Raw genomic sequence first — 47,884 nt, 5'->3', positions numbered from 1 at the left:
ATTATCAAATTTGACATAGGTTTTATAATTGTTTATCTATTAAAAAATATTATGCTTTCATTTTGTTTTTGATAACCAAGTCAAACAATAAATTTGATGGATTTTAATGATGGTATGTTAAGATGAACATCAGTCGATTCTTATTATTAATTGAGTGCTATGAAAAAAATACAAAAAAACAATCCAAACCTTAAAAACATAAAAGTAACAACCTCGCTCCATTTAAAGCCGCAAGAAAAATAGCCTTATAATATTTGTTAAAGATCATATTAAAAATATAAGGTCATTTATCCTTCTGAAGAAAAATAATTAAAACAAACTCATTTGATGGATTAATCTTTTATATAAGAAGATTAATAAAATATGTTTTAAATTATTTCATATAAAAGGTGACATATGAAGAATGCCGCTCAAATTGTGGATGAGGCTTTAAATCAAGGAATTACTCTGTTTGTGGCTGATAACCGATTACAATATGAAACCAGCCGAGATAATATTCCGGAGGAATTATTAAATGAGTGGAAATACTATAGGCAAGACTTGATCGATTTCCTGCAACAACTCGATGCAAAAGAAGAAACACAAACATATCAATTACAGGATATTCAGCGAAATCCCAATGCTGAGCATTATCCACTTTCATTTGCTCAGCAACGCTTGTGGTTTATCGATCAACTTACTGATGGCAGTCCTCAATACAACTGCCCCGGCTATCTGAGATTACGGGAAAAACTCAATGTAAATGCCTTTAAGACGGCGGTAAAAACATTACTCGAACGTCATGAAGCATTACGCACCTGCTTTAAGGTTATAGATAACGAACCACGGCAGGTTCTGGTGACTTCCTATGATTTACCTATCACTCAGCATGATTTGACGATGCTCTCTGAAAATGAGAAAGAACACCATATTCAACAATTCAGCAAAGAAGAGGATAACCAGGTTTTTAATCTTAGTGCTGATCTAATGTTACGTATTCGGCTAATAAAACGAGCTGAAAATGATTATGTCGTTCTCTATACCATTCACCATATTGCTTGTGATAGCTGGTCAATAGAAATCTTTATCTATGAACTTATCACATTATATAAGGCTTACTCTCAGGGAATGCCCAACCCGTTACCAGAACTAAAAATCCAATATAGTGATTATGCTCAGTGGCAACGAAACTGGCTGCAAGGGGATATTCTGGAAAAACAACTGGATTACTGGAATAACCAGTTATCAGGTATTCCTCTGTTGCACCGTTTTCCACTGGATAATCCACGGCCAGCACAACAGGGTTTCAAAGGGCTTCTTAAAGAACAACATATCTCAAAAGCTCTGGCACAGGAGATCAAAGTGTTATGTCACCAACATGAAGTCACATTATTTATGTTTCTGGAGACTGCTTTTGCTGTCTTACTGAGCCGTTACAGTAATGAAAAAGATATTCTGGTCGGAACACCACTTGCAGGAAGAACTCATCATGACATTGAACCTCTGATTGGTTTTTTTGTTAACTCACTGGTGATCAGAACCGATTTATCCGGCCAGCCTACATTCAGTGAATTATTAAAGCGAAATAGCCGCACTATTATCGATGCTTATGAACATCAGGATCTACCATTTCAAATGTTGGTAGAGAAAATCAGTCCGGGAAGGAATCTAAATTATAACCCTGTGTTCCAAATTGCGTTTACGCTGGAAAATACCCAGCGGGATGGGACATTAGTGCGGGATAATAATATTGAGACCGAAGAACGTCTACTTTTGAAAACCCGGTTTGATTTAGAAATTCATATTTATGAAGAAGAGGGTGGCGGGTTATCCCTTTTATGGGTTTATGACAGTAGTCTGTTTAACGATATTACTCTTGAAAGATTGCTTGCCAGTTATGAAACGCTGCTTACTAATATTGTCAGCGTGGTGAAACCACGTACCGGCTCAGATCTGATATATAAAGAACCTTCCGTTCATGATATTCCACTGCTAGCTGAAGCTGAAATACATACTTTATCCCAATGGAATGGGAGACAGGAATATAATCAGAATAGTGGCTGTTTTCATGAGTTATTTGAGAAACAAGCTGCCCGATATCCTGAAAAAACCGCCATTGTTTTTGGCAGTGATTCATTGAGTTATCAGGAACTGAACCAACAGGCTAACCAGCTGGCACACTATCTGATAGCACAAAAGATTAAACCAGAAACATTAGTTGCACTCTGTATTCCCCGTTCAATACGCGCATTAGTTGCACTACTGGGTGTCATTAAAGCGGGTGGTGCATATGTGCCGTTAGATCCTGATTATCCGGTATCCCGTCTCCAATATATGCTGGAACACAGCGAAGCAGAATTCATTCTGACAGAAACGAGTCTGATAGAAAAACTCCCGATTAGTCAGCAGAAAGTTGTCTGTTTGGATACCGAGGCAATACAGTCACAATTGCAGCAAATGCCTATCGACAATATTACTGAACGCCCATTCCCGCTGACGGAAAATAATCTGGCTTACGTTATTTATACATCCGGCTCTACCGGAAAACCGAAAGGCGTTATGTTGGAGCATAAAGGATGGGTCAATCTGGCACTGTCACAAGCGGAATTATTTGGTGTTGATACGCATAGCCGGGGATTACAGTTCGCGTCATGGAGCTTTGATGCCATGATCTTAGAAATATCTATGACACTGGCGTATGGCGCAACACTTTACTTAATCTCAGAAGCCCAGCAGCATTCTCCTGAATGTCTGGACGAAATCGTTGAAACACACCAAATCACCCATGCTGTATTACCTCCTGCTTTACTGCCTTACCTGAACTTTAACAAATGGTGTTCTGTTTCAACCATGCTTTTAGGGGGAGAAGCTGTACCTCCACAACTTTCTGTTTACTGGTCACAGAATAGGAGGCTGTTTAACGTATATGGCCCGACAGAGTGTACAGCCATCGTAATTTCAAGCTTATTAACCGATGAGAAAATTACAATCGGGAAACCGTTGCCGAATATTCTTATGCGTATCCTTGATCCATCAGGTAATCAGGTGCCTATTGGTGTTGCGGGAGAATTGTGTATTGGTGGTGCTCAACTGGCGCGGGGCTATTTGAACGCACCTGAAATGGACGCAATCAAATTTATTAAATATTGCAATGAACAAACGGATGAATCCCAGCCTCAACGTTTATACCGAACGGGAGATTTAGTCCGCTGGTTATCTGATGGCAATATCGAATTTATCGGTCGGATTGACTCTCAGGTCAAGCTAAGAGGATTCAGGATTGAGTTAGGCGAAATTGAAACCGCACTGAGTGGACATGAAGCTTTAAGTAGTGCTGTAGTTATTACATGTGGAGAAGGCAAAGATAAAAGGCTGGTTGCCTATGTTTGCCCGACTATCAGCTGGCTGGAAGAAAGAGGCTTGCAATTTGATACCGAAGATATCTCCCAGTACTCAGTGATTAAAGCTGAACTTTCAAAATTACTCGAATCTACACTAAAAAAACAATTACCCGAATATATGGTTCCCAGCCTTTATATTCCTCTAGAACAAATGCCACTGACACTCAATAACAAAGTGGATAAAAAAGCGTTGCCAGCGCCGAATAGCAGTGATTTTCACCAACAAGATTATGTTGCACCAAGAAATGAAATAGAGAAAAAAATCGGCCAGTTATGGGAAGAGCTGCTGGGTATTAGTCAGCTCGGTATTCATGACAACTTTTTTATTCTGGGCGGTCATTCCCTCCAGGCAACTCGCCTTATCAGTTCAATACGCAATGAACTGGATATTGAAATACCACTAAGCAGCGTCTTTGAACATCCGACACTTGAGCAGTTATCACAGATAGTTGCAATTCATCTCCTCAAAGAAAAGAGAAAGCATTTTCACACTGAACAAGAAATAACAGAGAAACTATTGGAAGGTGATATATGAAGAATGCAGTACAAATTATCAATGAAGCGTTAAATCAAGGGATCACTCTGTTTGTTATTGATAACAAACTAAAATATAAAACGAATCGTGACAGTATTCCTCCTGAATTACTTGAAGAATGGAAACAGTACAAACAAGAATTGATTGATTTTCTGAATCAGATAGATTCAGAAGACGATATGGATACTCACCGACTGCCAGATATTCCGCGTTATGAGCGTGCTGAACACTATCCACTCTCATTTGCTCAGCAACGGTTGTGGTTAATAGATCAATTCACTAATGGCAGTCCGCAATATAATTGTTCAGGTGATTTTCGATTGAGGGAATCGATTAACTTCAATGCTTTTGAAGCTGCAATCGCTACATTACTTGAACGTCATGAGTCATTACGTACTTATTTCAAAGTCATTAATGACGAACCACGGCAGATTATCGCCACTTCCTATGATTTGCCTATTACAATGCATGATCTATCCTCACTTTCAGAATCTGAGAAAGAACGTCAGGTTAAACAACGGGGTGAAGAAGAGTGGAAACAGTCTGTCAATCTCAGCACTGACCTGATGCTTCGTATTCAGTTACTGAAACTGGCAGAAGATGACTATATCATTCTTTATACAATCCACCATATTGCCTGTGATGGTTGGTCAATCGCGATATTCTTTAGTGAACTGCTTACCTTATATCGGGCATATTGCCGGGGAGAAAGTAATCCTCTTCCTCCATTAAAAGCTCAATATACCGATTATGCCCAGTGGCAGCGAGAGTGGTTACAGGGTGATATTCTCGAGAAACAATTAGATTACTGGCAAAACCAGTTATCAGGTATCTCTCCACTTCATCGTTTTCCTTTGGATAATCCACGTCCGGAAAAACAAAATCTTGAAGGAAACGTTTATCCACAACGAATTTCAAAGACGTTGACTCAGGAAATAAGAACTCTATGTGCCAAACATAAAGTCACGTTATTTATGTTTCTGGAAACCGCTTTTGCTGTGTTGCTAAGTCGTTACAGCAGCGAAAAAGATATTTTGGTTGGGATGCCGGTTGCAGGAAGAAGACATCGTGATGTTGAGTCGTTAATTGGGTTTTTTGTCAATTCACTGGTGATCCGAACAGATTTATCGGGCCAGCCTACATTCAGTGAACTCTTAAAGCAGAACAGCCGAACTATTCTGGACGCTTATGCACATCAGGATCTGCCCTTTGAGATGGTAGTGGAAAAACTCAGCCCAGAGAGACAATTAAACCATAATCCTATCTTCCAGATCATATTTGCAGTACAGAATAACCAGCGAGATGCAACGCTCGAACAGGATATTCTCGTTGAAACAGAAGAACACTCATTGTTGACGACCCGATTTGATTTGGAAGTCCACATATATGAAGAGAAATATGAAGGTGAGCTATTCATACAGTGGATTGCGGATTCAAGCCTATTCAATCACGCTACTCTCGACAGACTACTGGTCAATTACGAAACGCTGCTGACTAACATTGTTAATGTGATGAAGCATCATACCGGTAACAGCGAACCATCAGTCCATGATATTCCATTACTGGCAGACTCTGAACGAAACACCTTACTTCATGAGTGGGGTGAACCACAGGTTCCTTATCCAACCGGGAAATGTTTCCACGAACTCTTCGAAGATCAGGTATTAATACACCCTGAAAAGAATGCATTGATCTTTGGTACTGATTCCCTGAGTTATCAGTCGTTAAATGAGCAGTCCAATCAATTAGCACATTACTTGATTCAGCAGGGTATTAAACCGGATACGTTGGTTGCGCTTTGTGTACCAAGATCATTACAGGCGGTTGTAGCGCTGCTGGGGATTCTTAAAGCGGGTGGGGCTTATGTACCTTTAGACCCTGGCTATCCGAAAGCCCGTCTCCAATACATGCTAGAGCACAGTGAAGTTGAATTTATCCTGACTGAAACGCAAGAGGTAGAAAAACTGCCTATCACGCAGCAGAAAGTCATTTGTTTAGATACTGATACGATACAATTTCAGTTACAACAAATGCCTACGGTTAATATCACCGAGAATGAGCGTCCATATCCACTGACAGAAAATAATCTGGCTTATGTCATTTATACTTCTGGCTCAACCGGCAAACCGAAAGGCGTTATGCTGGAGCATAAAGGGTGGGTGAATCTGGCTCTCTCACAGGATGTTTTATTTGACGTTAACTCAAATATTCATGTATTGCAGTTCGCCTCCTGGAGTTTTGACGCCATGATTCTGGAAATGTCTATGACATTAGCCTATGGCTCAACACTGTATCTTATTTCTGAAACTCAGCGGCGTTCCCCTGAATTGATGGATGAACTTGTTGAAAAACATCAGATAACTCATGCAGTCTTGCCACCTGCATTGCTTCCTCATCTTAATTTTGATAAATGGCGTTCTGTTTCAACATTACTTCTGGCCGGTGAAGCCGTGCTGCCGCAAATCGCTGTTCAATGGTCTCAGAATAGACAATTGTTCAATGTGTATGGCCCGACAGAATGTACCTCTATCGTCACTACGGCTTTATTAACTGACGAACGTATTACTATTGGAAAACCTTTACCTAACGTAGTCATGCGGGTTCTTGATCCAGAAGGCAATCTGGTTCCTATGGGAGTTATCGGAGAGTTGCATATCGGTGGTGTTCAATTGGCACGGGGTTATCGTAACTCACCGGAAATCACAGAAAAACAATTTATTCGCGATCCATTCAGCTCGCATTCAACTAATGAGCAGGAAAACAGACTGTATCGTACTGGCGATTTAGTTCGCTGGACACACGATGGTCAATTGGAATTTATCGGTCGCATTGACTCTCAGGTTAAAATTCGTAGCCATCGTATAGAGTTAGGTGAAATAGAATCTGTTTTGAGTAAGCATAATGCCTTAAGTAGTGCTGCTGTGATCGCTTATGGTCAGGATGAAGATAAAAAACTCATTGCATATGTTTGCCCAAGCACAGAGTGGTTAGGTGAAAAAGCCATTGAATTTAATGCACACAGTGTTAATAACTGGACAGAAATTTTTGATGAGCAATACCGTCAACCCACAATGGAGAGTACCCAGAAAGAAGATATCAGTGAAGGAGTGACAGCAGAAAGTGATTTCAGTGGCTGGATGAACAGTTACACTGAACAGCCAATTGCCGTTGAACAAATGGAAGAATGGTTAGCTGACATAATGAAGCGGATTGACTCCCTGAATCCTCACCGTTTACTGGAAATTGGCTGTGGTAGTGGATTATTGTTGTACCGCTATGCTGAACAGTGTGAATCAGTAGTCGCTACCGATATTTCAGGTGAAGTTTTAAATCGCCACCAACATATGCTGCAACGGCGTGGCTGGTCACATGTGGAACTCAGAAGAGGGGATGCACTCAATTCAGGAACACTACATACCGGCGAATTTGATTCTGTCGTCATTAACTCCGTTGTCCAGTATTTCCCTAATGTTCAGTATCTGGAAAAAATGTTTGAGCAAATAATACCTGCATTGACAACAGGAGGAAAAATTCTGCTGGGTGATATCCGTAACTTAGATCTCTTAACCGCCCACGCTACAGCAATAGAACAAAGTCGTCTCAATGGACAACGTATTCAGGTGGGTTCGCTGGCAAACCGTATCCAGCGGCGTTTACAGCAGGAACCAGAATTTTTACTCAGCCCAACTTATTTTGCCCAATTGCCGGAACGTTACCCAGAAATCAGCCGGGTTGATATTCTGGTGAAGCGGGGTGTGGGTGACAATGAAATGATGCGTTATCGCTATGACGTCATATTACATAAAAGAGATGAAAATACAGGATCTCTCTGTGAACGTTCGATAAATTGGCACAATTTTGATTCTTTGGAAAACCTGAAAAACAGACTACAGGCAGGAACAGAAGAGACATTTGGTATTTCAGGTATTCCCAATGTCAGAGTTAAAGATGAGTTTGTGTTGGCAGAAGGGTTACGCCACTGGCCAGCCAATCAGATAATCACACCTCCGGAAAATGCCAGCGGTTTTTCTCCACAAGCATTAAAACAGATTCAGGAACTCGAATCCTTACTGCAATATGCTGAACAATGCGGTTATCAGTGTGGCGTTACATGGTCACAACAGCAGCCTGATTTACTGGATATTATTTTCAGCCGTGGCGAATTACCTCCTGTGCTGGCGCGTACTGACTACAATCAGGTACATTTGGCGAATTATCCGCAAATCTCCGCCATTAATGGCGAACTTTCAGAATTACTGGAATCGACCCTGAAACAGCAATTGCCAGAGTATATGGTTCCCAGTCTCTATATTCCTCTGGAGCGAATGCCACTTTCGTTAAATAACAAAGTGGATAAAAAAGCGTTGCCAGTCCCAAATGAAGATGATTTACGTCGGCAAACCTATGTCGCTCCAAGAAGTGAAATGGAAATTAAAATCAGTCAGTTGTGGAGAAAATTACTTAACGTTAATCAGGTCGGCATTTATGACAATTTCTTCACTCTAGGAGGTCATTCACTTCAGGCAACTCGTTTTATTAGTTCGATACGCAATGAGTTAGGAATAGAAGTACCATTAAGAAGCGTGTTTGAACACCCGACACTTGAGCAATTATCGCAAATTATCACCATTCATCTACTCAAAGAAAAAAGAAAACATTTTCAGGCAGAGCAAGATTCATCTCAGGAATATTTAAGAGGTGAAATATGATATATGCAGCACAAATTGTGGATGAGGCGTTAGAGCAGGGGATTACTCTATTTGTTGTTAACAACCGGTTACAATACGAAACCAGTCGTGACAGCATTCCCACTGAATTGCTCAATAAGTGGAAACAACATAAACAAGAGTTGATTGATTTTCTGAACCAGCTGAATTCAGAAGAACAGACTCAGGCGAGTCATTTTTTGCAGGATATTCAGCGTACTGAAAAAGCGGAGCATTATCCGCTTTCATTTTCTCAGCAGCGTTTGTGGTTTATCGATCAACTGGCTGGTGGCAGTCTTCAGTATAACTGTATATTCGATTTCAGGATGCGGGAAGCCATTAACATAAAGGCGTTTGAAGACACAGTTAAGTCGCTGCTTGAACGCCATGAAGTGTTGCGTACCTATTTTGAGATTATTAATAACGAACCTCGGCAATTTATTGCCGCTGATTACGATATACCGATTACATATTATGACTTATCTGCGTTGTCTGAGGCCGAGAAAAACGACCAGATAAAGCAGTTTAGTAAGGAAGAAGAAAATCAACTCTTTGACCTTAGCACAGACCTGATGTTGCGCCTTCGGTTAATAAAATTGGCAGAAAATGATTATCTTATTATTTATACGGTACATCATATTGCCTTTGATGGTTGGTCCGCTTCAATATTTCTCAGTGAGTTTTTTACGTTATATAGAGCTTATTGTCAGGGAAAGGCAAATCCGTTATTACCACTAAAAATTCAGTACACCGATTATGTCCAATGGCAACAGAGCTGGTTGCAAGGCAATGTGTTAGAAAAACAATTAACATATTGGCAGAATCAATTGGCTGGAATCTCACCTGTTCATAGTATACCGCTGGATAACCCACGAACAGGAAAACAAAATATCGGAGGACGTTTTCATACACAGCGCATTTCCTCACATCTGACCCAAGCAATCAGGGGATTATGTGCTAAGCATAACGTGACGTTATTTATGTTTCTGGAAACGGCTTTTGCGGTATTACTTAGTCGTTACAGTAATGAGAAAGATATTGTTATCGGAACAGGACTTGCCGGAAGAAGACATTATGATATTGAGCCGTTAATCGGTTTTTTCGTCAATTCGTTGGCTATCCGGACAGATTTATCCGGTAATCCTACTTTTAGTGAGTTGTTAAAACAAAACAGCCGCACCATTCTGGATGCTTATGAACATCAGGATCTACCTTTTGAGTTAGTGGTTGAAAAACTCAGCCCGGAACGGAGCTTAAATTATAATCCTATATTTCAGGTTATGTTTGCGGTACAGAACAACCAACAAAATATAACGCTTGAGCAGGATAGTCTGACCCAGTTGGATGATAATTTACTTAAAACGACGCGGTTTGATCTGGAGATTTATGTTTATGAAGAAAAGCAAGGAGACGAATTATCTATAATATGGCTCTATGATGCAAATCTGTTCCACAGTAACACTATTGACAGATTCATTGCCAATTATGAAGCTCTGCTTGCTGGTATTGTTGAAGTGATGGCAGATGTCTCAGCCAATAAAGAACCCTCTGTTCATGAATTACCAATCTTGAGTGATACGGAAAAACAAACCTTACTGCATCAATTAAATGGTCGACAAAAGCATGTCCAACAAGGATGTTGCTTCCATGAGCTATTTGAAGAACAGGTGGCGAAAACTCCTGAAAAAACGGCGCTGGTTTTTGGCGATGATACTTTAAGTTATCAAGCCGTTAACGCGCAGGCTAATCAATTGGCACATTATTTGATTGAGCAGGGTATTCAGCCAGATGTTCTGGTTGCTATTTGTCTTCCCCGGTCATTACAAACGGTGATCACACTACTGGGTATTCTTAAAGCTGGTGGGGCTTATGTGCCGTTGGATACCAGTTACCCGCAGGCCCGTTTGCAATATATGCTGGAACACAGCGAAGCCGAATTTATTCTCACTGATACATCACTGGTTGATAAATTACCCATCAGTCAGCAACGTGTTATTTGTTTGGATACGGAAACGGTACGTTCATATGTGCGAAATTTACCCACAGCTAATATTACTCATCGTCCGTTCCCCCTGACTGAAAATCATCTGGCCTATGTCATTTATACCTCCGGCTCTACCGGCCGTCCAAAAGGAGCGATGCTGGAGCATAAAGGCTGGGTGAATCTGGCACAGGCGCAAGCTGAATTATTTGACGCAAATGTGGATATTCGCGCATTGCAGTTTGCCTCCTGGAGTTTCGACGCCGCCGTACTGGAAATGGCAATGACGCTGGCTTATGGTGCCACGCTATATCTGATTTCAGAAATACACCGTCGTTCCCCTGAATGGCTGGATGAGATAGTTGAAAGACACCGTATTACTCATGCAGTGCTCCCGCCGGCACTGTTACCACATCTGGATTTTAACAAATGGCGCACGGTTTCAACCTTATTATTGGCTGGGGAGGCTGTGGCTCCACATATTGTAGAAGAGTGGTCGCGGGGCAGAAAACTATTTAATGTTTATGGTCCAACTGAATGCACTTCAATTGTAACCAGCGCCTTACTGACAGTAGATAAGCGAATAACGATTGGAAAACCGTTACCAAATACTGTCATGCGCATCCTGAATTCTGATGGCAATCTGGTACCGTTCGGGGCGGTTGGAGAACTACATATTGGTGGGATTCAATTAGCACGGGGTTACCGTAATGCACCAGATCTCACGGAAAAACAATTTATCCGTGATCCTTTCAGTACCAACCCGACAGACCGACTGTACCGCACTGGCGATTTAGTACGCTGGACACCAGAAGGTGAATTGGAATTTATTGGCCGACTTGATTCGCAGATTAAAATTCGCAGCCACCGTATTGAACTGGGAGAAATCGAGGCGGTTCTGGCGGGGCAGGAGATTTTAAGTAATGCAGCTGTAATCGTTAATGGTCATGACAGTGAAGACAAGAAACTCATTGCTTATGTCTGTCCAAGTACCAACTGGCTGGCGGAGAAAGCTACTGAGTTTAATGTCGATTACCTTGAAAGTTGGACAGAAATTTTTGATAACCAGTATCGTCAGGAACTAGCAGAAAATACGACTACTGACACTATTGATAAGTGCGATGATGACAGTGATTTTAGCGGCTGGGTGAACAGCTATACTGAACAGCCGATTGCCTTGGAACAAATGGAAGAGTGGCGAGCGGGGACCATGCAGCGGATAAACTCTCTGCAATCCCGACGATTATTGGAGATTGGCTGTGGGTCCGGCTTATTGCTGTATCGCTATGCTGAGCAATGTGAATCAGTATTAGCGACTGACATTTCGGCCGAAGTATTGGCACGTCACCAAAATATTTTGCAAAAACGTGGTTGGTCGCACGTAGAATTAAGAAGAGGTGATGCTCTGAATTTAGGTGTAATCACTCCTGATCAGTTTGATTCGGTCGTAATTAACTCTGTTGTCCAATATTTCCCCAATGTTCAATATCTGGAAAAAGTCATTACGCAGTTATTACCTGCGGTTGAAAATGGCGGGAAAATTCTTCTGGGGGATATTCGTAACTTAGATTTATTAACTGCACATATCACAGCTATTGAGAGAGATCGTCTGAATGACCAACATATTTCGGTAGGTACGTTGGCAAATTACATTCAACGGCGTTTACAGCAAGAAAATGAGTTTTTAATTAGTCCGACCTATTTTGCACAATTGCCGACACGTTACCCGGAAATTGGAAGAGTGGATATTCTGGTTAAACGTGGTGTGGGTGACAACCAAATGCTGCGTTATCATTATGATGTCATATTATATAAATGTGATAAAAATACAGAATTATGTTGCGATCCAACGAGGATTTGGAAAGATTTTAATTCTCTTGAAGATCTTCGGAATACGTTAGAGATAGGCGAATTCGATACATTTGGCGTCTCAGGTATTCCTAATGCCCGTATCAAAGATGATTTTGATTTAGCGGAAGGGCTACGCCATTGGTCATCTGATCAGATTATTTTTCCACCCAAAAATGCCGGCAGTTTTTCTCCTGAAATAGCAGAGCAGGTTTCTGCTCTTGAATCTTTACTGCAATATGCAGAACAGTGTGGTTACCAGTGTGAGCTTACATGGTCACAACAACAACCTGATTTACTCGATGTGATTTTCAGCCGTAGTGACTTACCCCAAATACAAGCACGTTCAGATTACAATCAAACTCATTTGGCCAATTATCCACAGCTTCCTGCTATTGGTGGAGAACTTACGGAGCTATTGGAGTCGGCTCTGAAAAAGCAATTACCTGATTATATGATCCCGAGCCTCTATATCCCATTAGAGCGTATTCCGCTGAATTTTAATAATAAAGTGGATAAAAAAGCGTTACCTATTCCAGATGAAAGTGATTTACATCGTCAGGTTTATATCGCACCGAGAGATGAGATTGAAGAAAAACTTAGTCAGTTGTGGCAGGAGCATTTAAAAATCAATCAAGTGGGTATTTATGATCATTTCTTCTCGCTCGGAGGTCATTCACTTCTGGCTGTTAAAATAGTTGCTTCAATAAAAAATACGTTAGACAAAAATTTCACCATGCATCAGTTATTTGCCAATCCAACCATTGCACAGATTGCAAGTCTGATTCGTCATAGTAATAGGCATGAAATATCTTCACCTAAGGCAACACACAATAAATCTGATAAAAAAATACCGATTTCTTATTGTCAGAAAATGTATTGGTATTTTGTTCAAGAAGAATTGTTGGAAGATTGTTTTCATGTACCAATTGCTTTGCTCATGGAGGGAGAACTGGATAAAGGTGCATTAGAAAAAAGTTTGAGCACTATTTTTGAACGGCATGAAAGTTTACGTTTTAGGTTTTATAAAGAAAATAATAATATTTTCATGCAGCCTGATGAGAATATGAAAGTTAACTTACAAATTATTGAAGCATTACCAAGAGAAATAAAAAGAGAAGAAATTTCTATTGAAATTAATAAACTCTGGGAAGAGAAGTTAAGAACACCTTTTGATGTTTATAATGGCCCATTAATCAGGACATTCTTACTACCTGTTTCGGAAAAAGTCACCATATTGCTTATTGATGTCCATCATATTATTTCTGATGGATGGTCTGTTAATATCATTATGAATGAGTTTAAGAAATTATATACGACTTATTCACAAGGGAAAGAAAATACATTGCCACCTGTTCCTATGCAATATTCTGGCTATGTTTATGACTTACAAGACCTCCATGCGACTGAGGAAGCTAAAAAACAGATTAAATTCTGGAAACAACAATTTTCTGATGTCAATTCTGACCGCGATTTTCCGGCTCCCTTCAGAAAACACTTGGCTTCAAAATATCGATATTTATCCCGTCATATAAAAATACCTAATTCCCTTGATAGAGCCGCCTTACAATATTGTGAAACTCATAAGATTACACCTTACATGTTATTCATGGCCTTGTTCCATACCTGTCTGTTTATGCATTCCGGTGAATCACAACATATCGTTACCTCACCAAAAGCTGATCGTACTCGCATAGAAAACCATCAGACAATAGGGTTATTCTTAGGTGACCTAATAGTAAAATCGAATATTAATAAGGGTATGAGCCTGCAAGAAATCATTAAGCAAGTTAGTCAGTCAATTTATCGAGCCATAGAAAATTCAAATATTCATATGTCTGTGGTGATTGAAGCAGTGGGAGAAAAGGCAAGAGAAAATATTTTTAATGTCCTGTTCAATTATATGGATGCACAAAGCATGTATGATTTCATCGATATATCTAAAGATGAAAAATTATCATTACCAAATCTTGATGTTGAACTGATAGAAACTGATGTAATTCCTTTTGAATCACTCGGGATGAATTTATTATATATGCCGGAAAGTATCGGGTGTGAGCTGAATTACAATCCAGAGTTGTATACAGAAGAAGTCATTGAGAGTTTAGCAAAACATTATGAACGACTGCTCAATGTCATCGTGTCTGGTCAGGAAAAAGAGAGCATCAGCCAGTTTTATGGATAAAATCTTATCGTGAACGACGAGAGAAGAGTGGCTTCAGGGATGAAGTCTATCATCGCGATGAAATCTGAATTCTGTTTGGTGTGTTGCCTTTAATTGAAATAATGTTATTTTCTACGACCTTTTAAAAAGTAAGATATTAAATTGGTGTGCAGATATGTATGAGGAACTTAGCCCAAAGGGGAAAGCAAAATATAATCAAATTCTTGATGCTGTTCAGGCCGTTATTTGCCGGGATGGTATTTATGAGTGTAATCATCGGGCGGTGGCATCAGAAGCAGGAGTTCCGCTTGGAACAACAACATATTATTTTAAAACACTGGATGATATGTTAAGCGCAGCGCTAGGAAAATACTTTAATAACTTCATTGAGTTGTCACACAACTGGTTTCAACAGTCGCTGTTTGAAGATCCGACCGAAAATCTGACTGAGTTCATCTCATGGACATTCGCAGATTATTCACGCTTAAAGTCAGAATATGAGCTTTACGTTGCGGCTATCTCCCGGCCATCTTTAAGGCCACTTGCCGTTAACTGGATGCAGGCAACAAAAGATATCATTTCTCAATACATCACTAACGATGAATCAAAAGCCAAAGCGCTCACCGCTGTTTTAGATGCTTTTTTCCTTCAGTCTCTATTAACCGGAGATATTAATTTCAGCAAAAAAGAGTACATCAGGCCATTTATCAGCAAAATTTTGTCAGATTGAGTATGTATCTGCTCAATGAATTTCAGGATACGCAGCGACGGGCAGGGAAGCAATAAATTCGCCGGAAAGGAATTTACTCCACCAAAAACAACCTTCTGTTTATAACTCTACTGTACGTGAGTTTTTATCTTCCACAGTGTTCAGCTCGGTTGTGTGAATAATTGTACTTATGTACAATTATCGTTTTCGTGCAGCATAGAGAAGATTAGATAAGGTTATGAGTAGATTTGAGCAAAATAAAATACCGGCATTTGCCCTGTTTTTGTTAGCGTTAATGACTGCTTTTGATGTGATGGCAATCGATATGTATTTGCCAGCATTTAATGCGATAAAAGAAAGTTTAAATACAGATCTTGTTAAGGTAGAAACTTCATTATCCCTGTTTTTAGTAGGGTTAGCTATCGGGCAGGGAATGCTAGGGCCCGTGATTGATCATTATGGCCGAAGAACACCTTTATTATTAGGTATTCTTATTTTTTCACTGGCATCTTTACTCACTTCAACCACTGATGACATTGTGCTTTTCAATATAGGCAGGATTGTTCAAGGGTTATCAGGAGCTGTTACTTTAGTTGTCCCTCGGGCAATCATCTCTGATACATGCGATGCACATACTTCGGCACGGCTCTTTACAATTTTGATGCAAATCGTTGTTATTGGGCCAATAATTGCTCCGCCATTGGGTAGTATCCTTCTTTCTGTTTTTGGCTGGAGAGCGATATTCCTGATGTTATTTGCTTTATCGTTTTTCACACTTATTGCCGCATATCGTTTTATTCCGGAATCTCTGCCTAAAGAGAACAGGGAAAAGGGTAGCCTGTCAAAGCAATTATATTCGTATATTAAAGTTACTAAAAACTCATATTTCCTTATGAATGTATTGTCTTCAAGTTTCGTTATGGGAACATTGTTTGCCTATATAAATTCATCAGCATTTATTTTTCTGAATCACTTTGGATTCACGCCTAAAGTATACAGTTATTTCTTTGCAGCCAATGCGGTTGGTATGGTCTTCTTCGGTTTCATTAATATGAAATTACTGAAATTCTATAAAGCTGCTGTTGTACTGAAATGGTCTCTCTTGGCGAACCTGTTTTTTGTCATGCTATTGCTGATTTCGGTAACTACAGGATTAACATCAATATACTTCGTCATTCCATTGCTATTTATGTCAGTAGCAACACTCAGCTTATTATTCGGGAATGGAATATCCGTTACGATGAACAGCGTCTCAAGAGCTGAAACAGGAACTGCATCTGCCGTTTTGGGGATGATTCAGTATCTGTTTGGTGGATGTGCCGGTTTATTAGTGGGTTTATTAAATAATGGAACCTTGTCAGGGATTGCTCTCACTATGTTCATTTGTTCAACCGGAGCATTAGTGACATATCAAATGGCAAAGCAGCCGAAGGGTGAAAATGATACTGCGGAATTTCTGGTGAAGTAATCCGTAATACTAAAAAACATTACTGAAAAATAGAGTAAGAGTTGGTTAATGATTTTATTCATAACCAACTCTTAAAATCTCCAGATTTTGAAGGTAAGGCTTTGCATGACTGAATTTTTAAAGTGGAGAGGGCGTCAATACCATATTAACGAAATTATCCCGCAAGCAATCCTCAATCTCTGGATTCCAGGCGATCCCTATTTGCCATTTAGTGTATATCCCATCGAGGGGCACGAGCTTTACGCCCACAGGTAAAATATGATTGACTCCGGCTGGCAGTAAAGCAACCCCATTTCCGGCAGCAACCAGTGCCAGTAAAGTTTGAATATCATCAGCAGCAGATACAATTCTGGCATTAAGCTTATTCTCTCTGAGAAAAATGGCTATCTGAGCTACTAGCCCATGTCCGCGATGTGGCGAAATTTGCAGAAGTTGATGTGCATCCAGTACATTCTGAATATTGGTTGGGTCTATGTGAGGCGTTGTATTTACAGCAAGAACCAGTTTTTCTTCCATTAGTGATTCTGCTTTCAGTTTCTCCGGTACAGGAAGACGTACGAACCCGGCTTGAAGTTGGCCTTCCAGTAGCATCTGGTATTGCACTTCGGAGGGAATGTCGTTCAAGAAAATGTCCACATCAGGAAACAAGTTGCGAAAAGCTGTTACCTTGACGGGAGCAAGCTGAAATGCCGATACACCAAATCCCAGAAGTAATTTACCAACATTTCCTTTCTGCATCTGGCTCACAAATTCGCGGAAATCATCATGCTGCTTGAGTAATTCCCAAGCCCTAGACAAAAGTTGCTGCCCGGCAGTTGTTAGTCTGGCACCGTGACGCCCACGTTTAAACAATTTAAATCCGACAAGATTCTCCAGTGTCTGAATTTGTTTTGTCAGAGCCGGTTGTGTCAGACAAAGAATTTCCGCCGCTGCGCGATATTGCCCTTTCTGAGCCAGAATGGCGAATGCACGTAGTAGTTTTATATCCATTCCAGTTAGTTATCAAATTCAGAAAAATTGTGATTATACAGTGCGTTGTCTATTTGGTGAAATACTCATCACTTTCTGGTTGAGGAGACGTGTTATGAAACAGAGTATTCAGGTAGCTACCGTTCAGTTCTGCCATCGAGCTAATGACAAGCAATATAACTTATCGGTTATGGAAGAATTCATTCATCAGGCTGGAGAACAGTGTATAAAAATACTGGCTTTCCCTGAAATGTGCATTACCGGTTACTGGCATGTGCCAGATCTGACAGGCGAAGAAGTGATGCTTCTGGCTGAACGAATCGATGGTAGCCCATCTTTGTCACGTATCATTTTACTGGCAAAAAAATATGAAATGGCAATAGGTGCAGGACTTATCGAACTGGGCGAAGATGAGCAGTTTTATAATGCTTACGCGGTATGTATGCCTGATGGTCAGATACATGTGCATCGCAAACTTCATGCATTTGAGCGCCCTGATTTCGCTAGTGGGAATAGTTTTACTGTGTTTGATACCCCTTGGGGAGTAAAAGTTGGAGTTCTTATCTGTTGGGATAACAATTTGGTTGAAAATGTACGGGCAACAGCACTTCTTGGTGCTGATATCCTGATGGCTCCTCACCAGACGGGAGGCACTCATTCTCGTAGCCCTTACGGCATGAAACCAATTCCGGTTACTCTCTGGGAAAACAGGTACAAAAATCCAGATGCTCTGGAGGCTGCATTTCGTGGCGATAATGGTCGCGGCTGGTTAATGCGCTGGTTACCTGCACGGGCACATGATAATGGTTTATTTATCTTGTTTAGCAATGGCGTTGGGTTGGATAACGGAGAAATCCGTACAGGCAATGCTATGGTTATCGATCCCTATGGTCGTATTATTGAAGAAACTACTTCTTTTGAAAATACCATGATAAGTGTCAGCCTTGATTTAGAATTGTTGACTATGTCTACAGGGCGGCGCTGGATACATGGGCGTAGGCCTGAGCTTTATCATATTTTGTGTGAGCATCAAGGTTATGAACGTGATGCACAGAGCGCAAGATTTTCAACGGATATTCCTTTTTTGCAACAGGCTAATAGAAATAGGATTTAGAGTAACTCATGATTTTTAAATAGTGTTTTGTATTCTTCTTTAATTTCATGAGCAGAAAAATAATAGTCATTAAGCGTTTTCATATATGCCTGTGATAATAACTAAAAGGTATTCATATTCCTTCTATATTTACTGAATACCTATCTTCTTTCCAATCTCTTATTTGTTGATTTTATTTGATAAAATCACACAGCTATCACTAGGTTAACATTTTTATAACTATTTGGGATTTTCTCTGTTTTTTTCCACTAAACTTTAATACGGATAATTATCTAAAAGAAAAAGCGTATTAATTAGACACGGATTATAAGAACTAAATCGTATTTGTTTCCGTTTCGTGAATGTGATCTGCTCGACGGTGAGAAGCAGTAAGGGTTCTGGTGTGGAGGGTTGTGCTACGGAATTGAGGAATATCTGGAGCTGAAATACCTGTGTATCGATGTGAGCCATTAACCACCGTGAAATTAACCTATCCCCGGTGGCTAACGCACCGGGATAAAGGAGGATGAATGTCTTCTGATAACACCAGTATTTCTTCGGCGCTTGCCTCTGGAGAGTCAGCGCCAGTTCCCGGTAAGTCACTGAGTTTTCTCGAAGGTGTCGCGATGATAGTTGGCACCAATATCGGTGCAGGTTTGCTGTCCATTGCTTATGCTTCACGAAAGGCCGGCTTTTTGCCACTGATGTTCTGGCTGGTGCTGGTGGGTGTGCTGACCACCATTACTATGCTGTATGTTGCCGAATCTACGCTGCGCACCCGCGCTCACTTACAACTTAGTGGACTGGCAAGGCGATATGTCAGTGGGGTGGGTGCTTGGGTGATGTTTTTTTCAGTATGTATCAACAGTGTTGGTGCGCTGACCGCCTATATGAGCGGCAGTGGCAAACTGTTGCAGTCGCTGCTGGGTATTTCACCGACATTAGGTAGCCTGTTGTTCTTCGTACCAGCAGCAGGAGTATTGTACCTCGGACTGAAAGCAATTGGTCGTGGTGAAAAGTTTATCAGTATTGGCATGTTGGTCATGCTATTAACGTTAGTAGTGGCAACGTTGCTGAAAGATACTACCCAGATGCGCTACCTGCTGGATGGTGACTGGCTTTTTATGGTGCCGTTATTCAATGTTGTGGTGTTTAGTTTTTCGGCACAGTATATCGTGCCGGAAATGGCGCGTGGCTTTGCCGATAAGCCAGAACAATTACCGAAGGCGATTATTATTGGTATGGCGGTGATCTTTGTGCTGCTAGCGATGGTACCGATGTCTGTGATCGCGCTTAATGGTCTGGACAATATCTCTGAGGTAGTGACGATTTCCTGGGGACAAGCGTTGGGAGAGTGGGCATTCTTCTCTACTAACTTGTTTGCATTATGTGCAATCTTAACCTCTTACTGGGGACTGGGCGGCAGTTTCCTGACTAATATCTTCGATAAATTCCGGCTGGGTAATGACGAACAACCACTGCGCCGTTTCGGTGTACTGTTGTTGGTGGCTGTACCGCCGTTCGTGCTGGCTTACAGCGGACTTGTATCATTTGTTAATGCTCTGTATTTCGCTGGTGTATTCAGTGGCGTGATTTTATCAATCATGCCGATATTGATTTTACGTGGTGCACGGAAATACGGCGATCATACTCCATGCTGGCAATGCAGCTGGATCACGCATCCATTGCTGCAAATAAGCATTGTGCTGCTGTATTTGGCCAGCGCAGTGTATGCCATCGCTTCATTGTTCGGTTATCTGCCAGCAGGGTGGTAATTTCTCTTTTCTCTTCTTTATCCTACGCAAATACCTCACAAAAAAGAGTTAGCTACCAGTAGCTAACTCCCTATCTCAAAAATATATTGTCAAAATTAATAACTCAGAATTGTTTACCTTACGTTCACGTCTTCGGTGTTCTGTTATTCAGATGAGACCACATAAATTCACTGAACATTGTATTCTGGAATGCTGTCTGTTTTTTATCGGCCGCAGCGCTGTGTCCTCCCACGGTATTTTCATAAAAATAGACTTGCTGGTAACCCATCTTCTGCATACGTGCTGCCATTTTACGTGCATGCGACGGATGGACCCGGTCATCACTGGTTGCGGTGTAGAACAATACGGGCGGATAGGCCACGTGTTCCTTAATATTGTGATACGGCGAGAAGGTTTTGATATATGCCCACTGATCCGGCTGGCTCGGATCGCCGTATTCGGCAATCCATGAGGCCCCAGCGGAAAGCTGGCTATAACGCTGCATGTCCAACAGAGGTACACCACAGACTATGCAACCGAACAGTTGTGGATACAAAGTCAGCATATTGCCGACCAGCAAACCACCGTTGCTGCGGCCACGAGCTCCAAGATGTTTTGATGATGTTACTTTTCGTGTAATCAGATCTTGCGCTACCGCAGCGAAATCTTCATAGGCGCGGTGGCGATTTTGCATGAGAGCGGCCTGATGCCAGGCCGGGCCATATTCACCACCGCCACGGATATTGGCAACGACATAAACACCACCACGCCCCAGCCAGGTTAGTCCTTCAGTGCCTATATAGTTTGGCAGTAGCGATATTTCGAAGCCTCCGTAACCATTCAGCAGCGTCGGATTACTGCCGTTCAGTTTAAGGCCTTTGGCTGCGATCTGGAAATACGGCACACGGGTTCCGTCTTTGGAACGGGCAAAATGTTGGCTGACCTGATAGTTACCAGCATCAAAATCCTTCGGTCCCTGTTTCAGTAGCTCCGTTTCACTGCTGTCAAGGTTGCCAATATACAGCGAAGCCGGATGCAGGAAATTATTGATGGTCAGAAAGTAATCATTGGTTTCCTCATCAATACCGGTGGCAGAAATATTGCTCATACTACCCGGATTGCCCAGAGGTTGCCGTTGCCAGCTATTACCCTGCGGCGTTAATACTTCAAGCCGGTTTACGACATTATCCATAATGCTGAGGATAAGGTGATCACGCGTACTGCTGTAGCCACTTAGCGCTGTCTGCTCATTGGGCGTGAAAAGCACCTGTAACTCACGCTTACCTGCCAAATAATCGTCGAAGTTCGCTGCCAGCAAAGCACCGGACGGATAGCGTTTCCCTCCCACATCCCAGTCTTTACTCGGCCTTATCAAAAGCCATTCACGGTGGCTATTAATCTCTGCGTCTTCAGGGATATCAATCCTGACTTTCTGATTCTGTTTTGTCAGTAAGAAATATTCACGACGATAAAAATCCAGACTACGGCCTACATAATCACGCTCAAAGCCGAAAGTGCGATCGCGATAGGCGAATACCGCCATATCTTCCGGTTTGGCTTCATACAGTGTTTCGGCTGCACTCAATGGTGTACCGCGCTGCCAGCGTTTAGCGATTCGCGCATAGCCGGACTGAGTCATTGACCCGGGACCAAAATCAGTAGCGATAAACACGATGTCTTTATCAATCCATGACACTCTGCTTTTGGCGACGGGGACATTGAATCCCCCCTCAACGAACCGCTTAGTCTCCAGATCAAATTCACGGATTTCGACAGCGTCTCCTCCGTCCGGAGACAGCTTCATCAGGCAGTAGCGATATTCTGGTGCCAGAGGCTGTAAACCGTGGTAGAGCCAATCCTTACCTTCTGCCTTACCCAGTGCGTCAATATCCAGCACAGTTTCCCATGCCGGTTTGGCCTTACGGTACTCTTGTAGCGTGGTGCGTCGGAGCAGGCCGCGAGGGTTAGCCTGATCCTGCCAGAAGTTATAGTAGTAATCGCCATGCTTATTGACCCACGGGATCCGAGTGTCTTTATTAAGGATATTCAGTACCTGTTGCTCTAACTTACGAAAGCCTCCCCCCTGAGTATAACGCGCGATGGTGCGCTGGTTTTCCTGTTTTACCCACCGTTGCGCGGTTTCACCCTGTAGATCTTCCAGCCACAGAAATTCATCGCTGGTGACAACCCCGTTGTCTGCGGCTATTGCAAAACGAATACTGCCGGGCAGCGCCGCCATTGCAAAGACGCCTCCTGCGGTTTGCGCACAGATTTTAATAAACTTGCGTCGATTAGTAACTGGCAAAATCAAGCTCCTTCTAATAGTGAAAAATAAAATAAGCGTTATTTCCAACATATATTTCAGCATAGAGAAAACAGAAATATTTTCTTTGCGTGAATAAATAGGGCTTTCAGGCAGCATTATATCTCCAATGTTAACGTTATTTTGTTTTTATATTGAGTTTTATGATGTCAAAGCACTGAGGATTTCTGGATATTGTTGACAGAGTAGAGCTTTATATTGTTCGTTTTTTCAGCCTAATTAATCTGAGTTATATTTTGTCAAGTAATTACCCATATCATTTTTTATTATCATGACTGTATATTTTAGGTATTAATATCAAAGAGGAACCATGTCCAAAATGTTTTTTATTAATATAAAATAATATACCGGGAATTATTTTATAATTGTGATCGTTTCATTTTGGCACTAAATTCACTCATGATTTAAATAATCAGCTAAATTTGGCAATGACAAAATAGAATGCGGTGATTTCTTAACTGCATGATTTCAAGTGAAATAATTTATTTTTGATATTAATCATAAGTGTGAAAAATACAGTAATGACTTGTCGAATGATCCTGTCGATATATTCAATTCATCCATTTTTATTTAGTTGTGGAATTAAGCGTCTATTAATAAAAATTGCGGTAGATCAAAGACGTTTATCTAAGAACAGGGAAAAAATGAAATAACTTCTCCCAATTTATTAAGTGAGCTGTTTATTCCGTTGTGACGGTAATGACTTCTGCCTGATTTTTGGTTGGCAGATTATTAACCGGGATGGAAAAACTAATACCTGAGAGAAAATGTTTCCTGAGTATCTTTCGATGCTCGGCGTGCCCGTTTTTATTTTCTCAAAAAATAAAAGAAAACAATTGTGATAGTTACTGAGCGTAAATAAGCAATTTAAAAACAGCAGATATAACAGTTTTCAAATATCCAATAGATTCGTTGAGGTAGTAAAAAAATGAAAGACAGTATTACCAGCAAGAATAATATTCTTGACGCTGGGGTAGTGGATATGTCGTCAGAAAAAATGAGTGATGACATATTTACAGAAAAGTTTAATGGCTTATCTGAGACTGAATATTCTCTGTTGCCGGAAATCTGCAACTCCACGGAAACCCCGTATCCTGACCATCTATGTATTCATCAGTTATTTGAACAGCAGGCTGAGAGAACGCCAACTGCCATAGCATTAATTGCCGGCAATCAAATACTGAATTATGCGGAGCTGAATACACAGGCTAACAGGTTAGCGAATCAACTGATTGAACAGGGTATTTGTCCGGGTGATCATGTCGCGATTCTGTTGGAGCGTTCAATTGAATTGGTGGTGGCTCAGTTAGCTATTCTCAAGTCTGGTGCCGTTTATGTTCCTATTGACCCGAATGTGCCGGATGAACGGAAAAACTGGCTGATAAACGATTGTTCCGCCAAATTACTGCTGACTAATATGCAGATGGCGACCCCGGCTGAATTAGTTGTTCCCCGGCTCAGTCTTACCCTCGCAACAGAACCTATTGGAAAAGAAGAATATCGCAATCCTGATTTACGGGAGACCAGTACCGGGCCAGCGTATATCATGTATACCTCTGGTTCGACAGGGCTACCGAAAGGCGTCATTGTGCCACACCGGGCTGTTGTCCGGCTGGTTATTAATAATGGTTATGCTGATATTAAATCTGATGATCGCATTGCTTTTGCCGCTAACCCGGCTTTCGATGCCAGTACTTTTGAAGTCTGGGCACCACTGCTCAACGGAGCTGCGCTGGTGGTTATCGATCATACTACGTTACTGACGCCACCGGATTTTGTTCAGGCTTTACAGACTCACAGTATTACCATTCTATGGATGAGCGTCGGGTTGTTTAACCGTCTGGCTGACGAGTTATCTCCGGTGCTGCCTCAGCTTAAGCTATTGCTGGTTGGGGGAGATGTCCTCGATCCGCATATTATTGCTCAGGTGCTGCGTAAAAACCCGCCACAAAAATTATTGAATGCTTACGGCCCGAGTGAGGGAACCACGTTTACGACAACCTACCATATTCACGAGTTAACATCGGGAATAACTTCTATTCCTATTGGTCGGCCCATTGCCAATACCCGTGTTTATTTGCTGGACTCTGATGGGCAGCCGACAGCACCGGGAATGACGGGTGAAATTTATATCGGAGGTGATGGCGTAGCCTGTGGTTATCTCAATCGCCCGGAATTGAATGCTGAGCGCTTTCTCATCGATCCGTTTAGTGAGAAAGCAAATGCTCGCATGTACCGAACCGGAGATCTGGCTCGTTATCTACCGGATGGCAATCTGGAGTTTCTGGGGCGTAATGACCAACAGGTTAAAATCCGTGGTTTCCGCATTGAACCGGGGGAAATTGAAACCCGTCTGGTGGAATATCCGGCGATACGTGAAGCCGTCGTGCTGGCTTCAGGAGAGGGGCAGGACAAACAACTTATTGCTTATGTGTTGACTCACGAGGATCACGGATTAGCTACACGCCTGCGTGAACATCTGAGTATGCGGTTGCCGGATTATATGGTACCGGTGGCCTTTGTGCGTCTGGATGAATTCCCGCTGACGCCGAATGGTAAATTGGATCGCCGGGCATTACCGGCTCCGGGAGAAGATGATTTCGCCCGTCAGATCTATGAAGCTCCTCTGGGAGAAATGGAAATTGTGCTGGCAACCCTTTGGCGTGAATTACTGGGTATACAGCGAATTAGCCGGCATGACAGTTTCTTTGCTCTTGGCGGTCATTCATTGCTTGGCGTACGGATGATTGAACGCCTGCACAGTCTGGGATTAACTCTGGCTGCCAGTAATCTATTCCAGTGTCCGGTGCTGTCAGAATTGGCTCAAACTTTGGAAAAACATCAGGCGGTAGTGATACCACCGAATGCGATTACTCCGACGACCACGATGCTCACTCCGGCAATGTTGCCACTGATTGATCTGAACCAGTCTGAGATTGACCTTATTGTTGAGCAGGTGCCGGGCGGGATCGCTAATATTCAGGATATTTATGCTCTGTCACCATTACAGGACGGTATTCTGTTCCATCATTTGCTGGCAAAGGAAGGTGACCCTTATTTGCTGGCTTATCCGATGGTTTTTGCTGACCGTGCGTTGCTTGAACGCTATCTGGCGGCAGTGCAAAAGGTGGTTGACCGCCACGATATCCTGCGAACCGCTTTTGTCTGGCAGGGATTATCTACACCAGCACAGGTAGTCTGGCGTCAGGCGTCTTTATCGGTCACTGAACTGACCTTGTCCCCGGCTGACGGGCCAGTCAATGAGCAATTGTCTCATCGTTTTGATCCACGTCGATATCGTTTTGAACTGAATCAGGCTCCATTGTTGCGCTTTGTCGTATCACAAGAGAACGATGGTCGCTGGCATGTATTGCAATTACAGCATCACCTGATTGGCGACCATACGACAATGGAAGTGATGCACCGCGAAGTGCAGGCTTGTCTGGCCGGGCAGGATGATCATCTGCCGGTACCGGTACCATTCCGCAATCTGGTAGCACAGGCCAGACTGAGCAGCAATCAGGCAGAACATACCCGTTTCTTTACCGACATGCTGGCTGATGTCGATGAGCCAACGCTGCCGTTTGGCTTAACCGAAATACATCGTGATGGTTCGCAGGTAACACAATCGCACCGGATGTTAGCGCCGGAATTAAATAATCGTCTCCGTCAGCAGGCGAAACGTCTGGGTGTTAGTGTGGCAACCTTGTGTCATCTGGCTTGGGCACAGGTACTGGCGCGTACCAGCGGGCAGGGCAAAGTGGTGTTTGGTACTGTACTGTTCGGACGCATGGCGGCGGGGGAAGGGGCTGACAATGGCATGGGGTTGTTTATTAACACCTTGCCGCTGCGGCTGGATATCGATGATACCTCGGTACACAACAGCATACGGCTGGCACAGTCCCGGCTGGCTAGGTTACTGGATTATGAACATGCCTCACTGGCGCACGCTCAGCGTTGTAGTGGTGTTGCAGGCGGTACGCCGCTGTTTAGTGCATTGTTGAACTATCGGCATAATGATCAACCGATTATTCCGCATGAGGTCTTACCGGGGATTGAATTTTTAGGGGAACAGGAGCGGACTAACTATCCACTTGTACTGTCAGTGGAAGATGGCGGCTCTACTCTGGGGCTGACTGCGCAGGTAGTACAGCCGTTTGAGCCGGATCGGATATGTGGCTATATGCAACAGGCGCTGGAAAGTCTGGCAGAAGCGCTGGAACGGGCACCGGAAACACCGGTACGGGCACTGAATATTTTGCCTGAACCGGAACGTACGTTATTGCTGGAAGACTGGAACACGACTGAAACAGCCTATCCTGCGCAGTTATGTATTCACCAGTTATTTGAACAACAGGTAGAAAAAACACCAGATGCCACAGCGTTGGTGTATGAAGGGCAGACCCTTAGCTATGCTGAATTGAACGCTCACGCCAATCGATTAGCGCATCAACTGATTGCATTGGGGATGACACCGGAACAACGGGTGGCAATCTGCATGGCTAGTTCTCTGACGCGAGTGGTGAGTTTGCTGGCGGTACTGAAAGCAGGTGGCGCTTATGTCCCACTCGATCCCGCCTATTCGGGTGAACGTTTGACACATATCCTGAATGATGCGGCTCCGTCAATCATATTAGCTGATGCAACCGGACGCATTGCGTTAGGTGAGGAAGCGTTTATCGGGCTGACTTTGCTTGAACCAAGTATCTTACCCGATGCCTTACCCGATCAACCGGACAACAATCCGCAGATATTGGCACTAACCTCACACCATCTGGCCTGTGTGATTTACACCTCCGGTTCAACAGGTGTGCCCAAAGGGGTGATGGTTGAACATCGTGGGTTGGTCAATCTTATTCAGGATAAAATCAGCCAGTTCGGTATGCATTCCGGTAGCCGGGTGTTGCAGTTCGCTTCGTTTGGGTTTGATGCCAGTGTCTGGGAAACCATGATGGCGTTGAATAGTGGCGCTAATCTGGTTATTCCGGCGGATAGGGTTCGTCAGGATCCTCAGCGCCTCTGGCATTTTCTGGAAGAACAATCGGTAACGCACGCTTTTCTGACCCCGGCGCTATTACGGGACGGCGCAGATTTACCTGCGCTAACGATAAAGCCGACCGTAATATTAGGTGGTGAAGCACCCAGCCCAACACTCCTCCAGACATTGAGCCGTCAGGCAACTGTATTTAATGCCTATGGCCCGACAGAAATTACCGTATGTGCCAGCCACTGGCGTTGTCCGTTAAATTACACCGATACACTAGCCCCTATTGGGCGCCCGACCGCGAATACCCGTTTTTATCTGCTGGATGATGGTGGTCAACCGGCGCCTTTAGGCGCAGTGGGGGAGCTTTATATTGGCGGTGACGGTGTAACGCGTGGTTATCTCAATCGCCCTGATCTGACTGACCAACGTTTTCTGGCAGATCCGTTTACTCACGTTGTTGATGCGCGAATGTACCGTACTGGCGATTTAGCCCGTTATTTACCCGATGGCAATCTGGTGTTCGTTGGCCGCAATGATCAACAGGTTAAAATCCGTGGTTTTCGGATTGAGCCGGGTGAGATTGAAGCCCGGCTAACTGAATATCCGGCTGTGCGCGAAGCGTGGGTACTGGCGCAGGGTGACGGGCAGGAAAAACGCCTGATCGCTTATGTTGTAATAGAAGACATTGAGGCAGAAAAAGATAACGGATTAGCTACCCGCCTGCGTGAATATCTGAGTGCTATTCTGCCTGATTATATGGTGCCGGCAGCGTTTGTACGTCTGGATGCCTTCCCATTGACTCCTAACGGTAAACTGGATCGCCGGGCGTTGCCAGTACCGGAGCAGAGCGCATTTGCCCGTCAGATTTACGCAGCACCACAAGGGGAAACAGAAACTACACTAGCGGCTATCTGGAGTGAATTATTAGGTATTGAGCAGATCAGCCGATATGACAACTTTTTTGCGTTGGGTGGTCATTCACTTTTGGCAGTGCGGGTGATGAATCGCCTCGCTGCTTTCGGGGTTGAACTGCCGCTGGCTGCCTTATTTACATCACCGTCACTGATAGCTTTTGCGGAGAAAATCAGTACGCAGCGTAATGAGAAAAAAGATAACTTATCTGACATTATCCCCGTATCCCGTGACCGTAATAATAGTAGCCCTTTACCGTTGTCATTTGCTCAGCAGCGTTTATGGTTTCTGGCGCAGTTTGATGGTGTCAGTGATACCTATCATATTCCACTGGCACTGTACTTGCGGGGTCAGCTTAATATAACCGCATGGCAACAGGCGCTGGATCATCTGTTTGCCCGTCATGAAGCACTACGTTCCGTCTTCGTTATGGTTAACGGTCAGCCTCAGGTTGAGCTGTTGCCAGCAGAGTTGACTCTGCCGGTCAAACAATACGACCTGCGTAATCGGCCTGATGTCGATAAGCAACTTAATATTTTGTGTGCACAGGAAGCAGAAACACCGTTTGATCTTGCCCGTGGCCCTTTAATCCGTTGTGCACTCATACAGCGGGCCGATGAGGATTATGTCTTCTTACTGACTCAGCATCACATTGTGTCTGATGGCTGGTCGTTAGAGATATTAAAATCAGAGCTGAGTGCCCTTTATTCAGCTTGCCTGAATGAACAGCCTGAGCCATTACCTCCTTTGGTAATTCAATATCCTGATTATGCCGCCTGGCAGCGTAAGGTATTCTCCGATGAAAAAATGCGGACGCACAGTGATTATTGGCGCCGTACGCTGGCTGATGCGCCAGTATTACTGGAATTACCAACAGATCGCCCCCGTCCTTCCCGACAGTCATTTAGTGGCGATCGGATACCGGTACAGATTGATGCTACGCTGGTACAGGAACTGAAACAGCTGGGACAGCAACATGACAGCACTCTATTCATGATATTGCTGACTGCCTGGGCTGCATTATTGTCGCGTCTATCCGGACAGGATGATCTGGTGATTGGTATACCGAGTGCCAACCGCAATCGGCGGGATATCGAGCCACTGATCGGTTTTTTTGTTAATACGCTGGCATTGCGTATTGATTTATCCGGTACGGATTCATTCGGCACATTAGATATGGAGACGCTGCTTCAGCGTGTGCGGCAGACGACACTGAGCGCACAGGAGCATCAGGATCTGCCTTTTGAGCAAGTGGTTGAGATTGTACAACCGCCACGCAGACCAGAACATACCCCGCTATTTCAGGTCATGTTTGCCTGGCAGGAGAATGACACGCAAGAGTGGAAACTGCCGGGCTTAGTGGTGACTCCCGTTGTACAGGGATACGATATCGCTAAATTCGATCTACAACTGGAGCTGACGGAAAAGGCGGGAGAAGTTGTTGGGGAACTGAATTATTCTTCTGCTTTATTTGACCCTGAAACAATTGAAAGGCAGGTCGGCTATTTACAGACCTTATTACGGGCGATGGTAAGCCGTCCTCAACAATCCATCACTACCGTAGATATTTTATCACCTGTTGAACGGACACTATTGCTGGAAACCTGGAATGCGCCTGTAGCGCCATATCCTGAACAGTTGTGCATTCATCAATTGTTTGAACAGCAAGTCGAAAAAACTCCGGATGCCATCGCGGTAAGGTATGAAAACCAGACAGTGAGTTACGCTGAACTGAATGCCCGATCTAACCGATTAGCGCATCAATTAATTGCATTAGGTGTAATTCCAGATCAGCCTGTCGCGATTTGTGTAACACGTTCACCCGAGAGAATAGTGAGCTTGTTGGCGGTGTTGAAAGCGGGTGGGGCTTATGTGCCACTAGATCCCGCTTACCCGGGCGAGCGTTTGGCTTATCTGCTCACTGATGCTGCCCCCACTATTTTGCTGGCGGATAATACAGGTCGGTCGGCTCTGGGTGAAGAAACCCTGAAAACACTGACTGTACTCGATCCAAATGCTCAGCCAAATCAGCCTGACAGTAATCCGAGTGTCCCTGAACTGACCTCTAAGCATCTGGCGTATGTGATCTACACTTCTGGCTCTACGGGTAAGCCGAAAGGGGTGATGATTGAGCATCAGGGGGTGGTTAACCTGACGCTGGAACAAAGTGCCCGGCTGAATATCAGTGCAATCAGTCGGGTATTGCAGTTTGCTTCATTTGGTTTTGATGCCAGTGTCTGGGAAATCATGATGGCGCTGAGCAGTGGGGCTATGCTGGTTATTCCGACAGAAACTATCCGGCAGGATGCACATCGCCTCTGGCATTATCTGGAAGAGCAATCGGTAACACACGCGTGTCTGACTCCGGCTATGTTTCATGATGGTGCTGGTTTGCCGGAAATAGCCATAAAACCCACATTAATCTTCGCAGGAGAAACACCGGCTTCGGCCTTATTTAAGGCATTATGCGGTCGGGCTAATTTGTTCAATGCGTATGGCCCGACAGAAATCACCGTCGGTGCCACCATCTGGAACTGCCCGTCAGATTTTGCGGGAAGATTAATTCCTATCGGCAAACCAACCGTTAACAAACGCATTTATTTGTTGGACAAATATGGTCAGCCAGTACCGCAGGGTGCGGTAGGTGAGTTATATATCAGCGGCGTAGGTGTGGCCCGTGGTTATCTCAATCGCCCTGATTTGACCGCCGAACGTTTCTTACCGGATCCGTTTAGCGATGATGCTGATGCTCGTATGTATCGCTCAGGGGATTTAGTCCGTTATCTACCGGATGGCAATCTGGTCTTTGTTGGCCGCAATGACCAACAGGTGAAAATTCGCGGATTCCGGATTGAGCCGGGAGAAATCGAGGCGCATTTAACCGAACATCCGGCAGTCAGTGAAGCGCTGGTACTGGCTCTGGGGGATGGTCAGGATAAGCGTCTGGTTGCCTATATAGTGGCAAACAGAACGGATAACGAACTGGCCACCAGCCTGCGTGAATATCTGAGTGCTATTTTACCTGATTATATGGTGCCGGCCGCTTTTGTGCGTCTGGATGCCTTCCCGCTGACCCCTAACGGTAAACTGGATCGACAGGCGTTACCAGCCCCTGATCAGCATGCTTTTGCCCGTCAGGTTTATGAAGCCCCGCAAGGTGAAGCTGAATGCGCGCTTGCCACTATCTGGAGCGAATTGCTGGAGGTTGAACAGATAAGCCGGCATGACAGTTTCTTTGCGTTGGGTGGTCACTCCTTGCTTGCTGTACGGATGATTGAACGTTTGCGAAATAGGGGGCTGGGTTTATCGATTCAAACACTATTCGAATCGCCGACACTCTGCATTCTGGCTCAGTCTCTGGCGCAACATTGTGAAATCACAATACCTGAAAACAGTATTACACCGGATACTATGACGCTGACGCCGGAAATGTTGCCGCTGATTGATCTGACTCAGTCCGAGATTGACCGTATAGCTGAACAAGTTCCGGGTGGAATTAGCAATATTCAGGATATCTATGCTTTGTCACCGTTACAGGATGGCATTTTATTCCACCATTTGTTGGCAAAAGAAGGAGATCCTTACCTCCTGATAACCCAACAGGCTTTTGCGGATCGGTCTTTGCTGGACCGATATCTGAGTGCCGTGCAACAGGTCGTTGACCGCCATGATATTCTGCGTACCGCTTTTATTTGGGAAGGATTATCCGTTCCGGCTCAGGTCGTTTGCCGTCAGGTTCCTTTATTCATCACAGAGCTGACACTCGATCCGTCTGACGGGCCGATCAGTGACCAGTTGGCTCAACGCTTTGATCCGCGCCAGCACCGTATTGACCTGAGTAAAGCACCGTTATTGCGCTTTGTCATTACCCAGAATACCGATGGCCGATGGATCCTGTTACAGCTGCTGCATCACCTGATTGGCGACCATACCACGCTGGAGGTGATGAACAGTGAAGTACAGGCGTATCTGGCTGGTCGGGGAGATAGCCTGCCGCCTTCAACACCATTCCGACATTTAGTGGCACAAGCCCGGTTAGGAACCCGCCAGCCGGAACATACCCGTTTCTTTACCGATATGCTGATGGCAGTGGATGAGCCAACGTTGCCGTTTGGATGGGCAGAAGTACACCATGACGGCTCGAAAGTGGCAGAATCACATAGAATGTTAACGTCTGCACTGAATCTTCGTTTGCGTCATCAGGCCCGACGTTTGGGCGTCAGTGTGGCTGCACTGTGCCATCTGGCCTGGGCGCAGGTGTTGTCGCGCACCAGCGGTCAGAAACAAGTGGTGTTTGGCACGGTATTATTCGGGCGCATGGCTGCCGGTGAAGGTGCCGACAATGGCATGGGTTTGTTTATCAATACCTTACCGCTACGACTGGATATGGATGAAACTCCTGTGCTGGAGAGTGTACAAGTCGCCCATACCCGATTAGCGGGATTATTAGCGCATGAACATGCTTCACTGGCGCTGGCTCAGCGTTGTAGCGGAGTCGCCAGTGGCACACCGCTGTTTAATGCACTGCTGAATTATCGGCATAATACACAACCGGTCGTGCTGGATGAAACCACCAGCGGAATTGAACTTCTTGATGCACAGGAACGGACTAACTACCCGTTTGTGTTGTCAGTAGAAGATGGTGGTTCTAATTTGGGGCTGACTGCGCAGGTAGTACAGCCATTCGATCCGGAAAGGTTGTGTGATTATATGCAACAGGCGTTGGAGAGCCTGACTGAAGCTCTTGAGCAAGCACCGGAAATGCCAGTACAGATGTTGGAAATTCTGCCTGATTCAGAACGGAATTTATTGCTGCAAACATGGAACACGACGGAAGCCGCATACCCTGACCAGCTGTGTATCCATCAACTGTTTGAGCAACAAGTTAAAAGTACTCCGGACGCTACCGCCTTAGTGTATGAAGATCAATCTGTTAGCTATGCAGAATTGAATGTTCGGGCTAACCGGCTGGCCCACCAGCTTATCGAACTGGGTGTTGTACCAGATCAGCGGGTAGCGATTTGCATGGCAAGTTCACCGGCGCGGATAGTCGGGTTATTGGCAGTATTAAAAGCGGGTGGAGCCTACGTACCACTGGATCCGGCTTATCCGGGCGAACGCCTGAAACATATTTTGTGCGATGCTGAACCGGCTATCTTATTGGCCGATAATACCGGACGTTCAGCGTTATCGGACCAGACACAAGATGCGCAATCAGCACAAATGATTGCGCAGTTAATTGTACTCGACCCGAATTCATTACCCGAACAGCCGGATAGCAATCTACAAAACAACCCGCAAATCGCTGCATTAACTTCCAGTCATCTGGCATATGTGATTTACACCTCTGGCTCTACGGGTAAACCGAAAGGCGTAATGGTCGAGCATCGTGGGATCGTCAACCTTATCCGCGATAAAATCAGCCAGTTCGGTATTCACTCCAATAGCCGGATGTTGCAATTCGCTTCATTTGGTTTCGATGCCAGTGTCTGGGAAATTATGATGGCACTGGGAAGCGGTGCCAGTCTGGTTATTCCGGATAATACTGTTCGTCAGGACCCGTGTCGTCTCTGGCATTATCTGGAAGAACAGGCAGTCACTCACGCTTGCCTGACCCCGGCTCTGTTGCAGGACGGTGCTGATTTACCGGCACTGAAGATAAAACCGACTATTATTTTAGGCGGTGAAGCACCCAACCCGTTACTTATCCGGACACTGAGCCGTCAGGCAGCTGTATTTAATGCTTATGGCCCGACAGAAATAACCATTTGCGCTACTGCCTGGCACTGTCCGCCAGACTATCAGGGTGAGCAGACGCCTATTGGACGTCCAACCGCTAACACCCGGATTTATCTGTTGGATACCTGCCACCAGCCAGTTCCTTTAGGTGCGGTGGGTGAGTTGTATATTGGCGGTGACGGTGTAACGCGCGGCTACCTCAATCGTCCTGAATTGACGGCTGAACACTTCATGACAGATCCATTTAGTAATAAACCGAATGCAAGGATGTACCGAACCGGGGATTTGGTTCGTTACCTGCCGGACGGTAATCTGGTCTTTGTTGGTCGCAACGATCAACAGATTAAAATCCGTGGGTTCCGGATTGAACCGGGGGAAATAGAAGCCCGGTTGACCGAACATTCCGCAGTACGGGAAGCGTTAGTTTTGGCATTGGGTCATGAACAGGATAAACGGCTGGTGGCTTATGTGGTGGCAGAAGCGGATGATGGACTGGTGAGTCTTCTGCGTGAACATTTGAGCACGTTATTGCCTGATTATATGGTGCCGTCGGCCTTTGTACGTCTGGATGCTTTCCCGTTGACCCCTAACGGTAAACTGGATCGCCGGGCGTTACCGGTGCCGGGAGAGGACGCATTTGCGCGTCAGGTTTACGCAGAGCCACAGGGGGAAACAGAAATCGCACTCGCCGTTATCTGGCATGACTTACTGGGCGTTGAACAAATCAGCCGATATGACAGTTTCTTCGCGTTGGGTGGTCATTCATTGCTTGCAGTGCGCATGGTCGAACGGTTGCGGAGTCTGGGCTTAACGCTGGCGGTGCGTGACTTGTTTCAGTCTCCTGTGCTATCTGAACTTGCACAAACCCTGACGCAAAATCAGGGTGAAGGTGTACCAGCCAATGTTATTACACCGGAAACGGCAGAACTAACTCCTGAAATGTTACCGTTAATTGGTCTCACTCAGCCTGAGATTGATCACATCATCGAACAAATACCGGGCGGGATTGCCAATATTCAGGATATTTATGCGCTGTCGCCGCTACAGGATGGCATTTTGTTCCACCATCTATTGGCAAATGAAGGCGACCCGTATTTACTGGCTGGTCAGATGGCTTTTGCGAACCGGACTCTGCTGGATCGTTATCTGAATGCCGTTCAACAAGTTATTAATCGGCATGATATCTTACGTACTGCTTTTATCTGGGAAGGATTATCCGTTCCTGCTCAGGTGGTTTGCCGTCAGGCACGATTATCAGTGACTGAACTGACACTCGATTCCGTGAATGGACCAGTCAGTGAACAGTTATCTCAACGTTTTGATCCTCGTCACTATCGCCTTGATTTGGGGCAAGCGCCATTACTACGTTTTGTTGTAGCGCAAGAAACGGATGGTCGCTGGATTGTATTGCAACTGATGCATCATCTGATTGGCGACCATACCGCATTGGATGTAATGAGTCATGAAGTGCAGGCCTATCTTGACGGACAAGAAAACAATCTGCCCGTACCGCCTCCTTTCCGCAATCTGGTTGCTCAGGCTCGATTGGGAGTCAGTCAGGAGCAGCATGTTCGTTTTTTTACCGATATGCTGGCTGAGGTGAATGAACCAACGTTACCATTCGGATTGACAGAAGTTCATCATGATGGTTCGCAAATCACAGAATATCACCGAATGATGACCGCAGAATTGAATAGCCGTTTGCGCAATCAGGCCCGGCGACGGGGTGTCAGTCTGGCTGCTTTGTGTCATTTAGCCTGGGCGCAGGTGCTGGCGCGTACCAGTGGGCAGGAAAAAGTCGTATTCGGTACGGTGTTATTCGGGCGAATGGCTGCCGGTGAAGGTGCCGACAATGGTATGGGGTTGTTTATCAATACATTACCGCTGCGACTGGATATGGATAATACTCCGGTACAGGATAGCGTACAGGTGGCACATCGCTGGCTGGCAGGGTTGTTGACACATGAACATGCGTCGCTGGCACTGGCACAGCGTTGCAGTGGAGTGCAGGGCGGAACCCCATTATTCAGTACTTTGCTGAACTACCGCCATAACGCATTGCCGGTGACTTCGAATGAAATCATGGACGGTGTTGAATTCCTTGGGGCGCAGGAGCGAACTAACTATCCGTTTACCCTGTCAGTGGAAGATTTTGGCGAAGCGTTGGGATTAACTGCACAAATTGTTCGGCCATTTGATCCAGAACGGGTGTGTAGTTACATGCAACGGGCGCTGGAAAGTTTGGTCGACGCACTGGAACAGGCACCAGAAACACCTGTGCGGATGCTGGAAATTTTGCCAGAGTCAGAACGGAATTTGTTGCTGCAAACATGGAACGCGACGGAAGCCGCATATCCTGACCAGCTGTGCATCCATCAACTGTTTGAGCAACAAGTTGAGAATACACCGCACGCCACTGCCGTGGTACATGAAGGACAGACACTTAGCTATACAGAATTAAATAGTCTCGCTAACCGACTGGCCCACCAATTAATTGAGTTGGGTGTACAACCTGATCAACGGGTAGCAGTTTGCGTGAAGCGTTCACCATCAGGGATAACGGGGCTATTGGCAGTACTGAAAGCGGGGGGAACATATGTACCACTGGATCCTGACTATCCCGGTGATCGTCTGGTTTATATGCTGAATGATGCCGCTCCGCTGGTGGTATTGGCAGATAATACCGGCCGTGCCGTATTGAGTGAGGAAACTATCGCGAAATTAACGATAGTTAACCCGGATGATATCCGGCCTGACCAACCGGATCATAATCCACGGGTTTCAGCGTTAACATCACGGCATCTGGCTTATGTGATTTACACTTCCGGTTCTACGGGCATGCCGAAAGGGGTTATGGTTGAGCATCGAGGATTTGTTAACCTTATTCGGGATAAAATCAGCCAGTTTGGCATTCATTCTCATAGCCGGATGTTGCAATTTGCTTCATTTGGCTTCGATGCCAGTGTCTGGGAAATTATGATTGCATTGTGTGGTGGTGCCACTCTGGATATTCCTGCTGATGCAGTTCGTCAGGATCCGCATCTCTTTTGGCGTTATCTGGAAGAACAATCAATAACTCACGCCTGTCTGACACCAGCGCTGTTGCAGGATGGTGCTGATTTACCGGAGATAAACATCAGGCCAACCTTAATATTGGGCGGTGAAGCGCCAAACCCTGTGTTAATCCAGACATTGCGCGACCGGGCAACTGTATTCAATGCCTATGGCCCAACAGAAATCACAGTATGCGCTACTGTCTGGCGTTGTCCATCAGACTATCAGAATGGATTTATTCCTATCGGGCGTCCGACAGCGAATACTCAGATTTATCTGCTGGATAATGATGGACGGCCAGTCCCATTGGGGGTAGTAGGGGAGATATACATTGGTGGTGACGGTGTAACGCGTGGTTACCTCAATCGCCCTGATTTGACGGCTGAGCGTTTTCTGGTTGACCCATTTAATCAGGCACCGGATGCACGAATGTACCGAACCGGCGATTTAGCCCGTTATTTACCAGATGGTAATCTGGTCTTTGTTGGCCGCAACGATCAACAGATTAAAATCCGTGGATTTCGGATTGAACCGGGTGAAATAGAAGCCCGGTTAACAGAATATCCGACAGTGCGTGAAGCTATCGTATTGGCGCTGGGTGAAGGGCAGAATAAACGACTGGTGGCCTATGTTGTGGCAGATAAGGATAGCGGGCTGGTGAATTCTCTACGTGAATATTTGAGCGCTTTGCTGCCTGATTATATGGTACCCGCCGCCTTTGTATGTTTGGATGTTTTCCCGCTGACTCCTAACGGTAAGCTGGATCGCCGCTCCTTGCCGGAACCTGATCAAAATGCCTTTGCTTATCAAACCTATGAAGAACCACGAGGAGAGGGTGAGATAACTTTGGCTGCTATCTGGCGTGAATTGCTGGGGGTTGAGAAAATAGGCCGGCATGACAATTTCTTTGCGTTGGGAGGGCACTCGTTGCTCGCTATGCGGATGATAAACCTTGCCGCAGATCGTGGTTTGATGTGTACATTGAATAACCTCTTTCAATTCCCTGTGCTGACTGAACTGGTATCAAAAATGACATTAGATCCGCTGTCTCAACCGCAAAGCAGTGCGATACCCGTGCGCTCATCCGGAATGGAGCCACCATTATTTTTTGTTCCCAGCGGCATGAATGACTACTCTTATGTTTTTGGGTTATCTCAATATATTCATCCCGACTATCCGGTTTATGTATTACCCTGGCCTTCCGTCAATGAAGAGCAGGTATCAACTATTGAAGCGTTAGCCGACAAAATGATTACCTTTATGAAATCGGTTCAACCGGAAGGACGATACCGGATCTATGGTTACTCTTCTGGTGGTGTATTAGCTTATGCCATTGCTCAGCAACTTTTGAATGCCGGTGAGACTGTCGATTTTCTGGGGTTGATTGATACACCAGCTCCTCACTGCTTTAAGCAACAAATCATTCAGCCAAAACTCCAATTCCTTGCTGAACTGGCAAAACAATCGGGTGGGGAGCATGAAGAAAAGATAGCGATATTGCATCAGAAAATTGATCAATTGGGCTTAGTTCAATTTATTGCCGCAGCACAGAAGTTAGAACTGTATCCGGCGAACCTCCGCCCTGACTTGATCGCAAGGCGTTGGGAACAGATGGGAAATTATGTGCAAATGATTAAAGCCTATGAACCAGAAGTATTGGAGATAATGCTTCATCAATTCTACGCAACGGAGCCTTACCCGCAAATTCCTTTCGTTACGGAAACGCTATTACCTTCTTTAAGTATGGAGCCATCGTTAGGCTGGGAGCAGGTCGTACCTGACACTTTACTCCAGCTGACACCTGTACCGGGCGACCATTTTAGCCTGATGGAAGACAGCACGAATAAAGTTATTTTGGCTAAAACCTTAAGCAGGGCACTGGAAATGAATTATGAAGCAGAAATGGCGTAATACTAGTGATGTTGCAGAAATAGCAAGCAATCATTAATAAAAATAATGCCCGGTCAATAATATTTACAATGACCGGGCATCTTTTATTTAATCATCCTGGAATTATATGAGGTACAGCGACTGATATTGAATGTTAAAAAAGATAATAATTGACATAGTAGATTTATGCTATAAATGTCTGAGCGTTATCAGGCGGTAATAAATAATGATAATTTTCCAAAAAACATTCCAATCAACACAAAGAGGATTGATATGTTAACTTTTAATGAACGCGTTAATATAGGGATCAATATAATTAAAGAGAAATTAGCTCGTTATGATCCTTCTTTTGTGCAAATAAAAATGAGCGGAACCAATGATCCTGGCGTGTACAATAAACTGATAAATGATATTAGCGAATTGAAATCAATGAGTCTGGTATTTAGACTTAATAATTCCGGTCCACATGACCCGGGTGGTGCGTCGATTCATGAGATTTCACCGGGAAAATTTGCAGAACCACAAACTTCTTGGATAGTAGATGGAGTATATAAAAATCTTGATTGGCCTTTTCGTGTAACTTTAGAGGAAGCATTTCAATTGAAATTGGAACATGGCTATACCTCATCGTTTTGGTACGTCCAAGCTCAAAAATTATTAGCACCTAAGCATACAATAGTTAGAAAATCATGTTTTGTTTTTCTCCAAAGTGACGAATCAAAAATTTTTATTGATGCATTGACTAAAGAAGTTGTAAAAAGATGAATAATAAAAATGTTATATTAATTCGTTAATCAAAGAAGTTAGAAAAAATCATCACTCAGGTTTACTTCTCAGATAGGTTTCTGTCGTATTAATATGACAGAAACCTAAAGCCATAAATTAAAAATATTTTCATAAGATATTTTATACGCTTCAATACGATGTATTAATAGACTCTTCCAGCCATGTGCTAATAGTTTTTACCAAGGTAGTTAGGCTGAGTCCGTCAAAGAACCCATTTTTCACTATTTCTGCCGTGCGGAATTTTATTGCTTTCTGATTATCGCTGTCTGGAAAATTTGAAGTAGCAATGAGCACTAAGGCTTCAATCCTTTCTGGTACTAGACTGGCAATCCAGCGAGCCACGTATCCTCCTAAAGAAAACCCCACTAAAACAAATCGGTCTGGTGACATTGCAATATTATGAAGGGCAATTTCTCGAAGATTTTTCCCCAGAGAAATATCACCATAGACGATATTACCCAACGCAGATAATGCAGGTTCCATCTCTTGCCATAATGTTTTATCAGTCATAAGTCCCGGAATTAAAAATAGATTCACTCTTTCTCCTTACAAACAATGATAAGCTCCGATAATCCTGCTCTGAGAATAAGTTTATCCGGATGACTGGATAGTTCTATTCAACCAACGCTTCATAATAAAATACTGTGGAAGAATCAGACCCTGAGCGATCTGCAAGGGTCTGGATAATTTCCTATTATGGAAGGTTGTAGTTAGCACTCAAGGCCTAACCGCTGTGACCTCGATCTCAACACGCCACGCCGGATTACCTAATTTTGCCACCTGAACAGTAGTGCGAGCCGGTAGATTAATGGAGTTTTTCTCATTGAAAAATTGAGAGTACCCTGCCATAAATCCTTTAAAATCCATATCTCCGTTAGTCTCTTTACCGCCGACCAAAAATACCTGCATCTTGACAACATCTTTCATTCCCAGACCAAGTTCCCCAAGGTGAGTCTGGATCTGTTTCAGGACACTGACGGTCTGCGCCTCCGTGTCACCATACGAGGAAAGTACACCATCTGGTGCATCTGGTTTTATTTTAGTCGGCACTTTTCCACTGAGGAAAATGATATTTTTGCTGTTACTGACTTCCACTGACTCCGAGATCGGCATACCTTCCAGTTTGTGGTAACGAACACTTTCAGCATGTGCGATCCCCCAGATAAAAGGAAGACATAACAGCATGTTTTTATAACGCATAATACTTTTTCCTTATGAATTGAATCGTGAAAGACTGAACGGAGCCGGATCAATAATCGGCGTCTTACCCGTTAGGATATCGGCTGTAACTTCAGAGGAGGCAGGCCCTTCAGACATTCCCCAAATTGTTGCTGTATTAATGACAAGTCCAGGGTATTTTTCCACTTCCGAAATAATAGGAAGTTTGTCAGCCGCTGGACTGACAACAGCTCCCCATCGTTCTACGATTTCAGAGTGTTTGAACACCGGAAATTCAGCTTTCATACGCTCAAATACATCATCCAAATGCTCATTGTTTTGTGTTGCCGTCGCAACGCGATGTGTTTCAAATGGTGTAACTTCATCCATACCCCATTGAGTCGCTATATTGAATGAGTTAAACAAATCTTCTCCTAGTTTGAATTTCAGTGGCAAACCACCTCCACCCAAAAGGTGCGAAAATTGAGATCCCAATAGGAAACTGTCTTTCACAATAGAACTGGTGAAAATACGTGGCGCAACGGCGTAGGTTCCATCAGCCTGCTCGCGGAAGTGAACACCATTTGGCAGGTGAACATTACCGCGAGGAGCTCCCGGGGCACCAGAAACGCGTTGTTGTGACAAATAAATATTCAGTGTTGGGATATCAACACCGAGATTTCCCATGAAGAGACGTGACCAAATACCACCAGCCAGAACAACAGATGGTGCCTTAACGGAACCTCTTTCAGTTACGACACCGGATACTTTCCCTCCAGCGGTTTCGATACCACGTACCGCACAGTGAGTGAATATTTTCACCCCGATTTTTTTGGCATACTGAGCCAGAATTGGTACTCCGGTTTCCGGATCGACACTCCCTGAATCCTCTTCGAATCCAGCGATTTTCCATGGTGTTTTTGCATTCGCCAGTCGTTTAGTTAATTCATTGCCTCCAATAATTCGTGTGTTCAAAGGCGTGCCGAAACCAGCTGCTTCTCGTGCTGATATAATCCAGTCAATAGAACGAGCTAAGTCCTCTTCACTTGAAGGAACCTCAACACGGCCCTGCGTTCTATAACTGGTATCTGCGCCAATCTTTTCATTCATTCCCCGCCATAGCTTTTTGCTGTAGTGGTGCAATGGGAAAATTTCGGGAGAGGTTTTGTAGCTGATAACCTGACTGTAAGCACGGCCGGATTGTTCACCCGCGATAGCCCCTTTTTCAAACAGAGTAACGCTCATTCCTCTTTCCGCCAGATTGATCGCTGTCAGGACGCCTTGAATTCCGCCCCCAATAATCACAGCATCAGCTTCTTTCGGTAATTCCCCGCTAGTGCCATCTACGGGTAATGCTCTGGATTTAGTGACGATAAATTTACCGTCCCGACGAACCATTGGAACTAAAGCTGAGGCTCCGCTAGCCAAGACACCAGCAGCACCAATTCCTAACAGCAACTTTCTTCGAGAGATTTGCATATTTACCTCGACTGCCCTTGAAAAAGGGCGTTAAGCAACACACTAAAACCCCAATCTTTGTTCTGAAAGAGAGCGCTGACTTCAGTCCACACAAAGAAAATCAAGTCGTTGCTGAACTCGCCAACAAAACGCTTGATCCTTTGTTCGTACCTCGCCAAACCACGGAAGGAAAATCACGGAAGGAAAAACTACAGCGAAGAATACTCAATACGCGCCCTGAGTCATTACGAAAAAATCTCTGAATAATATTGGTGGAGAGCACGTCATCTTCCACCACAAACCTATTCTATTTATTAACTATATTCTCTGATCTGCATTCGTCAACGCAGAACAGTATTTGAATTTTATGAAAAAGAGGGTTTAGCACCAAACCTGTGACAAGACAGCGGTTTCTAAATGAGTTTTTTATCGAGTGAGAATGCGGATAACCATATTTATAAACTTGCCATAGGGTGGATGTAGCATATCTGTCAGTGACGGATTGTATTTGCGCAAAATAGGCATGGCCTTGGAAAAGGTTTTAAATCCTTCATAACCATGATATTGCCCCATACCGCTCGGGCCTACACCACCAAAGGGTAAACCTGTACATGCAAATTGATATAGCGTGTCATTGATGCAGATACTACCTGCGACGATGTGCGATAAAGCCGCTTCAATGTACTTGTTATTTCGGCTAAAACAATAAAAGGCTAATGGGCGTTCATGACTTGCAATATAGTGGATTGCTTCATCATAAGAACGATAGGTTTTGACTGGTATCAGGGGACCAAAAATTTCTTCTTGCATAATGGCGCTGCTATCGTCTGGGTTCAGAACTAGCGTAGGTGTGAAAACACGCTGCTTCAGTGCTTGTTCTTGACCAGTGAGAGGTATAAGTGGAATGGCCTGATGACCGCGAGTGATCGCATCTTCAAGTAATTTGATAAGACGTTGATACTGGTTGTCATTGATAATGCTAGTATAGTCTGGAAAGTCATTTGGTTGGGGATAGCGTTTCGATACTTGTTCCTTAATCTCTGCGATAAACGGCTCAATGACGTTTTCCGGCAATAAAATATAATCTGGAGCTATACAGGTTTGTCCTGAATTGAAAAGTTTGCCCGTTATAATGCGGGCCGCCGCTTTTTTCAGATCAGTATCGGGAGCAATCAGTGCCGGTGATTTTCCGCCAAGCTCAAGCGTAACAGGCGTAAGGTTTTGTGCGGCAGCTGCCATGACTTTTTTACCATTCGCCTTAGAACCCGTGAACAACAGGTGATCAAAGGGAAGGGCAGAAAAATCGGCTGCAAGATCTGCTCCGCCTTGTGCAATACTGACGCGATTTTCAGGAAAAATTTTGCTGAGCAGTTTTTCTAAATAGGCATTAGTGTGCGGTGTATGCTCTGAAGGCTTGATAAAAACATGATTACCTGCGGCAATCGCGGCTATTAATGGTATGAGAGTCAAATTCACTGGATAGTTCCACGGTGCCATGATACCAACAACGCCAAGTGGTACATGCCGTATTTCAGCCTTTGCTGGCCATAATTGCCATCCAGCCTTGTATCTTTGAGGTTTAGCCCACTTTTTAAGAGAGCGCAGACAAAGATCAATTTCATTCAACACAATTACTGCTTCTGCCATTATGCTCTCATGCCTAGAACGATGGCCGAAATCACAAGAAATTGCTTCCGTCATTTCATTTAGGCTGGCTTTAAAATTTTTGCGGAGGCATATCAAATCATCCCGGCGTTGTTTCTCATCAGGTCGATTTTGTTCCCATGCCTGACGCAGAGCATTAAATTGAGTGTTGATTAGTTTTGTCATTGATCTCGCCTTATCACTGAGCGGCTAAAACACCATTGAGCGATATAATAAGTGCTGAGTACTAAAAAGGGGCTTAATGGCGTTTCAAAGTAAAAACGCCCATAAGCAAGCAGGCTATCACTGATAGCAAAAAAGATGCCGCCAATCGCTGCTGTATTCGCTGCATTTTGTGCTGAGGGCATCGGATTTTTAAAGGGATAGACAATAGCTCTATTAACCGCCACTCCAGCCATGAAAGCCAAAATCGTAGCATAAATAGCAACAGGAACTCTCATACCGTTAGGCAGATTATTCAACAGGCCGATAAATATTAATAATGCGATTATTATAAATATGATAAAGATCACCAATATAATGAAAACCGTACGAATAATTATAAATTTTGAATGAGAAGAGTGATTTTTAATATCAGAAATAGAAATACTGTCGCAACATAGAGCATAAATGTAAGCGCAATGAGTGAGTAGAAAACAAAATAGGCCAGCCAAAAAATAGTCTTGCGGTAACATTAAAAAAAAGTCACCAGCTGCGGCAAATGTAAGCCCGAAAGCAATAGCGTTTCGGTAACGTATTGAGACAGGTGTGCGGATTAACAGAATCCAAAACACTAACAATGCTGTAGCTGTAGGTTTAGTTAGGTAATGGAGCCAAATCCATGATGGATTTACAGATGTACTAAGTAAAATACCTGTTATGGCGCTGGCTGAAAGGAGCGTATAAAGTAAACCTATTCTGTTAAAAACACCATGTCGAGGAGTGCAATGATTTGATAACATATGCCTCATCCCGCTGTTTCTTTCTTATTTACAGTATCAGAAAAACTGTTATCTGCAACTAACAGTTAATTTTGGCTATATTTCTAAGATAATACTTTTAGATGATATTCAATATTGTGCCAACATTACTATTTCTGTTTAATTATTCCTGTATCCCCTCTAAATTTTTCTTTCTTCCTGTGCCATTGTTTTAAATTTAATAAGAGTATTGACCATTTAATTGGATTGATGATACAGTTTTTTACCAATCGTTCCAGAAAGGAAATTTTATATCTGATGAGACCAAAAGAATTCGATCTTGATGTAATAGCTAAAGCCGCAATGCACGTTTTTTGGCTAAAAGGATATGCGGGGACAAGTATTCAAGATCTCGTTGAAGGCACGGGGCTAGGTCGAGGAAGTTTGTACAATGCTTTTGGTAGTAAGCACGGACTCTATGAATTTTCCCTGCGGCATTATTATGAAATGACGTCTAGTAATGTTGAACTTCTTGCTAAGGAGGGTTCAGTAAAAGATTTGATTCAACAATTACTCATGAAGATAGTCTTGGAAGAGCTAAATGATACTGAAAACTTAGGGTGTATGGTGGCAAATGCTTCTTTGGAAATGGCCCGCCATGATAATTGTATTGCTGACCTAGTCGCTATGAATTTGAGTAGGATGGAACGTGCACTGAGTACACTGATACTTCGTGGTCAAGCGATGGGCGAAATAGATCCAACTAAAAAACCCATCGCTTTGGCTCGATTTATTGTCAGTATAATTCAAGGAATTAGAGTTGTCAGCAAAGGCGCTTCTCGAACGGAGCAATCTGAGAGGCTCACTGATATTGTTGAGGTTGCAATGAGCGTAATCGAGAAATAGCTATTTTGTGAAACAAAAAAATTTGCAAAATTTTGGAATGAACGTTCAAGAATGAGTGCTTGTTTTAAATTTTCAATCATATTGTTTAATAATTCATCGAATTTAAGCAAGTTAAATTAATATCTCATATACAGAAGGATAAATTTATGTCTCAAGTAGTACAAAAATGCGCTAAAAACATTGCGGTACTTGGTGTGGGTATTATGGGGGCTGCTATTGCTTTGAATTTACAAAAGAATGGCTTCAACGTCAGTGTATGGAACCGTACTTATGAGAAAGCAACAGCCTTAGCAGAATTTGGAATATCAGTATATGAACAGGTACAAGATGCAGTTGATGATGCAGATATCATATTAACTATGCTTAAAGATGGAAATGCCGTATTAGAGTCTATGAATTTTGCATTGCCGGGTTTATCTAAAGACACCATCTGGATTCAGGCCAGCACAGTTGGTATTACAGCTAATGAACAACTTGAAGCCTTCGCTGCTGAAAATGGTCTTAAGTATTTTGATGCACCAGTTCAGGGTACGAAAGGTCCAGCAGAACAAGGTAAGTTAATTATTATTGCTTCTGGGCCACTGCATGATCGTGATCTTGTTCAGCCAGTGTTTGATGCTATTGGTCAACGTACGGTTTGGGTTTCAGAGCAAAGTGGTGTGAGCAGTAAGCTCAAACTTGCTTTAAACAGCTGGGTTTTTGCCTTAACACATGGGATAGCGGAAAGTTTATCTATTGCTGAAGCTATGGGAATAAGTCCATCACTTGTTATCGATGTGGTCAAAGGTGGTCCTATGGATAACATGTATTTCCAGCTTAAATCTGCTGCAATAATGTCAGGAAATTATGATACTAGCTTCTCTTTAGATAATGCGATAAAGGATGCTGAATTAGTTGTCGATGCCTCTAAACGGGCTGGTGTGAAAGTTGATGGCGTTGAAGCCGGGCTAGAGCGCTTCAAACGAGCACAAAAAGTGGGCTATGGTCATAAAGATATGATCGCAACTTATTTTGCCAAGTAATTATTACTCTACGTAAGACATACAAGTAATTATAAAAGAGTCTGATAAGAGGAAATAATGAAAAATTCACTTGGCTATCATGTAACAGCAGAAACTTTGGGTAATGTCGAAAGGGTTCCGATATTCAAGCTTCTAGCTTTCACCTTAGCAGGTTTTATCACAATTATGACTGAAACAATGCCTGCAGGCTTGTTATCACAAATCAGCCATGACCTTAATATTTCTGAGTCCCTTGCCGGACAGCTGATTTCCGTATATGCGTTGGGGTCAGTAATTGCTGCGATACCTATTGTTGCTGCCACTCGTAGTTGGTCGAGAAGGCCTCTATTTTTGTTGGCAATTGGTGGGTTACTTGTATTTAACTCTCTCACAGCGCTATCTTCCAGCTATGCGGTTATATTGGTGTCACGTTTAATTGCCGGGATGTCGGCTGGGATTATTTGGGGAGTGCTTGCGGGATATGCTAGACATATGGTGC

General features: G+C 43.8%; 19 protein-coding genes (1 of these 19 running past the window's edge). 12 read left to right on the top strand and 7 right to left on the bottom strand.

Annotation, left to right across the window (positions count from 1 at the left end):
- The first annotated feature begins 396 nt into the window (after positions 1-396).
- The 5 genes from AACX38_RS13875 (at position 397) to AACX38_RS13855 (ending at position 16,791) form a co-directional block, all read left to right on the top strand.
- Positions 397-3,915 carry a non-ribosomal peptide synthetase gene (locus AACX38_RS13875; RefSeq protein ID WP_228863053.1) on the top strand — a complete coding sequence of 1,173 codons (3,519 nt, stop codon included), beginning with the start codon at positions 397-399 and terminating at the stop codon, positions 3,913-3,915.
- Positions 3,912-8,624 (top strand): non-ribosomal peptide synthetase, encoded by a 4,713-nt coding sequence (locus AACX38_RS13870; protein WP_228863052.1) that lies wholly within the window; start codon positions 3,912-3,914, stop codon positions 8,622-8,624. Before AACX38_RS13875 ends, AACX38_RS13870 begins: the two co-directional genes overlap by 4 nt.
- Positions 8,621-14,635, top strand: a complete 6,015-nt coding sequence (locus tag AACX38_RS13865; RefSeq protein WP_228863051.1) for a non-ribosomal peptide synthetase — start codon at positions 8,621-8,623, stop codon at positions 14,633-14,635. The genes AACX38_RS13870 and AACX38_RS13865 overlap by 4 nt, the downstream gene beginning before the upstream one ends.
- A gap of 154 nt (positions 14,636-14,789) precedes the next feature.
- Positions 14,790-15,344, top strand: coding sequence for a TetR/AcrR family transcriptional regulator (locus AACX38_RS13860; protein ID WP_228863050.1), 555 nt, complete (start codon positions 14,790-14,792; stop codon positions 15,342-15,344).
- Positions 15,345-15,561: 217 nt separating this feature from the next.
- Entirely contained in the window at positions 15,562-16,791 is a 1,230-nt protein-coding gene (locus AACX38_RS13855) for a multidrug effflux MFS transporter (RefSeq protein ID WP_228863049.1), read from the top strand.
- A gap of 117 nt (positions 16,792-16,908) precedes the next feature.
- On the opposite strand, the gene AACX38_RS13850 is transcribed toward AACX38_RS13855, so the two are convergent.
- The gene (locus AACX38_RS13850) at positions 16,909-17,781 is read right to left on the bottom strand and encodes a LysR family transcriptional regulator (RefSeq protein ID WP_228863048.1); all 873 of its coding nucleotides are present in this window, start codon (positions 17,779-17,781) and stop codon (positions 16,909-16,911) included.
- Between the two features lie 94 nt (positions 17,782-17,875).
- Here AACX38_RS13850 and AACX38_RS13845 point away from each other — a divergent pair, with 94 nt between their 5' ends.
- Together AACX38_RS13845 and AACX38_RS13840 are read left to right on the top strand one after the other, a co-directional pair.
- Positions 17,876-18,874: a nitrilase family protein gene (locus tag AACX38_RS13845; protein ID WP_228863047.1), complete on the top strand. Its 999-nt coding sequence runs from the start codon at positions 17,876-17,878 to the stop codon at positions 18,872-18,874.
- 509 nt (positions 18,875-19,383) lie between these two features.
- Positions 19,384-20,628 carry an aromatic amino acid transport family protein gene (locus tag AACX38_RS13840; protein WP_228863046.1) on the top strand — a complete coding sequence of 415 codons (1,245 nt, stop codon included), beginning with the start codon at positions 19,384-19,386 and terminating at the stop codon, positions 20,626-20,628.
- Between the two features lie 124 nt (positions 20,629-20,752).
- Here AACX38_RS13840 and AACX38_RS13835 read toward each other — a convergent pair whose 3' ends face one another.
- Positions 20,753-22,846, bottom strand: a complete 2,094-nt coding sequence (locus AACX38_RS13835; RefSeq protein WP_228863055.1) for a prolyl oligopeptidase family serine peptidase — start codon at positions 22,844-22,846, stop codon at positions 20,753-20,755.
- Between the two features lie 1,012 nt (positions 22,847-23,858).
- On the opposite strand from AACX38_RS13835, the gene AACX38_RS13830 reads away from it, so the two are divergent.
- Entirely contained in the window at positions 23,859-39,533 is a 15,675-nt protein-coding gene (locus tag AACX38_RS13830; RefSeq protein ID WP_228863045.1) for a non-ribosomal peptide synthetase, read from the top strand.
- 174 nt (positions 39,534-39,707) lie between these two features.
- Positions 39,708-40,277, top strand: coding sequence for a hypothetical protein (locus AACX38_RS13825; protein WP_228863044.1), 570 nt, complete (start codon positions 39,708-39,710; stop codon positions 40,275-40,277).
- Between the two features lie 150 nt (positions 40,278-40,427).
- Here AACX38_RS13825 and AACX38_RS13820 read toward each other — a convergent pair whose 3' ends face one another.
- The 5 genes from AACX38_RS13820 to AACX38_RS13800 form a co-directional block, all read right to left on the bottom strand.
- Complete coding sequence (locus AACX38_RS13820; protein ID WP_228863043.1) at positions 40,428-40,835, bottom strand: alpha/beta fold hydrolase; 408 nt, start codon at positions 40,833-40,835, stop codon at positions 40,428-40,430.
- 180 nt (positions 40,836-41,015) lie between these two features.
- Complete coding sequence (locus AACX38_RS13815) at positions 41,016-41,498, bottom strand: RidA family protein (RefSeq protein WP_228863042.1); 483 nt, start codon at positions 41,496-41,498, stop codon at positions 41,016-41,018.
- Positions 41,499-41,510: 12 nt separating this feature from the next.
- Entirely contained in the window at positions 41,511-42,935 is a 1,425-nt protein-coding gene (locus AACX38_RS13810) for an NAD(P)/FAD-dependent oxidoreductase (protein WP_228863041.1), read from the bottom strand.
- A gap of 405 nt (positions 42,936-43,340) precedes the next feature.
- Complete coding sequence (locus tag AACX38_RS13805) at positions 43,341-44,744, bottom strand: coniferyl aldehyde dehydrogenase (RefSeq protein ID WP_228863040.1); 1,404 nt, start codon at positions 44,742-44,744, stop codon at positions 43,341-43,343.
- Positions 44,741-45,520 carry a lysoplasmalogenase gene (locus AACX38_RS13800; protein WP_228863039.1) on the bottom strand — a complete coding sequence of 260 codons (780 nt, stop codon included), beginning with the start codon at positions 45,518-45,520 and terminating at the stop codon, positions 44,741-44,743. Before AACX38_RS13800 ends, AACX38_RS13805 begins: the two co-directional genes overlap by 4 nt.
- A gap of 276 nt (positions 45,521-45,796) precedes the next feature.
- Here AACX38_RS13800 and AACX38_RS13795 point away from each other — a divergent pair, with 276 nt between their 5' ends.
- The 3 genes from AACX38_RS13795 to AACX38_RS13785 form a co-directional block, all read left to right on the top strand.
- A complete protein-coding gene (locus AACX38_RS13795; RefSeq protein ID WP_228863038.1) occupies positions 45,797-46,384 on the top strand; it encodes a TetR/AcrR family transcriptional regulator in 588 nt (195 codons plus the stop codon).
- 146 nt (positions 46,385-46,530) lie between these two features.
- A complete protein-coding gene (locus tag AACX38_RS13790; RefSeq protein ID WP_228863037.1) occupies positions 46,531-47,406 on the top strand; it encodes an NAD(P)-dependent oxidoreductase in 876 nt (291 codons plus the stop codon).
- Positions 47,407-47,463: 57 nt separating this feature from the next.
- A protein-coding gene (locus AACX38_RS13785) for an MFS transporter (RefSeq protein ID WP_228863036.1) crosses the window boundary here: on the top strand, positions 47,464-47,884 show its 5' end (the start). 788 nt of this gene lie beyond the right edge of the window; only the first 421 of its 1,209 coding nucleotides appear in the window; the start codon lies at positions 47,464-47,466; its stop codon lies off the right edge, out of view.

The organism is Xenorhabdus sp. PB30.3, assembly GCF_963895965.1.
In the GTDB taxonomy this organism is placed as follows: Bacteria; Pseudomonadota; Gammaproteobacteria; order Enterobacterales; family Enterobacteriaceae; genus Xenorhabdus; species Xenorhabdus stockiae.
The sequence above is the reverse complement of the archived record's forward strand: the minus strand, read 5'-3'. Positions and strand labels throughout refer to the sequence as shown.

Bases quoted from the DNA above. Each gene is read 5' to 3' on its own strand.
- AACX38_RS13875 (WP_228863053.1), top strand. From the start codon at position 397: ATGAAGAATGCCGCTCAAATTGTGGATGAGGCTTTAAATCAAGGAATT.
- AACX38_RS13870 (WP_228863052.1), top strand. From the start codon at position 3,912: ATGAAGAATGCAGTACAAATTATCAATGAAGCGTTAAATCAAGGGATC.
- AACX38_RS13865 (WP_228863051.1), top strand. From the start codon at position 8,621: ATGATATATGCAGCACAAATTGTGGATGAGGCGTTAGAGCAGGGGATT.
- AACX38_RS13860 (WP_228863050.1), top strand. From the start codon at position 14,790: ATGTATGAGGAACTTAGCCCAAAGGGGAAAGCAAAATATAATCAAATT.
- AACX38_RS13855 (WP_228863049.1), top strand. From the start codon at position 15,562: ATGAGTAGATTTGAGCAAAATAAAATACCGGCATTTGCCCTGTTTTTG.
- AACX38_RS13850 (WP_228863048.1), bottom strand. From the start codon at position 17,781: ATGGATATAAAACTACTACGTGCATTCGCCATTCTGGCTCAGAAAGGG.
- AACX38_RS13845 (WP_228863047.1), top strand. From the start codon at position 17,876: ATGAAACAGAGTATTCAGGTAGCTACCGTTCAGTTCTGCCATCGAGCT.
- AACX38_RS13840 (WP_228863046.1), top strand. From the start codon at position 19,384: ATGTCTTCTGATAACACCAGTATTTCTTCGGCGCTTGCCTCTGGAGAG.
- AACX38_RS13835 (WP_228863055.1), bottom strand. From the start codon at position 22,846: ATGGCGGCGCTGCCCGGCAGTATTCGTTTTGCAATAGCCGCAGACAAC.
- AACX38_RS13830 (WP_228863045.1), top strand. From the start codon at position 23,859: ATGAAAGACAGTATTACCAGCAAGAATAATATTCTTGACGCTGGGGTA.
- AACX38_RS13825 (WP_228863044.1), top strand. From the start codon at position 39,708: ATGTCTGAGCGTTATCAGGCGGTAATAAATAATGATAATTTTCCAAAA.
- AACX38_RS13815 (WP_228863042.1), bottom strand. From the start codon at position 41,498: ATGCGTTATAAAAACATGCTGTTATGTCTTCCTTTTATCTGGGGGATC.
- AACX38_RS13810 (WP_228863041.1), bottom strand. From the start codon at position 42,935: ATGCAAATCTCTCGAAGAAAGTTGCTGTTAGGAATTGGTGCTGCTGGT.
- AACX38_RS13805 (WP_228863040.1), bottom strand. From the start codon at position 44,744: ATGACAAAACTAATCAACACTCAATTTAATGCTCTGCGTCAGGCATGG.
- AACX38_RS13800 (WP_228863039.1), bottom strand. From the start codon at position 45,520: ATGTTATCAAATCATTGCACTCCTCGACATGGTGTTTTTAACAGAATA.
- AACX38_RS13795 (WP_228863038.1), top strand. From the start codon at position 45,797: ATGAGACCAAAAGAATTCGATCTTGATGTAATAGCTAAAGCCGCAATG.
- AACX38_RS13790 (WP_228863037.1), top strand. From the start codon at position 46,531: ATGTCTCAAGTAGTACAAAAATGCGCTAAAAACATTGCGGTACTTGGT.